Annotated in this window: 52 protein-coding genes, 1 tRNA gene, 1 pseudogene and 1 other annotated feature; of the genes and pseudogenes, 44 read left to right on the top strand and 10 right to left on the bottom strand. The window is 40.5% G+C overall.

What is annotated here, in order from left to right:
- Positions 1-21: 21 nt before the first annotated feature.
- Positions 22-726, bottom strand: coding sequence for an SMI1/KNR4 family protein (locus O3798_RS05680; RefSeq protein ID WP_371463879.1), 705 nt, complete (start codon positions 724-726; stop codon positions 22-24).
- A 145-nt stretch (positions 727-871) separates the two neighbouring features.
- On the opposite strand from O3798_RS05680, the gene O3798_RS05675 reads away from it, so the two are divergent.
- From O3798_RS05675 to O3798_RS05525, 31 genes are all read left to right on the top strand, one after another.
- The gene (locus O3798_RS05675) at positions 872-1,432 is read left to right on the top strand and encodes a LemA family protein (RefSeq protein ID WP_048711349.1); all 561 of its coding nucleotides are present in this window, start codon (positions 872-874) and stop codon (positions 1,430-1,432) included.
- A 33-nt stretch (positions 1,433-1,465) separates the two neighbouring features.
- Positions 1,466-2,359: a zinc metalloprotease HtpX gene (gene htpX / locus O3798_RS05670; protein WP_371463878.1), complete on the top strand. Its 894-nt coding sequence runs from the start codon at positions 1,466-1,468 to the stop codon at positions 2,357-2,359.
- A 173-nt stretch (positions 2,360-2,532) separates the two neighbouring features.
- A complete protein-coding gene (locus tag O3798_RS05665) occupies positions 2,533-3,300 on the top strand; it encodes a hypothetical protein (protein ID WP_371463877.1) in 768 nt (255 codons plus the stop codon).
- Positions 3,301-3,466: 166 nt separating this feature from the next.
- Positions 3,467-4,540 (top strand): D-alanine--D-alanine ligase, encoded by a 1,074-nt coding sequence (locus O3798_RS05660; RefSeq protein ID WP_371463876.1) that lies wholly within the window; start codon positions 3,467-3,469, stop codon positions 4,538-4,540.
- Between the two features lie 11 nt (positions 4,541-4,551).
- On the top strand, positions 4,552-5,937 hold the full coding sequence (gene murF / locus O3798_RS05655) for a UDP-N-acetylmuramoyl-tripeptide--D-alanyl-D-alanine ligase (RefSeq protein ID WP_371463875.1): 1,386 nt from the start codon (positions 4,552-4,554) through the stop codon (positions 5,935-5,937).
- 611 nt (positions 5,938-6,548) lie between these two features.
- Complete coding sequence (locus O3798_RS05650; protein WP_285252380.1) at positions 6,549-8,078, top strand: DEAD/DEAH box helicase; 1,530 nt, start codon at positions 6,549-6,551, stop codon at positions 8,076-8,078.
- Between the two features lie 111 nt (positions 8,079-8,189).
- A complete protein-coding gene (locus O3798_RS05645) occupies positions 8,190-8,897 on the top strand; it encodes a lysostaphin resistance A-like protein (RefSeq protein ID WP_371463874.1) in 708 nt (235 codons plus the stop codon).
- Positions 8,898-9,075: 178 nt separating this feature from the next.
- Positions 9,076-9,837 (top strand): CPBP family intramembrane glutamic endopeptidase, encoded by a 762-nt coding sequence (locus O3798_RS05640; RefSeq protein WP_371463873.1) that lies wholly within the window; start codon positions 9,076-9,078, stop codon positions 9,835-9,837.
- Positions 9,838-10,026: 189 nt separating this feature from the next.
- Positions 10,027-11,058 (top strand): lipoate--protein ligase, encoded by a 1,032-nt coding sequence (locus tag O3798_RS05635; protein ID WP_371463872.1) that lies wholly within the window; start codon positions 10,027-10,029, stop codon positions 11,056-11,058.
- Positions 11,059-11,209: 151 nt separating this feature from the next.
- Positions 11,210-11,560 (top strand): hypothetical protein, encoded by a 351-nt coding sequence (locus tag O3798_RS05630; protein WP_048710152.1) that lies wholly within the window; start codon positions 11,210-11,212, stop codon positions 11,558-11,560.
- A 20-nt stretch (positions 11,561-11,580) separates the two neighbouring features.
- Positions 11,581-12,405 (top strand): alpha/beta hydrolase, encoded by an 825-nt coding sequence (locus O3798_RS05625; protein WP_371463871.1) that lies wholly within the window; start codon positions 11,581-11,583, stop codon positions 12,403-12,405.
- 54 nt (positions 12,406-12,459) lie between these two features.
- Positions 12,460-12,674, top strand: a binding site (T-box leader).
- Between the two features lie 58 nt (positions 12,675-12,732).
- Entirely contained in the window at positions 12,733-15,375 is a 2,643-nt protein-coding gene (locus O3798_RS05620; RefSeq protein WP_371463870.1) for a valine--tRNA ligase, read from the top strand.
- A 107-nt stretch (positions 15,376-15,482) separates the two neighbouring features.
- A complete protein-coding gene (locus O3798_RS05615; protein WP_371463869.1) occupies positions 15,483-16,754 on the top strand; it encodes a folylpolyglutamate synthase/dihydrofolate synthase family protein in 1,272 nt (423 codons plus the stop codon).
- Between the two features lie 43 nt (positions 16,755-16,797).
- A complete protein-coding gene (gene radC / locus O3798_RS05610) occupies positions 16,798-17,481 on the top strand; it encodes a DNA repair protein RadC (RefSeq protein WP_371463868.1) in 684 nt (227 codons plus the stop codon).
- 298 nt (positions 17,482-17,779) lie between these two features.
- Entirely contained in the window at positions 17,780-17,980 is a 201-nt protein-coding gene (locus tag O3798_RS05605; protein ID WP_039849134.1) for a cold-shock protein, read from the top strand.
- Between the two features lie 179 nt (positions 17,981-18,159).
- Positions 18,160-19,215, top strand: a complete 1,056-nt coding sequence (locus tag O3798_RS05600; protein WP_371463867.1) for a YdcF family protein — start codon at positions 18,160-18,162, stop codon at positions 19,213-19,215.
- A 569-nt stretch (positions 19,216-19,784) separates the two neighbouring features.
- The gene (locus tag O3798_RS05595; protein ID WP_371445285.1) at positions 19,785-20,786 is read left to right on the top strand and encodes a rod shape-determining protein; all 1,002 of its coding nucleotides are present in this window, start codon (positions 19,785-19,787) and stop codon (positions 20,784-20,786) included.
- Between the two features lie 35 nt (positions 20,787-20,821).
- On the top strand, positions 20,822-21,670 hold the full coding sequence (mreC, locus tag O3798_RS05590; RefSeq protein ID WP_285252218.1) for a rod shape-determining protein MreC: 849 nt from the start codon (positions 20,822-20,824) through the stop codon (positions 21,668-21,670).
- Positions 21,671-21,696: 26 nt separating this feature from the next.
- Entirely contained in the window at positions 21,697-22,230 is a 534-nt protein-coding gene (gene mreD, locus O3798_RS05585; RefSeq protein WP_371463866.1) for a rod shape-determining protein MreD, read from the top strand.
- Between the two features lie 118 nt (positions 22,231-22,348).
- Positions 22,349-22,990 (top strand): Pr6Pr family membrane protein, encoded by a 642-nt coding sequence (locus O3798_RS05580; protein ID WP_371463865.1) that lies wholly within the window; start codon positions 22,349-22,351, stop codon positions 22,988-22,990.
- 14 nt (positions 22,991-23,004) lie between these two features.
- On the top strand, positions 23,005-24,084 hold the full coding sequence (locus O3798_RS05575) for a rod shape-determining protein (protein ID WP_048781690.1): 1,080 nt from the start codon (positions 23,005-23,007) through the stop codon (positions 24,082-24,084).
- Positions 24,081-24,275, top strand: a complete 195-nt coding sequence (locus O3798_RS05570) for a DNA-directed RNA polymerase subunit beta (protein WP_048711572.1) — start codon at positions 24,081-24,083, stop codon at positions 24,273-24,275. Before O3798_RS05575 ends, O3798_RS05570 begins: the two co-directional genes overlap by 4 nt.
- A gap of 71 nt (positions 24,276-24,346) precedes the next feature.
- Positions 24,347-24,940: an ATP-dependent Clp endopeptidase proteolytic subunit ClpP gene (gene clpP, locus O3798_RS05565; protein ID WP_371463864.1), complete on the top strand. Its 594-nt coding sequence runs from the start codon at positions 24,347-24,349 to the stop codon at positions 24,938-24,940.
- A gap of 197 nt (positions 24,941-25,137) precedes the next feature.
- Complete coding sequence (locus tag O3798_RS05560) at positions 25,138-26,895, top strand: flavocytochrome c (RefSeq protein WP_371463863.1); 1,758 nt, start codon at positions 25,138-25,140, stop codon at positions 26,893-26,895.
- A gap of 135 nt (positions 26,896-27,030) precedes the next feature.
- On the top strand, positions 27,031-28,149 hold the full coding sequence (locus O3798_RS05555) for a phosphotransferase enzyme family protein (RefSeq protein ID WP_371463862.1): 1,119 nt from the start codon (positions 27,031-27,033) through the stop codon (positions 28,147-28,149).
- A 163-nt stretch (positions 28,150-28,312) separates the two neighbouring features.
- Positions 28,313-30,511 carry an anaerobic ribonucleoside-triphosphate reductase gene (nrdD, locus tag O3798_RS05550; RefSeq protein WP_371463861.1) on the top strand — a complete coding sequence of 733 codons (2,199 nt, stop codon included), beginning with the start codon at positions 28,313-28,315 and terminating at the stop codon, positions 30,509-30,511.
- Positions 30,504-31,067 (top strand): anaerobic ribonucleoside-triphosphate reductase activating protein, encoded by a 564-nt coding sequence (gene nrdG / locus O3798_RS05545; protein ID WP_371463860.1) that lies wholly within the window; start codon positions 30,504-30,506, stop codon positions 31,065-31,067. Before nrdD ends, nrdG begins: the two co-directional genes overlap by 8 nt.
- A 75-nt stretch (positions 31,068-31,142) precedes the next feature.
- Positions 31,143-31,505, top strand: coding sequence for a holo-ACP synthase (acpS, locus tag O3798_RS05540; RefSeq protein WP_048711929.1), 363 nt, complete (start codon positions 31,143-31,145; stop codon positions 31,503-31,505).
- A gap of 14 nt (positions 31,506-31,519) precedes the next feature.
- Positions 31,520-32,638: an alanine racemase gene (gene alr, locus O3798_RS05535; RefSeq protein WP_371463880.1), complete on the top strand. Its 1,119-nt coding sequence runs from the start codon at positions 31,520-31,522 to the stop codon at positions 32,636-32,638.
- Positions 32,631-32,981 carry a type II toxin-antitoxin system PemK/MazF family toxin gene (locus O3798_RS05530; RefSeq protein ID WP_371463859.1) on the top strand — a complete coding sequence of 117 codons (351 nt, stop codon included), beginning with the start codon at positions 32,631-32,633 and terminating at the stop codon, positions 32,979-32,981. Before alr ends, O3798_RS05530 begins: the two co-directional genes overlap by 8 nt.
- A 119-nt stretch (positions 32,982-33,100) precedes the next feature.
- A tRNA-Lys gene (locus O3798_RS05525) sits at positions 33,101-33,173 on the top strand.
- A gap of 73 nt (positions 33,174-33,246) precedes the next feature.
- Here O3798_RS05525 and O3798_RS05520 read toward each other — a convergent pair.
- Positions 33,247-33,402 (bottom strand): annotated as a pseudogene (locus tag O3798_RS05520) (site-specific integrase); the annotation flags it as partial.
- A gap of 157 nt (positions 33,403-33,559) precedes the next feature.
- Between O3798_RS05520 and O3798_RS05515 the strand changes: the two are divergent.
- Both O3798_RS05515 and O3798_RS05510 read left to right on the top strand, forming a co-directional pair.
- Positions 33,560-34,402: an aldo/keto reductase gene (locus O3798_RS05515; protein WP_048714076.1), complete on the top strand. Its 843-nt coding sequence runs from the start codon at positions 33,560-33,562 to the stop codon at positions 34,400-34,402.
- Positions 34,403-34,662: 260 nt separating this feature from the next.
- Entirely contained in the window at positions 34,663-34,926 is a 264-nt protein-coding gene (locus O3798_RS05510) for a SemiSWEET family transporter (RefSeq protein WP_048714079.1), read from the top strand.
- Between the two features lie 284 nt (positions 34,927-35,210).
- Here the strand turns inward: O3798_RS05510 and O3798_RS05505 are convergent, their stop codons facing one another.
- Positions 35,211-35,618, bottom strand: coding sequence for a GNAT family N-acetyltransferase (locus tag O3798_RS05505; protein WP_048712804.1), 408 nt, complete (start codon positions 35,616-35,618; stop codon positions 35,211-35,213).
- Positions 35,619-35,660: 42 nt separating this feature from the next.
- Positions 35,661-36,437 (bottom strand): hypothetical protein, encoded by a 777-nt coding sequence (locus O3798_RS05500; RefSeq protein WP_371463858.1) that lies wholly within the window; start codon positions 36,435-36,437, stop codon positions 35,661-35,663.
- Positions 36,438-36,590: 153 nt separating this feature from the next.
- Here O3798_RS05500 and O3798_RS05495 point away from each other — a divergent pair, with 153 nt between their 5' ends.
- The gene (locus O3798_RS05495; RefSeq protein ID WP_371463857.1) at positions 36,591-36,959 is read left to right on the top strand and encodes a PBECR2 nuclease fold domain-containing protein; all 369 of its coding nucleotides are present in this window, start codon (positions 36,591-36,593) and stop codon (positions 36,957-36,959) included.
- A gap of 161 nt (positions 36,960-37,120) precedes the next feature.
- On the opposite strand, the gene O3798_RS05490 is transcribed toward O3798_RS05495, so the two are convergent.
- Genes O3798_RS05490 through cbiM form a run of 3 tightly spaced genes read right to left on the bottom strand, consistent with a single transcriptional unit; the run spans position 37,121 to position 39,620 of the window.
- Positions 37,121-37,846, bottom strand: a complete 726-nt coding sequence (locus O3798_RS05490) for an energy-coupling factor ABC transporter ATP-binding protein (protein ID WP_371463856.1) — start codon at positions 37,844-37,846, stop codon at positions 37,121-37,123.
- Between the two features lie 12 nt (positions 37,847-37,858).
- Positions 37,859-38,647 carry an energy-coupling factor transporter transmembrane component T gene (locus O3798_RS05485; RefSeq protein WP_371463855.1) on the bottom strand — a complete coding sequence of 263 codons (789 nt, stop codon included), beginning with the start codon at positions 38,645-38,647 and terminating at the stop codon, positions 37,859-37,861.
- Positions 38,640-39,620: a cobalt transporter CbiM gene (gene cbiM, locus O3798_RS05480; protein ID WP_371463854.1), complete on the bottom strand. Its 981-nt coding sequence runs from the start codon at positions 39,618-39,620 to the stop codon at positions 38,640-38,642. Before cbiM ends, O3798_RS05485 begins: the two co-directional genes overlap by 8 nt.
- A gap of 175 nt (positions 39,621-39,795) precedes the next feature.
- Here cbiM and O3798_RS05475 point away from each other — a divergent pair, with 175 nt between their 5' ends.
- The 3 genes from O3798_RS05475 to O3798_RS05465 all read left to right on the top strand — a co-directional run bounded on the left by O3798_RS05475 (position 39,796) and on the right by O3798_RS05465 (position 41,702).
- The gene (locus O3798_RS05475; RefSeq protein ID WP_285252639.1) at positions 39,796-40,068 is read left to right on the top strand and encodes a GNAT family N-acetyltransferase; all 273 of its coding nucleotides are present in this window, start codon (positions 39,796-39,798) and stop codon (positions 40,066-40,068) included.
- A 251-nt stretch (positions 40,069-40,319) separates the two neighbouring features.
- Positions 40,320-40,940, top strand: a complete 621-nt coding sequence (locus O3798_RS05470; RefSeq protein WP_371463853.1) for a class I SAM-dependent methyltransferase — start codon at positions 40,320-40,322, stop codon at positions 40,938-40,940.
- Between the two features lie 3 nt (positions 40,941-40,943).
- On the top strand, positions 40,944-41,702 hold the full coding sequence (locus tag O3798_RS05465; protein WP_371463852.1) for a class A sortase: 759 nt from the start codon (positions 40,944-40,946) through the stop codon (positions 41,700-41,702).
- 42 nt (positions 41,703-41,744) lie between these two features.
- On the opposite strand, the gene O3798_RS05460 is transcribed toward O3798_RS05465, so the two are convergent.
- Complete coding sequence (locus O3798_RS05460) at positions 41,745-42,629, bottom strand: cation diffusion facilitator family transporter (protein WP_371463851.1); 885 nt, start codon at positions 42,627-42,629, stop codon at positions 41,745-41,747.
- A gap of 601 nt (positions 42,630-43,230) precedes the next feature.
- Here O3798_RS05460 and O3798_RS05455 point away from each other — a divergent pair.
- Both O3798_RS05455 and O3798_RS05450 read left to right on the top strand, forming a co-directional pair.
- The gene (locus tag O3798_RS05455) at positions 43,231-43,677 is read left to right on the top strand and encodes a flavodoxin (protein WP_371463850.1); all 447 of its coding nucleotides are present in this window, start codon (positions 43,231-43,233) and stop codon (positions 43,675-43,677) included.
- Between the two features lie 61 nt (positions 43,678-43,738).
- Positions 43,739-43,969 (top strand): hypothetical protein, encoded by a 231-nt coding sequence (locus O3798_RS05450; RefSeq protein ID WP_371463849.1) that lies wholly within the window; start codon positions 43,739-43,741, stop codon positions 43,967-43,969.
- Between the two features lie 77 nt (positions 43,970-44,046).
- Here the strand turns inward: O3798_RS05450 and O3798_RS05445 are convergent, their stop codons facing one another.
- Entirely contained in the window at positions 44,047-45,552 is a 1,506-nt protein-coding gene (locus O3798_RS05445; RefSeq protein WP_371463847.1) for a flavocytochrome c, read from the bottom strand.
- A gap of 500 nt (positions 45,553-46,052) precedes the next feature.
- Here O3798_RS05445 and trpX point away from each other — a divergent pair, with 500 nt between their 5' ends.
- From trpX to O3798_RS05420, 5 genes are all read left to right on the top strand, one after another.
- Complete coding sequence (gene trpX, locus O3798_RS05440; RefSeq protein WP_371463845.1) at positions 46,053-47,087, top strand: tryptophan ABC transporter substrate-binding protein; 1,035 nt, start codon at positions 46,053-46,055, stop codon at positions 47,085-47,087.
- Between the two features lie 106 nt (positions 47,088-47,193).
- Positions 47,194-48,090, top strand: a complete 897-nt coding sequence (locus tag O3798_RS05435; protein WP_005606919.1) for an ABC transporter permease — start codon at positions 47,194-47,196, stop codon at positions 48,088-48,090.
- Positions 48,091-48,873: an ABC transporter ATP-binding protein gene (locus O3798_RS05430; RefSeq protein WP_371463841.1), complete on the top strand. Its 783-nt coding sequence runs from the start codon at positions 48,091-48,093 to the stop codon at positions 48,871-48,873.
- Positions 48,874-48,969: 96 nt separating this feature from the next.
- Entirely contained in the window at positions 48,970-50,517 is a 1,548-nt protein-coding gene (locus O3798_RS05425) for a ClC family H(+)/Cl(-) exchange transporter (RefSeq protein WP_371463839.1), read from the top strand.
- 48 nt (positions 50,518-50,565) lie between these two features.
- A complete protein-coding gene (locus O3798_RS05420) occupies positions 50,566-50,829 on the top strand; it encodes a hypothetical protein (RefSeq protein WP_371463837.1) in 264 nt (87 codons plus the stop codon).
- 50 nt (positions 50,830-50,879) lie between these two features.
- Here O3798_RS05420 and O3798_RS05415 read toward each other — a convergent pair.
- Positions 50,880-51,917, bottom strand: a 1,038-nt coding sequence (locus O3798_RS05415; protein ID WP_371463835.1) for an ISL3 family transposase, incomplete at its 5' end; no start/stop codon positions are given.

Genomic DNA, 51,917 nt, shown 5'->3' with positions numbered 1-51,917 from the left:
ATGTTGGTCTTATTTTTGTGGTTATGATAATAGGACTTTGCAGTGCGCGTATTCTGGATAGTGAGAGAATTCTGCGCTGAGGAAATCTTCGATAAAGGCGAAGCGTTCTTTATACAGCGAACGAATGGCTTCGGACTCTGTATGCTCTAAGGCATAGGCAGTTTGCTGCAAGAAGAGTTGTGGATGGGTGTCTTGCAAGATTTCAAGGAGTCCCTCCAAGGTATCGGAATTTTCCTGCCCGATTTGTTGCAGTAAGGTATGGATGGAAATCCAATCTTTCATATCATACGTTATGTCTTCGGTTGTTACTTCCAGCTGAGAGAGGAAATCGTCGAAAGAGTTTGCCACTTCGAGCCACTGATCCATTTCAACGTCAATCAGGCGGATGCTGGGTTCCTGTTCAACGCCATTTTGATAATCGAAGGCGTAGTAGACAGGTCCGTCTTGGAAAAAGACTACAAAGTACTCGGGCAATCCTGTCACTTCTGGAGACCATGCAGCATCCAGAATGCTTAGGAAATACGGGCCTTCTGAGTAGCCGCTCAGTCCATTACAGAGGGCGTAGTCAAGGCCAAAGCGCGTGGGTTCTACCGTTGAAATCTTAGTGTTCGTGAAGAATCCGGCGCCATTTTCCAAAAGAAAATCCACATAGCTCTGAGGTAGTGGAAAACGAGAGAAATGCTCCTTCGTTTGTGGAATAGGTGAGAATAACTGTTGCTGAATCATGGGGCTCCTTTCTACTGCAAAATCCGTCTTAGGATGGATGCAGAAAAATTTACGTTTTGCTACTCTATCTTTACCTACTATTTTACACACAAATAGGAAAATATGGTACAATGAGGGTATTAAATCTAAAGGAGAGTGTCAAAAAATGACAGTAGTATGGATTGTATTAGGAGTCTTAGCAGTAATTGTTCTATGGGCAATGTTTGCTTACAACGGACTTGTACAACAAAAAAACTGGGTTCAAGAAGCTTGGGCACAAATCGATGTTCAATTACAACGTCGTAACGACTTAGTTCCAAACCTTGTTGAAACAGTAAAAGGTTACGCAAAACACGAACAAGAAACATTAACTCAAGTAATTGCGATGAGAAACCAAATTGCAAACATGGGTAGCGATGTTTCACCACAAGAAAAAATGGAAGCATCTAACCAATTATCAGGTGCTTTAAAAACTATTTTCGCTTTAGCTGAAAGCTATCCTGATTTAAAAGCGAATGACAGCTTCTTAAACTTACAAGAAGAATTGACAAACACAGAGAACAAAATCTCTTACGCTCGTCAATTATACAATTCAAGTGTTGCGAGATATAACATCTCTATTCAATCAATTCCAACAAACATTATTGCTGGTTTTGGTGGATTCACTAAAGAAGAAATGTTAGAAACTCCAGTTGAAGCTCGTAAAGTTCCTGAAGTGAAATTTTAATTGACAGTTCATTAGTAGGGAGGGAGTGCTAGGATGTTATACCAACAAATTGCTTCCAACAAACGCAAAACGCTTGTCGTGATTGTGTTGTACATGGCGCTCTTCGTTGCAGTGGGAATCGGAATTGGATATTATGCTTTACGCAGTGTCGTCGCTGGGGTCATTATCGCCCTTGTTGCCGGTGGGTTGTATTCAATGATGATGATTGCGAATGCGACTAATGTAGTGATGCAATTAAACCATGCCAGAGAAATTACAGATAAAAATCAAGCACCGATGATTTGGAATATCGTGAGCGATATGGCCATGATCGCAAAAGTGCCAATGCCACGTATCTTCATTATCGAGGACGAATCTCCAAACGCGTTTGCGACAGGAAGTTCTCCAGAAAAAGCAGCCGTGGCGGTCACAACAGGATTATTAGAACGTTTGAATCGTGAAGAACTCGAAGGAGTTATTGCCCACGAGTTTGGACATATTCGTAACTATGACGTTCGCCTTCAAACGATTGCGATTGCGCTTGGTGCCGTTATTGCCATGCTCGTCCAATTCGGAAGTCGCATGATGTTCTGGGGTGGCGGTAGTAGAGACCGAGATGATGATGATAACGGTGGCGGCGCAAATGCCATCTTCATGGTCATCGGTTTAATCGCGATGATTCTTGGACCATTTATGTCGACCATCCTGCAGTTGGCCTTGTCACGAAATCGTGAGTACTTAGCAGATGCGTCAGCAGTGGAATTCACACGAAATCCATATGGACTTATTTCTGCACTGACGAAGATTTCAGAAGCTCCGCCAATGACGGAAGCCGACAAGAAGAGTGCGGCGTTATATATCTCAAATCCGTTTGGGGAAGAAGGAGACTCGCTCTTCTCAACACACCCATCAACGGCCAATCGTATTAAACGATTAGAAAAAATGTAGAAATTAGACTGGGGGCTCCTCAGTCTTTTTTGTTTTCTGAGAACTAGATTAGAATGTTGCTAAATTGTTACAGAAGAAAGCGGTTCACAAAGAAAAATGTAATCTAATATACATGTTTTAGTAGAAAGAAATCCTTTATAATGGAACATGATAAACTCTATGGAGGTGAGACTGTGGCTAAACAATTATATATCCATTACGATAGCGTATCGAACCATGTACTAACGAAGTCGATAGCGTTCCATTTGTCTGCCTTACCACAGTCTGAGATTCCGCAAAACCTACTTCTCTTAAACGGGAAGTCAAGCCTAGCTACTCACGATCCATATACTGGCTTCATGTGGGTGAAGGGGCGTAAAAATGTGTTAGCGTATCTCCAAGGGGTGGAAGAAGGCAAAGAGGCGCCATCGAACTGGGTGGACTTTGATTCGATTGATTTCGTACATCAATTAACGCCGCAAGAAATTGCAGACTTGCTGTATATTTCGCACGCGAAGACGCACTTGCATTCGCCGTTCTTCTATAAATTACAAAACAACTTTATTTACTTGTCACTTGAAAATGGCTACTCGAAAGTGTACTACCGTAAAATTGAGCAGTTCTTACCAATCTTATCGGCGCAAGTACAAATCGAGATGACAGATATCTTGAACGAGACACCGAAGTTCTTATTCTTTGGGGCAGACAAAGTGGCTTCAGCGATTTCTATCGAAGCGCTCAAAGAAATGATGCCATTGTATCGTGAAGGAATCAGTCTGGCTTTTGATAAAGTCACAAAGAAAGAAGACAGCTACGAAGTGCCAATCTTCTTAACAGAAGACCGTTATCATTATGCCGATAAAGAAGTGACACAAAATGTCCGCATCGGACAACTCTCTTATAGCGAAACGTATCAAAATTGGAAGATTTCAGCAAAACTTCCAATGAATGACGCCATCTAAAGCACTTTTCACTATGGATGTGAGAGGTGCTTTTTTGCACGTTGGCCGTAACTTGTAACCGTTGGGCCGTTTTGTTATACTGAAAAGTGCAAGGTTATTTTCAAAATAACGTTCGAAGAGCCTAAATGAGGCGGTTCGCAGCACGCGAATAGTTTGGAGGATTCATATGAAAATTGTAGTGATTTACGGCGGAAAGAGTGCAGAACACGATATTTCAATCTTAACAGCCAGTTCAATTATTAAAGAAATTTATTTCGAGTATTACGATGTGCAACCAGTGTACATTACAAAAGAAGGAACATGGTTAAAAGGAGAAGCGTTAAAAGCGCCTGTAGCTTTTGATCAAGCACTTCGTTTAACAGAAGGGTCTGTAGCGCATTTTGCAACAACTGAAGGCGAAACATCAACAGGCGTTCGCATCCAACCATGCGATATCGCTGGACCAGATACAGTGGTATTCCCAATTTTACACGGACCAAACGGAGAAGATGGAACGATTCAAGGATTATTCGAAATCTTAGACTTACCATATGTTGGGTGTGGCGTATTAGCCAGCGCAAACGGAATGGACAAAATTGCCAGCAAGCATTTATTCCAGCAAGCAGGCATTCCACAAGTGCCATTCGTACCTTTTGTGAAAGCTGATTTCGAAAAATCACCAGAAGCTATCTTCACACGTGTGGAAGGAACATTACGATATCCAGTCTTCGTGAAACCAGCGAATATGGGTTCAAGTGTTGGGATTTCTAAAGCGACAAACCGCGAAGAATTAACAGCAGCCATCGAAGAAGCGTTGAAATATGACCGCCGTATCGTCGTAGAACAAGGAATCGACGCACGCGAAGTCGAAGTAGCGGTTCTTGGAAATGACGAAGTGAACACATCTGTGGTTGGGGAAGTCGTGAAACAAGCAGGCTTCTACGATTACAATGAGAAATACATTAACAACACAACAACACTTCAAATTCCAGCAGCGATTCCTGAAGAAGTCTCTGCTAAAATTCGTGAGTATGCCGTAACAGCATTCCGTGCCATTGACGGTAGTGGTTTAACACGTTGTGATTTCTTCTTAACAGAAACAAACGAAGTGTTTATTAACGAAGTGAATACAATGCCAGGGTTCACACAATTTAGTATGTATCCAAAACTTTGGGAAGCAATGGGCATTTCCTATAAAGATTTAGTCGAAGAACTCATTCAATTAGCGTTGAAACGCTATAACGATCGTCACGCGAGATAAGGGGTAGAAAGATGAGTATTGGAACAGTTGCTGAAATTACAAAAGCCGTCGAAGCGATTGATTATCAATCAGCACATCGATTTGAAGTTATCGAATCTGTAGCCTTCGATACACGAAAATTAGGTCCAAACAGCCTTTTCGTGCCACTTCAAGGGCAAACAGATGGACATGATTATATTGAACAAGCGATTCAAGCAGGCGCAACAGCCGTGTTATGGGGCAAACAAGATGTAACGCCACCAGATGGAATCTGTGCCATTTGGGTGGACGACCCACTTCAAGCTTTTCAAAAATTAGCGAAATGGTATTTAGAAAAAGTATCACCACGCATCGTTGGAATCACAGGTAGTTCTGGAAAAACAACGACAAAAGATATGACAGCAGCTGCTCTAGGCGCACGCTACCGTGTCTATAAAACACAAGGGAACTTCAATAACGATATCGGCTTACCACAAACGATTTTAGATATGCCCGAATCAACTGAAGCGCTTGTCTTAGAAATGGGAATGAGTGATTTCCACGAAATCGAGTTTTTATCAAAATTAGCACGCCCAGAAGTCGTTGCGATTACGCTCATCGGTGAATCGCATATGGAACAACTGGGAAGCAAGGAAGGCATTGCCAAAGCTAAACTTGAAATCCTTTCTGGACTACAAGAAAATGGAACCTTTATTTATCCAGCACATGAAGAGTTAATTACAGCAGGGATTGCACAAGCTGAAAAACCTGCAAACTTCAAAATCATTACAGTTGGTGAAGGAAGCAAGGAACTCTCAGCTAAGAACATCGAACTTTATTCAGACCACACAGCGTTTGAATTAGTGACACCAACAGAAAAAGTGGCGGTAACATTACCAGTGCTTGGTGCGTACAATGTTTCAAATGCACTACTTGCGATTGAAATTGCACGCACATTGGATGTGCCTCTTTCAGATATCGTTTCTGCCTTAGCGAACTTCGAATTGACGAAGAACCGTACGCAATGGGTGAAAGGCCAAAACGGAGTAGCCATCTTGAATGATGCATACAACGCCAGCCCAATCGCGATGAAATCGGTCATTAAATCATTTGTTTCAGTCGAAGCAGCAGGCCGTCGCGTCCTTGTTCTTGGGGATATCCGCGAACTAGGAGAACATTCGAAAGAATTGCACGCCAGCATCTCAGAAGTCATTTCTCCAAGCGAAGTCGCACTTGTGTACTTGTACGGCGAAGAAATGGAAGCACTCTATGATGCGTTGAAAGGACAGTTCGATTCAGCAGCTCTTCACCATTACATGGACAAAGAAGCGTTGATTGCTGACTTGAAGGCTGAACTCAAAGAAGGCGACCAAGTCCTTATCAAATCAAGCAACGGCACAGGCTTACTAGCAGTTGTCGATGCCCTAAAAGCAGAATAACAATTATAAAGTAAAGCGAGAGACGGCAAAGCGTCCCTCGCTTTTTTCGTCCCCTCATGGAGAACTACCCATTATAAAGTATCTCCATTTCTCAACCGCACCACGAGAAGCAAACACTCCCGTCTCCTCCCGCTTTTTATTTTGAAACTGCTATTCCAAGTTAATTGACGCTGATTCCGAAGAATCTAGCGGATTTTATAATGGTAGTAATGGGGGATAGCATTCAAAGTGAATTACGTACTCTTGAAAATTTATTTTCTAGAGTACATTTGAATTTTGAAAGAGCTTGAGACCGTGGCTCAAGCCGGTGCCCCATTACAGCCATTATAAAAAATCCGCAAGGATTTGAAGGAATCAGCACTTAGTCAAAAACTTGTTATAAAAGGATTTTTAAAGAATAAAAATCAGGAGTCGGCGGTCTGTATTCTTTGCATTCTCGCAGGATGCGTGCTATACTATTCGCTGAGTTGAGAAATGTACACACATTTATAATAGATAGTTTGAAATTTAAACGATTGTAGAAGTCTGGTGCTCTTACGAAAAGCTCCAGGCTTTTGTTATGAAGGGAAATCCCTCGTGTGCTTCTCACCGAAGTATCCAAGGAGGAAAATATGAAATTTAATGAATTAGGATTGGATTCTGCCTTACTAGAATCTATCGAAAAAATGGGGTTTGAGGAAGCAACTCCCATTCAAGCACAAACCATTCCAAAAGCGCTAGCAGGTTTAGATGTAATTGGACAAGCGCAAACAGGGACTGGTAAAACAGCGGCATTTGGCTTGCCAATGCTTCAAAAAATCGACCCAAGTAAAAAAGGCGTACAAGGACTTGTTATCGCACCAACTCGTGAACTTGCGATTCAAACACAAGAAGAATTGTTCCGTCTCGGACGCGACAAAAAAATTCGTGTACAAGCGGTTTACGGTGGCGCGGACATTAACCGTCAAATTCGCCAATTAAAAGAAAATCCACAAATCGTTGTGGGAACTCCAGGTCGTTTATTAGACCACATTTCACGCCGTACATTAAAGCTTGCGACAGTGGAAACACTTGTCTTAGACGAAGCGGATGAAATGTTAAACATGGGATTCTTGGAAGATATCGAATCGATTATCAAACAAGTTCCAGAAAACCGCCAAACGCTTTTATTCTCTGCGACAATGCCAGATGATATTAAACGTATCGGTGTTCAATTTATGAAAGATCCAGAACATGTTCGTATCAAATCAAATGAGATGACAGCAACTTTAATCGATCAATATTTCGTAAAATGTAAAGACTACGAGAAATTCGACATTATGACACGTTTATTAGACGTTCAAACGCCTGAATTAACGATCGTATTCGGACGTACAAAACGCCGTGTAGACGAATTAGCACGCGGACTTGAAATGCGTGGCTATCGTGCAGAAGGAATCCACGGAGACTTAAGCCAACAAAAACGTATGAGCGTTCTTCGTGACTTCAAGAACAACCATTTAGACATCTTAGTCGCTACAGACGTGGCAGCGCGTGGACTAGATATCTCAGGCGTAACGCACGTATATAACTACGATATCCCACAAGACCCAGAAAGCTATGTACACCGTATCGGACGTACAGGTCGTGCTGGTCAAGAAGGAATGTCTGTAACATTCGTGACACCAAACGAAATGGATTACTTACGTGTGATTGAAGAATTAACACGCAAACGTATGACAAGCCTTCGTCCACCAACGCAAACAGAAGCCTTGGAAGGACAAACAAAAACAGCCATCGAGTCTATCGACGAAATGATGAAAACTGTGGAACCAAGACGTTTCAAAGAAGCGGTATCTTACTTATTAGACGAGTACGAACCAGAAGAATTGGCAGCTCTATTACTTAAGAGCATGATTAAAGACCCAACTGAAATTCCAGTTAAAATCACGCCAGAACGTCCATTGCCAAGCCGCAAACGTGGCAACAGCCGTGGAAACTACAACCGTAGCGACCGTAAAGACAACCGCGGACGTAACGGAAAAGGAAGCTTCAAGCGTAAAGAAGACCGTCGTGGCCGTGGCTTAGAAGATGAATATACACGCGGATATAAAGGGAAAGATTCTCGCCGCCGTAACAACAAAAAGAAAGCTGACAAAGGATTTACAATCCGTCAGAAATAATGACTGAAGCAGACTAGTGAAACGCTAGTCTGCTTTTTCTTTAGAATTTCATATTGACAGTGTCTGCTATAAAACGGTAATATAAGGAAAAATCATGTGAGGTAGAAGTAAATGGGTGCTCGAATGAAAAAACCGCTTTGGGTTCTATTCTTTTTTGTAGCGAATATTGTCATATTAGGTGGAATTAAATTTATGTTCCGCAAGAATGTGTTGAATCTAGATCGGCAAGCGAATATGTGGAAGTTCATAGTTACGATTGTTTGCGTTGGTATTTTGTTCATTTTTATGTACCATGTACACACAAAATTGTTTAAGCCAAAAGTAAAAAGAAAAATTCAACTGAAGGATTTAATTTTTGTGTTTGTAACGTATATTGCTGTTAGATTTTCAGATTATTTGATTTATAGTTTGTGGAGTTCAATGGCGTATGGGACAAATCGAACAAAACTAGTTGATTTTTTCTTTAAGGCAACTCGAACAATAACGGCAGACAAATTTGTTTTTGCTTTAGACGCACTAACGCTCGTTTGTATTGCACCTTTGATTGAAGAATTTCTTTTTAGAGGTTTTCTGAATAATTTGCTCCGAGAAAAAGTGAATGCTTTTGTTAGAATGTCTATCGTTTCAATTTTATTTACAGTTGTTCATATGCCGTATATTCATAATTGGATACAGTTTTTAGCTTATCTTATTGGCTCTATTGTTCTTTTTCTTATATATGAACGAAGAAGAAGTTTGTTTGACGCAATCCTATTACATAGCCTTTCTAATGGACTTCTTGTAATCTTGTTCATCGAAATACCGAGACGCTTCTTTTAGAAAATTAGTCAGTGACTTCTGTTAAAGGAGTCACTTTTTTTGTAGAAATCTTTTTTGATTTTAGGTTCATTTTAGTTTTAAGGAGTACTCTCTTATTAAGGAAGACGCCCAAAGAAAGAAGCGATTTTCTTTCAATAGAACAGTGTTTTGATACAATAAGGAAAAGAGGGAACCAATCATGAATGTTTTAACTAAAATTAGACCAAAAGAACCATTAAAAACTTTAAAGTGGTATGACATCCTCATCGTCACGATTATCATGTTCGGTGAGTTTATCATCCGATCCACACAACAATTTCTACAGAGTTTACAACCAGTAACCCAAGTGGCCCAGCAGTATACGGAGACGACAACGTCCTATAGCGACGGGGCAGCGTATTCGAGTAACTTTACCTTACAGGTGATATTACTAGCGATTGCACTCTTGTATTTAGTCATCCGTCATTACGACTTCAAGCAGTTGAAGATTCGTTTTCACTGGTCCGTCCTCATCTGGGTACCGTTATTATTCACGATTGTCGGACTCTTTGGCGACATCGTAACCACACTGAGCGGTGAATACAATTACTTTGACCCAGTGCTTGTTCCGTTCATGAACCCACAGGAAATCATCAATAAGTTCTTAGCGTTATCTCCAATGGCCATCGCTTATGGGCTGTTAAATGGATTCTACGAAGAGTTCTTCTTCCTTGGATTAATGACATCGGTAAAGGAAGAACATCAGTGGAAGGCTTTAGCATTCTCAACACTGGTTCGTTTCTCATTACATACGTACCAAGGAATGTTGTGGGCAATTGTTATCGGAGTCGTGTACGGATTGTTCTACTACTTCATGTACAAGAAAGTGGTCAAAAACCTATTACCATTCTTCCTTATGCACGCATTGGCAGATATGTTTGGTTCAACCTTCATCTACTTGCTAATCGCATGGGCATACTAACGTTTTACAAAGCGCATCCTGGAAAGGGTGCGCTTTTTTCTTGTTGAAAGGCTGCAATTACCATATATGGTAATTGCGTGTTGGAGTGGAGTAAAAACAGTGTAAAATCAAGCTTCTTTCTTATGTGTGAGGGGGAGGGTTATGGTATGATAGCGCTAGTGATATCAGTAAAAGCGAGGAGACTTTCAGATGTATTATGTAAAAAATCAACGTAATGGACAAGAAATCTACGATGCAACGACAAACTTAGCCATCGAATATTTCTTATTAAACGAAAAGAAACTCGATGAACCAATTTTGTTATTTTATGTTAACGAAAATGCGATTATCATCGGGAAAAACCAAAATACCATCGAAGAAATCAATCAAGATGGTGTAGATAAACTTGGCGTACAAGTGGTTCGTCGTTTCTCAGGCGGTGGAGCCGTGTATCACGATATGGGAAATATCTGCTTCTGCTTCATTACAGAAGATGATGGCGATAGCTTCCGTGATTTTGGGAAATTCACAGAACCCGTGATTGAAGCACTACATAAAATGGGAGCAACAGGGGCAGAGTTACAAGGACGTAACGACCTTCTCATCGACGGTAAGAAATTCTCTGGAAATGCGATGTACTCAAACAATGGCCGTTTAACAGCGCACGGAACATTAATGCTCGATCTAGATGTGAGCATTTTGCCTCAAATTTTACGTCCAAAACAAGAGAAAATCGCGTCAAAAGGAATCAAGTCAGTTCGTTCACGCGTGACAAATATCAAACCGTACTTAGCGCCTGAATATCAAGACTTAGACATCTTACAATTCCGCGAAGTGCTCTTGAAAAATATCTTCAATGTGGAAGATACATCAACGATTAAAGAGTATGTTCTAACGGATGAAGACTGGGTGCGTGTAGAAGAATTACGCAGCAAGTACTTCAACAACCCAGATTGGAACTACGGAAAAAATCCAAAATTCGAATTCAAACAATCTAAACGTACTCCAGCCGGACAAATCGAGTTCAGCTTGAACGTTGAAAAGAATGCCATCAAAGACATTAAGATTAACGGGGACTTCTTCGGTCTTGGTGAAATCAGCGATGTAGAAAAAGCGCTTGTGGGCGTAGGATACAACCGCGAAGACTTAACAAAAGCCTTCGAAGCTATCGACATCCGCCGTTACTTCGGTAATGTGACAGTGGACATCCTAGTAAACCTATTACTAGGGGTAGAAGAATAAAATAAGATACTCGGCTATAGAGGTCGAAGGAGTGGAACCTAGCAGTCATGCTGGGTTCTTTTTTTGCTCTCTCGTATAGTAAAAACGCTGTGGGAGCAGTATAATAAAGATAAGTTCAGGAATCCGTTTTTAGGAAGAGGGGTTGTTGGAAATGAGTCAAAAAGTTAGAGACATTGGAATTGTTGCGTTAGGCATCATCAATGGCGTGAATGCCATCTATCAGCTACTATTTCGTCAAGATATCGTGCTATTTATTGTGAGTGCGATCGTTGTCGGGCTTGCTTTTTATACTTGGGTGAATCGGGATAATCCAGAACAACTCAACAAGATGAATCGCGGATGGGCTGTCTTTTTGCTTGGCATGGTAGCCACTATTGCTTTTATCCTCATCATGAATGATTTCTTTGGGTTTGAGCAATGGGAGTCGTGGCAAAAATCCGTCGTTAGAGTCACGTTTGTCTTTGGGTTAGTGACGGTAGTGAATCGATACTTTAAAAAATAATCGTTTAACGGAGGCGCTATATGGCACTTTTACATATTTCATTTTTTTCAAAAACATTAATGAGAACCATCCCGCTGTCAGTCTACTTGCCTAGCGATGCAGTGGATTTTAATAATCAGTATCTCTCGGAAGGTCCGTACAAAGCGTTGGTGTTGCTTCACGGAGTATTGGGCAGTGAACAGGACTGGGTCAATCAGACGCGCATTCTTCGATACGCTAAAGAGAAGAACCTTGCCCTCATCATGCCTTCTGGGGAAAATCATTTCTACGTAGACCAACCATGGAACTATACGAACTATGGAGAATTTATCGGGGTGGAGCTTCCAGAAATCTCACGCCGAATGTTTCCTATTTCTCGAAAACGGGAAGACTTAGGCATTTCTGGGCTTTCGATGGGCGGATACGGGGCGCTTCGAAACGGCATCAAATATCCCGACACCTTTAGCGTCATTGGAGCGTTCTCTGGAGCGATTAAGAAACAGGCACTTCCACCAGAGGAGATTCCAGAAGCACCGTTCTTTTTAAGAAAAAGCTTTTTGGAGGCAGTCTTCAAAAATGAGGAGACCTTTATGGCGGAAGGCAATCAGTTGTATCATGCCATCCAAACAATGGAGCATAAGGACGCGCTCTCGGTCTTTATGGCGTGTGGTACGGAAGATTGGCTTTTGGAAGACAATCGTAGCTATAGCAGCTTTTTGAAAGAACAAGGAGTGTCGCTAACGTATAAAGAGCACGTCGGCGGACACGAATGGGATTTCTGGGACTGGGCGATGAAGCAGTTCTTAGATTGGTGGATTCCAGAAGATGCAAACCAAGGCATGTCTAGCGGGAACGTGAAATCGTAAGACGAGCGCGATATTGTTGCAAGCACATCGCCATAATGGTAGAATATTTTGTATATTAGAGCGATGAACAAGAGGAGTAAAATGACTTTGTTTACGAGAGAGGGAAGACTTGGTGAAACTTCCTAGCAAATTCATTTGAAGGTAGCTTGTGAGCTTACTCTACGAAAAGAAGTAATAGAGTACGGAGACGACACTTCGTTACCAACATCGAGGCGTAATGAATTTTTACGCGAATATTAGGTGGTACCACGAATTTAATCGTCCTATGGAGAGTGTCTTCATAGGATTTTTTTATTGGACACAAACAAGATACAAGGAGGAAAATCAATGGCTAAAGAAATGTCATCTAAGTTTCAACCTCAAGAAGTTGAAGCTGGTAAATATCAATGGTGGGTTGATTCAGGCGTCTTCCATCCAAACGAAGATCCAAACGCTGAACCTTATTCAATCGTTATCCCGCCACCAAACGTAACAGGGAAATTACACTTAGGACATGCTTGGGACGTAACGTTACAAGACATGATTATCCGTCAAAAACGTATGCAAGGGTTCGATACTTTATGGTTACCAGGGATGGACCATGCGGGGATTGCAACTCAAGCAAAAGTAGAAGAAAAATTACGCGGAGAAGGCTTATCTCGTTATGACCTTGGCCGTGAGAAGTTCCTTGAACAAACATGGGAATGGAAGGAAGAATATGCCAGCCATATCCGTGAACAATGGGCAAAAATGGGGATTTCTGTAGACTATCGCAGAGAACGTTTCACGTTAGATAAAGGGTTATCTGACGCCGTGAAGAAAGTCTTCGTAACGTTATACGAAAAAGGCTTAATCTACCGTGGTGAGTACATCATCAACTGGGACCCTAAAGCCAAAACTTCATTATCTGATATCGAAGTAATCCATAAAGACGTGGAAGGTGCGTTCTATCATATGAACTATCCTCTAGCAGACGGAAGTGGATTCCTAGAAATCGCAACAACTCGTCCAGAAACACTTCTTGGAGATACAGCGGTTGCGGTTCACCCAGACGACGAACGTTACCAAGCGCTTATCGGTAAAACAGTTATCTTGCCGTTAGTAAACCGTGAAATTCCAATCATCGCTGACGAATACGTTGAGCAAGATTTCGGAACAGGGGTTGTAAAAATCACTCCAGCGCATGACCCGAACGACTTTGAAGTAGGAAACCGTCATAACTTACCTCGTATTAACGTGATGAACGATGATGCGACAATGAATGAGTTAGCCGGTAAATACGAAGGCATGGACCGTTTTGCGGCGCGTAAAGCCATCGTGAAAGATTTAGAAGAAGCTGGCCTTCTTGTAAAAATCGAAAAACATTTACACAGCGTTGGTCACTCAGAACGTACAGATGTCGTTGTTGAACCACGTCTTTCAAAACAATGGTTCGTGAAAATGGGACCTTTGGCAGAGCAAGCCATCAATGCGCAACGTGCAGAAGGAGACAACACAGTAAACTTCTATCCACCACGTTTCAATGATGCGTACTTACGTTGGATGGAAAACATTCACGACTGGGTAATTTCACGTCAATTATGGTGGGGACATCAAATTCCAGCTTGGTATCATAAAGAAACGGGCGAAGTATACGTAGGCATGGAAGCACCAAGCGATATCGAAAACTGGACACAAGATCCAGACGTATTAGATACTTGGTTCTCATCTGCGTTATGGCCATTTTCAACAATGGGTTGGCCAGATGAAAATGCAGCTGACTACAAACGTTACTATCCAACGAATACACTTGTAACAGGATACGACATCCTTACTTTCTGGGTAAGCCGTATGATGTTCCAAGGGTTAGAATTTACAGGTAAACGTCCATTCAAGAACGTTCTTATCCACGGATTGATTCGTGATAGCCAAGGACGTAAGATGAGTAAGTCTCTTGGAAACGGGGTTGACCCAATGGAAGTCATCGAGCAATATGGTGCCGATGCGCTTCGTTGGTTCTTAGCAAACGGTTCTGCTCCAGGGCAAGACGTTCGTTACTCAACAGACAAGATGGATGCTGCATGGAACTTCATCAACAAGATTTGGAACGCAAGCCGTTACGCATTAATGAACGTGGGCGACTTAACAGCGGACCAAGTGGATATCACTGGTGAGAAGACTCTTGCGGATAAATGGATTTTAACACGCTTGAATCAAACGATTGGCAAAGTGACAGAACTCTTCGAGAAATTCGAATTCGGTGAAGCAGGACGTCTCCTATATCGCTTCATCTGGGATGATTTCTGTGACTGGTATATCGAAATGTCGAAAGAAACATTAGCAGGGGACGACGAAGCTGCGAAATTAACAACACGTAGCATTCTTGTATATGTATTAGACAACACATTACGTCTATTACACCCAATCATGCCTTTCGTGACAGAAGAAATCTGGCAATCAGTTCCTCACGTTGGGGAATCATTAGTGGTCGCAACTTATCCAACCGTTCACCCAGAACAAATGGATGAAAAAGCAGCCGAAGAAATGGAATTCTTAATGGACTTCATCCGTTCAGTACGTACCGTTCGTAACGAAATGAACACACCATTATCAAAACCAATTAACATCATTGCGAAAGTGAGCGACGCAGCGCACTACGCAATCTTGAAAGAAAACGAATCTTACATTGCACGCTTCTCAAATCCAGAAGAATTCGTGTATGGGGAAGACGTTGAAGCACCATCTGATGCGGTAACTTCAGTTATCACAGGTGCTGAAATTTACTTACCATTAGCAGGATTAATCAATATCGAAGACGAAATCGCTCGTCTTGAAAAAGAAGCAGAGAAATTGCAACAAGAAGTGGATCGTGTCGAGAAGAAATTATCGAACGAGAAATTTGTGGCAAAAGCTCCTGAAGCGGTTGTTGAAGCTGAACGTGCAAAAGGTGCGGACTATCAAGCACAACGCGAAGCAGTGTTAGAACGTATCGCAACATTGAAAAAAATCTAATCCGTTGTAACGGTGGGGAGAGCGTATGAAATGTCATGCGCTCTCTTTTGTATGTTCCGGTGGGCAATTTTCTGTTATGATAAATGAGGAAAACAGGAGGTGAGTGAATGATTCAAGAGTGGTTAAAAAAGAGCGAGAGTATTCCGCGCAAACATGGATTGTACCGCATGGAGGCAATCATAGAAGCACTTGGAAATCCAGAAAGAGGGTTGAAGAGTATTCATATTGCGGGAACCAATGGAAAAGGGTCGACTGCTGCGATGGTGACGGCCTTTGCAAAAGCACATGGATTGCGAGTAGGGACATTCACTTCACCACATATGGACAGTATCAGAGAACGAATCCAGCTAGACGGAGTGCCTCTTGAAGAAGAACCGTTCTGGCAAGCGGCATCGGTCATAAGAGAGGTGGAGAGCCGCTTATTCGAAGAGTGGGAAGCCTTTAACTATTTTGAGATTTTAACGGCGATGATGTTTGTCGTCTTTCAACAGGAAGCCGTCGACCTTGCGATTATTGAGGTCGGGATTGGAGGTCTTCTCGATAATACGAATGTCGGCCATCCACTCGTCAGTGTCATTACGACGATTGGGTTGGACCATCAAGACTTACTCGGAAGTACGTTGGAAGAAATTACGGCGCAAAAAGCAGGGATTATTAAGGCTGGGCAGCAAGTGGTTGTCGGGCCAGTCACGCGTGAATGTATGGATGTGATACGTGGAGTCGCTAGTGAGAAAGGCGCAACTGTTCAGGCATTTGGGGAGGATTTTTCACTAGTAGAAGATTCGTATCAAGATAACGAGTTAACGATTCCGCTGGAACAGTTAGCCCTTAAAGGAGCCTTCCAAAAGGAGAATGCGACTGTTGCGATTCGAGCATTTCGTGAATGGATGGAAGCTACTGGAAGAAGTGTGCAACCCGAATGCATCGATGCAGCCCTACGAGTGGTTTCCTGGCCAGGGCGCATGGAAGTGTTGCAAGAAACCCCGCTTGTGATCATCGACGGTGCTCATAATTTGCCGGCCATCGAGCGACTCGTTCAAAACATGACGGCTCATGTTGGCAAGAAACAGACGCTGTTATTTAGCGCGCTCACTCGAAAAGATAGTCAACAGATGCTTGCAAAATTGCAGGAAGCTCTTCCTGACGTGAACATCATCTTAACGAGTTTCCATCCTTCAAAGGGACAGTCGATTGCTAGAAGTGATGTCGAAGCGTACTTGGATTCTCGCAAGATTTCCTATGAAGAAAGCTTTGAAGAAGTCATCGACCGTTTCGCTAGTTCAACAGACGACGAGAGCGAATTATGGGTGACCGGCTCATTGTATTTTATCGCCGAAGTTCGACATTGGTGGAAGAACCGTAAGCCCAAAGAAGAATAGACATCGTAACTCTTTGTAGAGAAAACAAAGAGGAAGTGTCACAATGATTGAATCAAAATTATTAGAAGTGCCTTTAAGCGCCATGCCACGAGAACGCCTCGAACGGTATGGCGCTAAAGTGCTTGAAACGCATGAATTACTTGCGATATTACTGCGAACAGGGTCCAAGGATTTAAACGTCCTGCAGCTGGCGGTCGTTGTCTTAAACACCTTCGAGGACTTGCATTCGCTGAAGATGGCGAGTCTGGACGAACTCATGCAGATTAATGGAATCGGCAGAACCAAGGCGATTGAACTAAAGGCAGCCATGGAACTGGGTGTGCGCTTAAGCAATGCCGTGCAAATGAAACTCGGTAAGATTACGTCCTCCAAGATGGCCGGCCAGTGGATTGTGCAGGAGTTGAAGGATGCCTATCAGGAACATCTTGTCGCCTTGTATTTAAACACGAAAAACGAGATTATCAAGAAGAAAATGATCTTCATCGGTGGGTTGAACAGTGCAGTGGCGCATCCCAGAGAAATCTTTCGGGAGGCAGTACGGTTTTCGGCGGCGCGCGTCATCATTGGCCATAATCACCCAAGCGGAAACCCCGAACCCTCACAAGCGGATATCGATTTTACGCGTCGCTTGATGGAATGTGGTGAACTCATGGGGATCGAGCTTCTAGATCATTTTGTAGTCGGAGGAGAGGAGTATATTTCTTTAAAAGAATTCGGGGCTTTTTAAAAACGATTCAAAAGAATGTGAAAAGTTGAATTTTAGAAAAAGATGAAAACAGATTGTTTTCAATTTTCACGAAAAATAATATTGAAAATTAACGAAACGATTCGGAAAAAACGCACAAAACGGCAATTGTTCTACTTAATTCTCAGTGAAATCGGAAATACTCTTGCAAATTTGCCTGTGAGATGTTATACTTAGGTTGTGTTTTTGTTATGTAAAGAAATTGTGTAAGATATTACTCCTTTCGAACCATTAGCAAGAATATCAATAACAAGTGCTATGGCACAAGGAGGAAATGTTCATGGAACAAGGTACAGTAAAATGGTTTAACTCAGAAAAAGGTTTTGGGTTTATCGAACGTGAAGGTGGAAACGATGTATTCGTACACTTCTCAGCAATCCAATCAGAAGGATTCAAAACATTAGAAGAAGGACAAGCAGTTCAATTCGATGTTGAAGAAGGCGCTCGTGGACCACAAGCAGCTAACGTAGTTAAACTATAATTTAACTTAAACTTTGATGCCACCGGTTTTCCGGTGGTTTTTTTGTGCGCAAAAATAGAAAAGGATAAGCCTAAAAAGCACAAATTTGGCCATGTCCATATATGGCCTTTTTAGCTTTCATTTAGTTGACGTACCAACATTACTTTAGTACACTCAAATTAATTTTGAGGAGGAACATCATGGAATTTATTATTGTTGGTTTAATTATCGTCGGGGTTCTTATTAGCTTGATTCCAGAGCGAAGATCCATCTGGTTTGGAGCGCTCAGCTTTGGTTGGTTTCTAGCGTTTTATACTATTGTTTTCATAACTGTTACACGTTACCTCGAGATAGAGGCAGGTTCCTTAGGAGACTTTATCGCTATGGGATTTCTCTTTCTTCCGTTCTTAGCAATCTTACTTTTACCAATCTGGGGAACATTATTTTTACTGGTGTCCGGGGTTCGTTTGATTCAGCGAGAAGGTTTCAGATTTACAAATCTATTAGCATTAGGACTGGGCATTGCTCTTGTCGTTTATTTATTCTTCAACCCGCTCTTACAAGTTACCGAATCAAATGTTTGGCTCGTAGGACTAATGCGCGTACTTATTGCGACAGGCATCTTCTTTGCGGTCGAGTTGGTGATGTATTTCCTAACGACTTTTGCAAATAGCGTGCATATGAGACGCTATAAGTTCGATCATATTATCGTCCTTGGCGCAGGCCTTATCGGTGAAAAAGTAACGCCACTACTGGCCAGCCGCATCAATCGCGGTATTGCTATTTGGAAAAAACAAGAAAAGCCATGTTACTTAATTATGAGTGGTGGTCAGGGAGCCGATGAAGTGATTTCCGAGGCAGAAGCGATGAAACGCTATGCCGTTGAACAAGGTGTGCCAGAAGAGTGGATTATTATGGAAGACCAATCAATGAATACAGAGCAAAATCTCCAAAACTCTTATGGAATCATCAAGGAACGGTATCCAGAATCCAACCATAGAGCTGCCATCGTAACGAACTATTTTCACATTTTCCGCGCTGTCGTTCTAGCTAGAAAAATGGGATACAAATGCGTCGGCTACGGTGCAAGAACGAAACTCTATTATTCTCTCAACGCCTTTATCCGCGACTTTATCGGATATGTCGCCTTAACATGGAAAAAACAACTCCTCGTACTAGTTCTCTTCTTACTAGTCATCAATTTCTTTACCATCATTGAATACGTTAACAATTTCGTCATCCAAGCAGCTCTCTAACCGAGCTGCTTTTTTGCTTCCCCCCACCTAAGAATTTACTTTTAATCTTGTATCTGATTTTCAAATTTTTTTCGTAATTCTTTTTCTAGATTTCGATGATTATTTTTTGTCAAAAGCATCCTTAGCTGGAATGGGAGAAACATGGCGTATCGCCTGTTGAAAAACGAAGAGCCTTCGGATTCTATAGGAATAATAATAGCGATCATAATCGATGTGAATTACTGACTCTGGAAATTCATTTCCTAGAGTCAGTTTGAAGCTCGATAGGAAACGAGACTAAGGCTCGTTCCGGTATAGCTATTGTTATTCCTATGAAGACATCCGAAAGTGCTCGTAGTTTTTCAAAACAGCCCAAAACCCCTTATTGTTTCTCCCGTTCCAGCCGAAGGCTCACCATATTTTTACACAAAAAATATCACCAAAATATTACAGAAACCGTTTTTATGTTACGAAATAAAAAAGTTTCCTAAAAATCTATAAAATACAAGAATAAAAAGCTAAATTCTGCTATACTAGAATAGAATTCTTACAGCCTAGTCTGTAGAAGAATTATCTAAGGAGGAAACAGTGTGGTTGCATTAAATTTTAAAGCACAAAATATCGGAATTGACTTAGGCACAGCTAACACGATTGTTTATCTAGAAGATGAGGGAATCGTCACACGTGAACCTTCCGTTGTTGCAAAAAATATCGTTACAGAAGAAATTATCGCAGTAGGAAAATCTGCATTTGAAATGATTGGTAGAACACCAGAAAATATCGTGGCATTACGCCCAATGAAAGATGGCGTAATCGCTGACTACAATACAACGACAGCAATGTTGAAATACTTCATTCAGTCGATTGTGGGCCGCTCATTCTTTAAACCAGTGGTCATTATTTGTGTGCCAAGTGGCATTACAGACGTTGAAAAAAGAGCCGTTTTAGACGCGACAAAATATGCAGGAGCTAAAGAAGCGTATGTGGTTGAAGAACCATTCGCGGCTGCAGTTGGAGCAGGACTTCCTGTCACAGATCCAACTGGAAGCATGATTGTCGATATCGGTGGCGGTACGACAGACGTGGCGACGATTTCGCTTGGTGGAATCGTGAATAGCCGCTCGATTCGTGTCGGAGGAGACGAGTTAAACGAGTCTATCGTGCAGCACGTTCGTAAGACATACAATTTACTAATTGGAGAACGTACGGCTGAAGAATTAAAAATTATGTTAGGTTCAGCTTCCATTGAAAAAGCACAAGGAAGCATGCAAGTGCGTGGTCGTGATATGGTTACGGGATTGCCACGTGTTGTTGAAGTGCCTGCAAAAGAAATTGCAGTTGCGATGAGTGAAATTATTCATCAAATTTTAGACGCAGTAAAAGATGTATTGGAACAAACACCGCCAGAAATTTCTGCGGACGTTATTGATCATGGAATCGTGTTAACAGGTGGGGGCGCAATGCTTCGTCACCTTGCTGAGATGATTTCGAAGGAAACGCAAGTACCAGCCTTTGTGGCCAACGATCCACTTGATTGTGTGGCATTAGGAACTGGTGCGATTTTAGCAAATCCATCATTAATGAAAAAATAGAGTCCGTTGAAAAATAAATAAAGAGGAGTGATGATGTGAATCCAATTTTTTCAAATAAGAAACTAATTGGTTGGGTAATCGGAATTATCACGGCATTAGCATTGATCATGTATTCCATTACTTACGGCAGTAATATCGTGACTCAAGGTGTTAATGATGTAACCAATATTCTAGGAAGATTAGTCTCTTATCCAGCAAATAGTATTAATGATTTTATCGATAGCGTGAGTGATTTATCAAATACGTATCAAGAAAATCAATCGTTAAAACAAAAAATCGATACCATTCATGAATTAGAAGTTCAATTGAGTGAGTTAAAACGTGATAACCAAAAAATGAAGGAAACGCTCAAGTTGCAAGATACACTAAACGATTATACGTTAGTGAATGCGACGGTTATTGCGCGTAATCCAGATACATGGCGTGATGTCATTACGATTAACAAAGGATCAAATGACGGCATCCAACCACAAATGTCTGTTATGAGTGATAACGGGCTTGTAGGGAAAGTCATGGACGTGAATCCAACGAGTGCACGTGTAGCGCTATTATCGAATGCTGATAATACATTAGTGCGTGTGGCAGCGATGATTCAAAACGAAAAAGAACCAATCTACGGAACCATCACTGGTTATGACGATAAAAGCAATATGTTAGTGATGAGCCAAATTCAAGCAACGCAAGATATCAAAGTTGGGGATAAAGTCGTGACAAGTGGTCTCGGTGGCATTTCTCCAAACTCACTGTATATCGGTACGGTTGAAGAAGTGGCGATGGACCGTTTTGGCTTGTATAAAGAAGTGAAAATTCGTCCAGCAGCGGATACGAATGACGTTCGTTACGTGACGGTTGTTATTCGTACAAGCGAAAGCGAGGGGCAATAATGCGCATCTCAAAAAGAGTTTACTGGGTGTTATTTGTTTATATTCTTGCTTTCTTAGCCGATGGAGTGTTAACGAATCATTTTTCAAAATTGTTTCTGTTCTCCGGCTATAGCTTAACGCCTCGAATGATTATTATCGCAGTCGTGTTGTTAAACTTCATGATTGACCAAAAGTCAATGTTCTGGTTTACAGTCGTTGCAGGATTCTTAGTGGATAGTTACTACTCAGGCGTCCTTGGTGTCTACATGGCGCTGTTTGCAGTGATTGTACGAATCATTAATTTGGTTCGCTCGAACATCCTTCAAAATCCATTTACATTAGGGCTAGCGCTAGTGTTCTTCTTAAGCTTCACCGAAGTCTCTGTTTACTTCGTGTATGCCTTACGAGGAGTAGCGAGCATGAGTTGGAACGAGTTCTTAGTAGTGAGACTTGGGGCAACCTTAATGTTAAACATCGTGATTTATTATATTTTATATCTCCCGCTTCGCAATTTTGCTAGATGGGTGAACTCAACTCCGGTCGTAAGTCCACATGACTTAATGAACCATCGTAGAGCATAATTTGAGAAAGGTTTGGCTGTTTGTGGCCAAGCCTTTTTGATTGCACGTTAATAGTACTGACAACGGCGATAGATATGGTATAATAAAGAGGATTAGTGTCAAGAGAAAGAGGAATTGAATGAAGAGAGCAACATTTTTAAAAGCAAGTCTAATCTCGAAGGGTATCATTGCGACCTGTGCGATTGTCGGTTTTCTAATGCAGATGACGCTTCACGGCTGGCATGGACTTCGTTACTACACGAATCAATCGAATCTACTCGTTGGAGTATTTATGGTGTACTTGCTCTTCAAATACCGCAAGAGTGGCCATTGGAGTAAAATGGACCTTCGCTTGAAGGGTGGCGTGACGGTTGCGATTCTTCTAACGGGTTTGGTGTATCACTTTATGTTAGCACCACAAAAGACAGCCGAAGAATTCTGGACGATTGAGAATTTCTTGTCGCACTATATTGTGCCATTTGGAACGTTAGCGGATTGCATCGTCTTTGATAAAGGGCATTGCTACAAGTGGTGTGATCCATTTACGTGGACGTTATTGCCGCTGGTCTATGCGATTGTGTCTGTTGCGATTGCACTCATCACACGTATTCCGATTGGAAATAACAAAGATGGCCCATTCCCATATTTCTTCTTGAATGTGGATAAATATGGATTTCTCGGCGTCTTGCAATATTGCTTAGGATTAGCCGTAGCCTTCTTAATCGGCTCGTATATTCTTTTCGTATTTAAAAATGGATTCAAAACAAAGGAACGTTTATAAGAGAGGAGACTTTCATGGTTCGAGATATTGGAATCGACTTAGGAACAGCGAATATTTTAGTGTTCTTAAAAGATCGTGGAATTATTTTAAATGAACCGTCACTCGTTGCGCTAGATGAGCGTAATGGCGACGTGATTGCAGTCGGTGAACGTGCGTATCAAATGGTGGGCCGTACACCTAAAGAAATCAATGTGCACCATCCATTAAAAGGTGGGGTAATTGCGGATATCGCGGTTACTGAGCAATTGCTTGAATTGTTCATGCAAAAATTAAACTTAAATAGTTGGTTCTCTAAACCAGATATTTTGATTTGCACACCAACAAATATTACGACAGTCGAGCAAAAAGCGATTATCCAAGCAGCGATTAAATGCGGTGGACGTAATATTTACTTAGAGGAAGAACCAAAAGTGGCCGCAGTCGGCGTTGGACTCGATATCTTCTCTCCAATTGGAAACATGGTTATCGATATCGGTGGCGGAACAAGTGATATTGCCGTTCTTTCAATGGGATCAACGGTCACAAGCCGTTCGATTAAATTAGCCGGCGACAATATGGACTTTGCCATTTCCGAATATATTAAAGACAAATATCAACTCATTATCGGGGACCGTACTGCTGAAGCCATCAAGATGAATCTTGGTAGTGCGATTGAAGTGGAAAACGAGTCGGATATGATTGTTAAAGGTCGTGATATGACGACTGGATTACCGAAGACCGTTACCATTTATACAAATGAAATTTATCATTGCTTAAAAGAAATGCTCGATACGATTGGCGAAGAAGCCAGACTCGTACTCGAAGCGACTCCGCCAGAACTCGCAGGTGATATTATCGAACGCGGCGTGATGGTAACAGGGGGCGGAGCGCTCATCCAAGGAATCGACCGTATGCTTTCTGAGAAGCTACAAGTTCCTGTGATGGTGGCAGAGAACCCGCTTCAAAGTGTTGCGATTGGAACAGGAATCTTATTAAACCGCATTAAAGCAGATCGTGGTATTTTCTCAGGACTCAGAAGACTCTTCAGTTCTAAGAAAGTTGTAATGAACCCAACTGCGAATATGATTGATGATGAAAGGAAAGAAGAAGCATGAAGCAAGAATTGAAAAATAGTGGTCACTTATTATTGACGGCGCTACTCCGTGTCTTAATCTTCGTGATTATCGCAGTCATCTTATTTGCACTTGGCTTAATGGTTGGTTATGCCGTTCTTGGTGAAGGTCACAACCCATTTGATATTTTCTCAAAAGAAGTATGGGACAAGATTTTCAACTTTATTAACTAACAAGCAGATAGATTGACCTTTGTTGACTATTGAAGTAGACTATAACAAAAGCAGAATATGGAGGAAATGCTATGAATTTAATTCCAACAGTTATCGAGCAGTCTTCTCGCGGAGAACGCGCTTATGACATTTACTCACGTTTATTAAAAGACCGTATTATCATGGTAAGCGGACCAGTTCACGACGATATGGCGAATGCGATTATCGCGCAATTACTATTCTTAGATGCACAAGATCCTGAGAAAGATATTTACATGTATATTAACTCTCCCGGAGGAAGTGTAACAGCAGGTTTAGCCATCTACGATACAATGAACTTCATCAAAGCAGACGTTCAAACCATCGCGATGGGACTAGCAGCATCAATGGGTTCATTCCTATTAACAGCTGGTGCTAAAGGGAAACGCTATGCATTACCAAACGCTGAAATCTTAATTCACCAACCTTTAGGCGGAGCTCAAGGTCAAGCGACAGAAATTGAAATTGCAGCACGTCAAATCTTGAAAACACGTGAACGCTTAAATAAAATCTTGGCGAAACAAACAGGACAAAAATTATCACGTATCGAAAAAGATACAGACCGTGATAACTACATGACAGCACAAGAAGCATTAGAATATGGCTTAATTGATGCGATCATGGAAAGCTCAAAAGAAATGAAATAACAGTGTGAAAACTGAAGAATACCTTCTGAAACAAATCGTTTTGGAGGTATTCTTTTTTTATTGTTTTGATTTCTGAAGATTTAACATTTAAAATATTGTTTTTATGTGAAATTTTTCATTTATTGTTTATTAATGTTTGTGAAAACGTTATAATAGTAATTGTAATAATAAAAATAAAAAGTGAAAGGTGAGAAAAAATGAAAAGAAATTGGAAAGTTCTTTTACTAAGTATTTTATCGGTTCTACTTTTATTCGGCTGTGCTACAGCGAAGAAGAGTGGGAAATTTGAAGGAGTGGGGAATGGTAAGCACGGCGAGATTAAAGTAGCCGTTACGATTACCGATGCGAAGATTACTAACATTGAAGTCGTTCAGCAAGATGAAAATAAAGGGCTGTCCGATCCGGTTTACAACGAGTTGAAGGAAACGATTATCGCGCAAAACTCAGCAGATGTCGATGTTGTGTCTGGAGCGAGTGCAACTAGTGAAGGTTATTTAGAAGCCGTTAAAGATGCGATTAAGAAATCAGGCATTACGCTTGTCGCTGCAAAACAAACGGCAACGAATAAAAACGAGCTTCCTGCAGAACAAACCTTTGATGTCGTTATCGTTGGTTCAGGTGGTGCCGGACTTAGTGCTGCGATTGAAGCTGCAGAAGCTGGTAAGTCAGTCGCTATTGTTGAAAAAATGCCAACAGTCGGCGGGAATACGCTTATTTCCGGTGGGGAAATGAATGCGCCTGGTAACTGGGTACAAAAGAATCTTGGAATTACTGGCGACTCTGTAGAAGCGTACTATAATGATACGATGAAGGGTGGAGACAATATCGGGGATCCTAAACTCGTTCATTTAATGGCTGAAAAAGCATTGGAATCAGCAGAATGGTTACGAGACGACGTACACGTTGAATTCCTATCAGATCAATTATTCCAATTCGGTGGACACTCATTTAAACGTGCATTGATTCCTAAGGGCCATACTGGTGCGGAATTAGTGTCTAAATTAAAAGCAAAAGCAGAAGAACTTGGTGTTAAGATCTTCTTGAACGTGAAAGCAGATGAATTAATCCAAGATGCAAACGGTCGTGTGACAGGTGTGAAAGCCACTGACAAGGCTAAAAAAGAAGTCAAATTCCTTGCTAACAATGGGGTTGTATTAACAACAGGTGGTTTCGGTTCAAATGTCGAAATGCGTAAAGAATATAACAAAGAATATGACGAACGTTATAAATCAACAGATACAGTCGGAACTACTGGGGATGGTATCGTAATGGCTCAAAAAGCTGGGGCTGCGTTGAAGAACATGGAATACATCCAAACATACCCAATCGCAAATCCGAAGACTGGTATGATTTCGCTATTAGCCGATACTCGTTTTGATGGAGCGATTCTAGTCAACCAAGAAGGAAAACGTTTTGTGGAAGAACTAGACCGTCGTGATGTGATTTCAAAAGCAATCCTAGCACAAACAGGGGGCTATGCTTATCAAATCTGGAACGATAAAATTGATGCGATTTCGAAGACGAAAGAAGCGCATAAAGCAGAATACGATGAGTTGATTCGTGAAGGATTGTTAGTTAAAGCTGATACGATTGAAGAAGCTGCAAAATTCTTCGATATCGATATCAATAACTTGAAAGAAACAATCGCAAAAGTAAATGAATATGCGAAGACTAAAGACGACAAAGATTTCCATCACCGTGGTGGATTAGTCTCTCTAGAAGAAGGTCCTTATTATATTGAAAAAGCCGTTCCTTCTGTTCACCATACAATGGGTGGGGTTGTTATCAACGAAAAAACAGAAGTGTTAAATGAAAAAGGCGAACCAATTCCTGGATTATACGCTGCTGGTGAATTAACAGGGGTTATCCAAGGGAAGAACCGTCTTGGAGGAAATGCGATTACGGATATTATCACATTCGGACGTATTGCCGGTAAAGAAGTCGGAAGTAAATAAGCTAGTAATGGATCGTGCAGTAGAACTTTTCCAGTTCGCTGCACGATTTTTTTTCGCCGTATATCTTCCTTTTTAGTAGTGAAAGCGGTACAATAGACACATACGACTTGTTAGAAGGTAAAAGGGGAAAAGGTTATGACGACAGAAGGAAATCCATTAAATAATGCTCGTGTGGCATATGAATATTACGAATTACCAGGGGAATTAGTAGATATTCAACCTTTAGGAAATGGATTAATTAATAAAACCTATCAAATTACACATACACATGAAAATGAAGAAAAACAATATGTATTACAAGCCATTAACCATGATATTTTTCCAAATGTTCGCGGCTTAATGGAAAATATCGAGAAGGTAACGACTTATCTTCGCGAGAAATACGAAGCAGAAGGGCGCGATGCTGCTCGTGAAACGCTTCGTGTCATCCGTACAAAAGATGGCCACTTAACAGCCAACTTGGATAACGGAACTTACTGGCGTATTTATGATTCCGTTAAAAATAGCTATTCATTAGATAAAGTAGAAAGTCCAGAGCAATTTTACATCACAGCGAAAGCATTTGGTCGTTTTGCCTATGACTTAAACGACTTCGATGCGAGCCAATTAGTCGAAGTGATTCCAAAATTTCACGATACACGTAATCGTTACAGACAGTTAGAAGAAGCGATTAGAGAAGATCGTGTGGGCCGTGTGAAAGAAGTGCAAGAAGAGATTGCATTTATCCAAAACCGTAAAGCGGACTGCTTCTTACTCTATGATTTACTCGATGAAGGCGTATTGCCGCTTCGTGTAACGCATAATGATACAAAATTAAACAACATCATGTTCGACAGTGAAACAAAAGAACCGCTTTGTATCGTGGACCTTGATACGGTAATGCCGGGATTAGTGTTATTTGATTTTGGGGATTCCATTCGTTTTGGTGCAAATGACTGCGCCGAAGACGAATCCGATTTAACAAAAGTGAACTTCGATTTCGACTTATACGAAACTTACGTGAAAGGCTTTATCGAAGGGACAAACGGCATCTTGACGGAAGCCGAACTCGAATACTTACCTTGGGGTGCTCGCGTCATTACGCTAGAACAAGGTATTCGTTTCTTGACGGACTATATCAATGGGGACGTTTATTACGCAACGACTCGTCCAGGACAAAACTTAGACCGTGCACGTACGCAATTGAAATTGGTACAAGATATGGAAAACGTTTGGGATAAGATGGTCGAAGCTGTTAAAAACGCACAAAAATAAGAAATTCAGACTCTCTGACAGATTTGTTAGAGAGTTTTTTGTAGTCCGTAACACTATATGTTGTAAATTATAACGATTCTAAAACACAATATATTGTGTTTTAGGGGTTGATTTTTATTTTTTGAGTGCTACAATAAGGACTAGAGTTTAAGGAGGAATCGTGATGAGTGTAGAGACATTAACAGCATTATCGGTCACGAAGAGGGATGGCCGACAAGTCGAATTTCAAAAGGAAAAAATTCAACGTGCGATTGAAAAAGCAGAAATCGGATTGAATGGTGAATTAAGCGATGAGCGGATGGAAGTGCTTGGTAGCATCGTAGAGGATGTCCTCGCGGAGATTTCAAGACGCTTTAACGATACGATTGAGATTTATGAAATTCAAAATATCATTGAACATTTACTGATTGAAGACGGAGAATCAGAGCTTGCACAAGAGTATATCTCATACCGTGTTGACCGTGATTTGCGCCGTAAGAATCAGTTGGATTTCCAATGGGCGCTCTCACGATTAACGAATAAAGAGGCAAGCGTCGTCAACGAGAACGCGAATAAAGATAGTAAAGTATTTAATACACAACGCGACTTAACGGCTGGAACGGTCGGGAAGATTATTGGCTTAAAGATGCTTCCGCCGCACGTGGCCAATGCGCATTTGAAGGGCGACATTCATTATCACGACTTGGATTATCATCCATATATGCCGCTCACGAACTGTTGCTTAATTGACTTCGAGCACATGCTAGGGCTCGGTTTTAAAATCGGAAATGCGGAAGTGGAGTCTCCTAAATCGATTCAAACCGCAACCGCACAGATGGCGCAAATTATTGCGAATGTGGCAAGCAGTCAGTATGGTGGTTGTTCTGCCAACCGTGTGGATGAGTTACTGGCACCTTATGCAGCCTTGAATTACGAAAAGCATTTAGCAGATGCAAAAGTCTGGATTGAAGGTGCAGAACGTCAAGAAGCGTATGCGATGAAGAAAACGGAAAAAGATATTTATGATGCGATGCAATCGTTAGAATATGAAATCAACACGTTATATACATCGCAAGGACAAACGCCATTTACAACACTTGGATTCGGACTCGGAACAAATCATTTTGAACGTTGTATTCAAAAGGCTATCTTGCAAGTGCGTATGGAAGGGATTGGCAAAGAAAAACGAACTGCCATTTTTCCAAAACTTGTTTTCACATTGAAACGTGGCGTGAACTTGGAAGCCAACGACCCAAACTATGACGTGAAACAATTAGCGTTGGAATGTGCGACAAAACGCATGTATCCAGACGTATTAAGCTATGACCAAATCGTTCGTTTGACGGGAAGCTTTAAGGTGCCGATGGGATGCCGTTCGTTCTTACAAGGATGGAAGGACGAAAACGGCCAAGAAGTGAACGATGGGCGAATGAACTTAGGAGTTGTGACTCTTAATATTCCTCGGATTGCGCTTGAAGCAGACGGATCTCTTCAAAAGTTTTGGGAGATTTTTGAGGAAAAACTCGCGATTTGTAAAGATGCACTCGTCTACCGTGTGGAACGTTGTAAGGAAGCCACTCGCGACAATGCGCCAGTGTTGTATCATTACGGCGCATTTGGCCAACGTTTGAAGGATGGCGAAGAAGTCGACGTTCTATTTAGAAACAAACGTGCGACGGTTTCTCTGGGCTATATTGGCCTCTATGAAGCCGCAACCGCCTTCTTTGGGCCAGCCTGGGAAAATAATCCGGAAGCCAAGGCCTTTACCTTAGAAATCGTGAAGGCGTTGAAGGCTCATACGGATTCATGGGGCGACGAGTACGGCTATCATTTCAGCGTCTATGCGACTCCAAGTGAAAGTTTGACCGACCGATTCTGCAAGCTCGATATCGAAAAATTTGGTCTAGTGCCAGATATTACCGAGAAGGAATACTACACGAATAGTTTCCATTATGATGTGCGTAAAAATCCAACGCCATTTGAAAAGATTGACTTCGAAAAAGATTATCCAGTGTATTCTTCAGGTGGCTTCATTCATTACTGCGAATATCCAGTGCTTCGTCAAAATCCAAAGGCGCTGGAAGCTGTGTGGGATTTTGCCTATGACAAAGTTGGATACCTTGGAACGAATACGCCAATCGACCATTGCTATAAGTGCGGTTTTGATGGCGAATTTACACCAACGGCTAAAGGGTTCGAATGTCCACAGTGTAAGAACCATGATCCGCAAACGTGTGATGTGGTGAAACGAACTTGTGGCTACCTTGGAAATCCGCAGGCCCGTCCGATGGTGCACGGTCGTCACGTGGAAATTTCTTCGCGTGTGAAACATATGCCAAAACTCAAGGAACGCTATGCGCTTGGGGTGACGGAGGATGAATAACCCGAAGCCAAAAGAATGGACCAGCCAGCAGTATTCCCAAGGGAAGATTGCAAGCTATAAACCGTATAATTTTGTCGATGGGGAAGGGGTACGCTGCTCGCTGTATGTGAGCGGCTGCCTTTTTGCCTGTGAAGGGTGTTATAACGTCATCGCGCAAAATTTCAATTACGGTATTCCGTATACGAAGGAACTCGAAGCACAAATCGTTGAAGATGTGGGTACTTCGTATTGCCAGGGCTTAACGCTGCTTGGAGGAGAGCCTTTTTTAAATACGGGTGTCTGCCTTTCTCTAGTAAAGGCTCTACGAGAAGCATATGGGCACACTAAAGATGTGTGGTCGTGGACTGGATATACATGGGAAGAATTGATGCAAGAAACAGAGGATAAGCTTGAATTGCTCAGCCTGATTGATATTTTAGTCGATGGACGATTTGAACTCGCCAAGAAAGATTTGACCTTGCAGTTTCGAGGCTCTAGCAACCAGCGCATTATCGATGTGCAGGCGTCTCTTGAATCTGGGGAAGTCGTTTTATGGAAAGGTCTCTGGGAATCATAAGAAACGATAAAATTTCTGACAAATGGTCATTATTTTGATAAAATGAAGGAATGAAATACGTTAAAGGAGACGACAATGGCGATTACAGGACTTGGAATGGATGCAGTGGAACTTTCACGCATTGAAAAAATCGTGGCAGAACCGAAAACTTTTTTACAAAAAGTACTGACTCCAGCAGAACTAGAGAAATATAACAGTCTTCCAACGAAGCGAAAAGTGGAGTTTCTCGCAGGACGTTTTGCGGCCAAGGAAGCCTACGCAAAAGCATTGGGAACAGGAATTGGACAACACGTATCTTTCCAAGATATCGAAGTCTTAAATGATGCGTCTGGAAAACCAGTCCTTGTGTGCAAACGGTATGACCACAAAACATGGGTCACCATTACGCATACAAACCATGATGCATATGCCGTCGTCGTATTAGAATCCAACGAATAAAAAGGAATGAACCAATAATGTTAGAAGCAATCCATCGTAATACACGAGTTGTAGTGGATTTATCGATTGTAAAACAAAATATTAAAAAGCAACTAGCGAAGTTGAGCCCTTCTCAAGAGCTCTATGCAGTGGTGAAAGCCAACGCATACGGACATGGGATGATTCCAGTGGCAAAAGCAGCCGTAGAAGCTGGCGCTACAGGTTTCTGTGTGGCGAATGTGGACGAAGGACTAGGCTTACGTCAGGCTGGATTCACACAACCGATTTTAATTCTAGGACTTAGCCGCGTTGAAGATGCCGCACTCCTAGCTGAAAATAAAATCACTGCGAGTGTCGACTCAGTAGAGTGGCTAAAAGAGGCAGCACAGTATTTAAACGATACACCGTTAAAAGTCCATATTGCCGTGGACTCTGGGATGGGACGTATCGGTGTCGTGAACGAGGAAGAATTAGCAGCGGTTGAAGCCGTGCTAAAATCCGGCCCGTTTGAATTCGAAGGCATTTTCACGCATTTTGCGACCGCCGATGAAGCCGACACGACACAGCTAACCAAACAAATCGAGAAGTTCCATCGCCTGGTCGATAAATTAAGCGTCAAACCAGCACATGTGCATTACTCAAACTCAGCCTATGCGATTTGGCATGATGCAGGAGATAGCGCCATTGTTCGATATGGAATCGGCATTTACGGGATTAATCCTTCCAATGGAGACTTAGCACTGAAAGACGAAGCTGCCTTAACACCGGCACTTCGCTGGGAAACAGAAATGGTGAAAGTGAAGAAGCTGGAAGCAGGAGACACGGTGAGCTACGGTGCGACATACACTGCAGACGAACCGCAATGGGTAGCGACACTTCCAGTTGGCTATGCGGATGGATTTATCCGTGCTTACAATAAAGGGGAAGTCTTAGTGGATGGCGTGCGTTGTCCAATCGTTGGACGCATTTGCATGGATCAGTGCATGATTCGCTTGCCGCATGAATTTCCAGTAGGCACAACGGTGACGCTCCTTGGGAAAGATGGAGACGAAGAAATTACCGCGATTGAATTAGCGAAGCGTTCAGCAACGATTGCTTACGAAGTGCTTTGCATCATCTCAGATCGCGTGAAACGGGTGTATATCAATGAGTGATAAGATTGTAAGAGGCGATGTGTATCTTGCGGACTTATCGCCGGTTGTTGGAAGTGAGCAAGGAGGAAAACGTCCTGTCCTTATCGTGCAAAATGATGTAGGAAATCACTTTAGTACAACGGTCATTGTAGCGGCGATTACTGCCAAACATACAAAGGCCAATATTCCAACGCATATTGAAATCAAAAAAGACCAATTCGGGTTCGAACGTGACTCTGTCGTCTTACTCGAGCAATTACGGACGATTGATAAAGTCCGTATTCTTGAAAAGATTACGACCGTCGATAATGACTTTATGAAAATTATTGATGCAGGACTCAAAGTGAGTCTGGGGTTAGAATAAAAATAGTCCTCTAAAAATTTAGAGGACATTTTTTGTTTTTAACGGAGAATTTCTCGAGAAAATTCCCTTGATTTACCATGGGGATGGTAGTATACTGGTTAAGTACCTTAAGTACAAATGCCTCCTTAGCTCAGTTGGTAGAGCAGTAGACTCTTAATCTATGGGTCACAGGTTCGAGCCCTGTAGGGGGCATATATTATACGCAAAAAGCCTTGGTTTTCCAAGGCTTTTTTGCTTGTCTATAACTAATTTGCCCCACAGTTTTTTATGAGCAATCTTTCCAGACATCTCTAATTTGATTAAATTCTTCAAAAATTTTCTCTTCTAAGATGTGTCCATACACTTCTACTAGTATTGAAATATCTCTATGACCTAAAATCTTTGCAATAACTCCAAGGTCAAATTCTTTGTGCCATTTGAAGCCAATAGGATGTAAAGTCTTAAAGAAATGCTGTTATCTTTAAGAAGAAGCAGAAAAAGAAGTAAGGAACTTTTCATAATAATGGCCGTAGCAAATCTTTGCATTTTTGCCTTATCTTTTTTAACATAGTACTATTAAAAAAGAAGAGGTGAAAATCATGGAAACATATACACTTGCAAATGGGGTTGCTATTCCTAAAATTGGTTTTGGAACTTGGCAAATTGCTGAAGGTGAAGAGGCCTATAACAGCGTTAGCTTCGCACTTAAGGCGGGTTACACACATATTGATACCGCACAAATTTACGGTAACGAGGTTTCTGTAGGTAAGGCGATTGCTGATAGTAATGTGGCACGTGAGGATATTTTCCTAACTACCAAACTTTGGAATGATAAACATGATTACGAGTTGGCTAAGACTTCAATCGATGAGTCTCTTGAAAGACTCGGTGTGGATTATTTGGATCTTTTGCTTATCCATTGGCCTAATCCAAAGGCGCTTCGTGAGAATGATGCTTGGAAGGCTGGCAATGCGGGTGCATGGAAGGCGATGGAAGAAGCTTACAAAGAAGGTAAGGTACGTGCTATCGGTGTGTCTAACTTTATGCAACATCACCTAGAAGCTCTTATGGAAACAGCTGAAATTGTTCCACATGTCAATCAAATCCTCTTGGCTCCAGGTTGTGACCAAGAAGACTTAGTTGCCTATTGCCAAGAGCGCGATATCCTTCTTGAAGCCTATAGTCCACTAGGTACAGGTGGCATTTTTGGAAATGAAGATGTTGCAGCAGTGGCTGAACGTAACTGTAAATCTGTGGCACAAGTTGCTCTTCGTTGGAGCCTTCAAAAAGGTTTCTTGCCACTACCTAAGTCTGTGACACCTAAAAATATAAAAGCTAACTTGGATATCTTCGACTTCGACTTATCAGAGGAAGATATGGCAGTCTTGGATAAGATTCAAGGCATCAAAACTCAGGATAATCCTGACACAGTTAATTTTTAGTAGGATTTTAAGCAACTCGTCAGGGTTGCTTTTTAGCATGTGGTTTAAAGACCATCGTAAGAATGCTTACTGGCGGGCTCATGGTCTACTTCCTCTTTGTATTTACACAAAGTTATTGACACTATCCTCTGCAAAAATATAAACATTTTATTCTATTTTGTACAGATAATAATAACAAATGACCATATTCCTTGCCTGTTAACAATCATTTTGATACTCTACAACCGGAGGTAAATATGACAAAATAATTGGAGGTGAATATTATAAAACAAAAAATTAATCGAATTGTAGGTTCCATTGGTGCCTTTATTGGAATTGTAGTATTTATTGCCTACATTCCTCAAATTATCGCCAATTTACAAGGAAATAAAGCTCAACCATTTCAACCTTTAGTAGCTGCTGTATCTTGCTTAATCTGGGTTATTTATGGATGGACAAAAGAACCTAAAAAGGATTGGGTACTAATCATTCCAAATTCAGCTGGTGTTATTTTAGGTGGAATCACTTTTTTGACTTCACTTTAACAAATCTAATAGTATGTATAAAAAGCTGAGATGAGTTTGGTACTGCACTCATAAAATGAGACACAAGAAAACACTCCTGTTGAATTCTGGTGGCTCTTTGTCAAATAGTGTTGATGAAGAATTTTAGGAAGGGATTAAGTAACTAATTGTTGCTTAATTCCTTTTTGTTTTGGGTTTAGGCGCTTTTAATATAATGGATGTTGGCCTTTTTGTATACACTAAAATAGGGTTGGTGGAAAATTTCCATCAACCCTAAAAATTATAGAACCAAATAAAGTTTATTCTCACATTTGTTTTTCTCTAATCATACCCACTCGATTTTCGTCAATATAGCAAAAATGATGCTTACGATAGAGCTTATCTGCAGGAACTTTAGCTAGTAAAGTGATAAAACTACTCTCATGTGTGTTTTCATCAAACCACTGATCAATCATTTCCATTATTTTATTTGCGATACCGCGTCTTTGGAACTTTTTATCTACCATAATATCGGATACGACAAAAGTGACACCGCCATCGCCAACAATTCTTCCTAGACCAATGAGTTCATCATCTTCATAAACAGAAACTAAGAAAAGAGTTCCTTCAAGTGCCTTTTTCACTTCAGAATGAGGTTTAGTGCTATTCATTCCAGCGTTTACTCTTAATTGATTATAGGCTTCAACGCTGGGAATTTTATGAGTAAATTCCATAAAATGATTCCTCCAATAACTTTTTATTCTTTATTTGTGCAATCACAACTCTTCATAATCGGGATGGTCTTTGATATAGATTGCGGCGTAAATGGCATCTACTAAAACGGCTGGGAAAGCGAAGGCCATTAAAGCGCCAAAGAAAAAGCCGAAAATCATTTGTATGTAGTCTGTAATCACGGCAATGACCAATAGAATAAAGCCCAGGACTTTAGCAATATTGAAAAGAAGTTCTTTTTTCTTACTATTCACCTCATACGTTTTCCATCGATTGATCTTCCAAATTTTTCCTTGATTTTGAGGAAGGTAATACCATGAGTAAATGACGGTCATTACTACAAATAGAAGCACTATTGGTATGACATAAAATAGCGTCAACTTGGACTCGTAGAGCTTTAGCGCGCTGAAGGGTGTTTTATCATCGGTAACCATCAGTAGGAAGATAAAGGTAAAGGTGAGTGTGACGGTCCAAACCACAAAGGCCACTAGAATATAAGTTAGAGACTTAAAGCGATTGATTAAAGGCGTAAACAGTCCAAAGAGAAGGCTAACGATATTAATAATTGTCGCACTCAAGAATAGGACATTAATAATCCCAATAGGATCATCGTGCCCAGCAACAAAATATAAAAACGCAGTAAATGGAAGCATAAGCCAAGGGAAGAATTTAATGTAACCTAGGCTCACCTCATTCGTGATTAATGGACCATGGTATCGGTCGACAGCTTGATTCATTCTCCGTTTTTTTGATTTCTTTTGTTTTCCAGAACCAGGGTCTGGCTCTGGAGATTCTTTCTTTTTCAGTAAAAACTTTAGCATTCTTTTTCCTTTCAATAGCTTGGATAAATGTATTTCTACTATACCACAAAGTTGGGGATGCAGACAGATTTTGGCTACTTCTAAACGTCTGAAATTTGATTTTATAACGTAATTAAAAAAGAAGGATATGAATTGGTTTTTAGGAGAAATAGAATGAAGCAAGTTGGAAGAATCAAGAGTGAATATTTTCAAATTCTTGAATTAGACGATTCTATAGATATTGTCAAGGTTAATATAGAAAATTTGAGGAAGCATTTAGAAAAAAGAAACCATGATAATATGATTAAATATCTTTCTAGAATTAGTGAGCTACTAGAAAATCCAGATTATATTGGTATAAATCCTAGGGAGAGAGGAAGAAGTATTGAATACGTAATTCAATTGGAAGAGAATGTTTTAATCGGTATTAAATTAGACTATAAGAATGAATACTTTTATATAGCTACAATGCATGAAATATCGGAGTTAAAATTAAATCAAAGAATAAAAAATGGAAGATTAAAATCATTGACAACCTCATAATGAAAGCTATAATAATATTGAAGAATGTTCATTGAGGGCAGAAAGGTTCCTGCCGCACCTCAAAGAGAGGTACCTGAGATGACGAGGTTACTGAACGTCCAATGAATATTAGTAAAGGCAACTCAATAAGAGTTGCCTTGTTTTTTTTGTTTATTTACTATTTAACCTAGATGAAAATTTTCTCGGAATTCGGGATTGCCTTCCCAGTCTTCTTTAGTGAAGTCACCAGTTAAAGTATGTTCTTCTGAAAATACGAGAACACGTTGGATAACCTCTTGTATTTGTTCGTAATGGTGAGAGGAAATAATCATCGTTTTTCCTGCTGCTTTTAACTCTTGTAGTAATTCCGAGATGAGGCGTTGGTATTTCGGTGAGAGGCCGTTAAATGGCTCGTCAAACAACAATACGCTTGGATTCATCGTGAGCACACTAGCAATCGCCACGAGTTTCTTTTCCCCGCCAGAAAGGTGATAGGGAATGCGGTCCTTCAAGTGCTCGATTTCTAGAAGCGCTAGCGTATCATTCACTCGTTTTTCGATTTTTTCTTCGGGTAATCCGAGTTGGCGTGGACCGAAGGCAAGCTCTTCAGCAACGGTCGTATTGAAGAGTTGAATATCGCTGTTTTGGAAAATCAAACCGACTTGTTGGTATAAGTGGCCGGCATTACTTGGGTCTTTTAAGAAATCTGCATCCACCGTCCAATCGTTAAATTGATATTGTCCAGAAGAGAGCGGAAGTAGTCCAACTAAGATTTTAAAGAGCGTGGATTTCCCGGCTCCATTTGGTCCCATCAAAGCCACTGTTTCGCCTTTATCAATATGAAGGTTGATGTCGTGGATTCCAATGTCTTCGCTATAGTGATAATTTCCATCGTGAATTGTAATCATAAGCGTTCCTTTCTAGCGTAGCATGGTTGTTGCGGCAACCAGCACGATTAATTCGAGTAATAATAACACGTCCTCTTTCTTCCAGCAAAAAGGGGATTTTTGTTTGACGTCCATTCCGTAGCCTCGAAGCGTCATAGCCTCGTAGACTTCTTTAGTGTGGTTTTTCGATGATAAATACAAGAGTCCAAGAATCGATCCAAATAACCCGAGATTTACCTTTTGGCCAATGGTTCGCAACTGCACGCATTCGATTTGTTGCTGCAGGTGTTTTCCGAGAATATACGTGTATTTCATCGCGAGTTCAATGGTTTGAATCATCGTTTTTGGGAAATGCAACTGGCGAAGCGCCTCAACAAGTTGAACGCTTGTCGTTGTGGCTAAAAAGAGCGACAAGTTTAAGACAAGAATTCCTGTACGACCAAGGAAGATGCCACTATTCTGAAAGCCTCTTAGAAGAATACTTGGCAAGAGGACAATCGCTGTAAAAATGAGTACCCGCGTGAGAACCTTCCACAGACGTAGGAGCGCTTCTCCTGGAAGAAAGGCGATATGCGCTAATAGGAAAATCGCCAAAATCCATAGTTGGATGGTGGAGTGGCTGAGAGTGATCAGAATCGCTAAGCACACAAAGTAAACGAGCCGCATCCAAGACGAAGATTTCGCCTTAAATGCGGGTGTCGTTTGTTTCATTTTGCCGAGTAGACGGCGCAATGAGTTGATATTCATTTGTAAATATTGATGGCTTTTCGAAGAGGCAGCGAGTGCTTCTTCTCTTTGTAGCCAGTCAGGTAGTTTACGCATGAGATACTTTTGCTCCATTCATTGTTCGAATCATTTTTCCTAAAATATAGAAGATTAATAGTGCAGTGATGGCTGATAAAATATAACCCACTGCGATGTTTGTTCCTGGAATCGTGTAATCACTGAAGAGGGCTTCAAATGAAAATCCATTTTCGATTCCTGCTGGGACATTATTCATCATTTCAGCAAGTTCGTCAGCTGACCATTCTCCAAAGGCTGTTCCTTCTGCTAATAATCCTAGTGGGCTTAATACGACTAAGGCGATTAAGACATAGCGGATTTTCTTTACGAAAGAAGTCGTATTCACAGAAGTTGGTGTGTATAGTTCTTGTGGTGCTACTTGTTTTACGAAACGATAAATGACATAAGTGAAGAATACTTCAACAGCACCGGCAATGGTTAAGTGAGTCACCATCATGGCAGGAATCGTAACCGCTAATCCATAAGGGTTATAGAGGGGTTCGCCTCCTTGAGTGGCAATGATTGGTTGGATTCCAAGTTCAATGGCTGTTAGGAAAGCAGCCACATTAATTCCTACGTAAGAACCAACGAGAACTCCGGCTGTTTCGTGGTTTTGTTTACGGAAGAAATTATAAACGGCGTATCCAACAAATGGCATTGCAATCGCCATGTTGAAGATATTTGCGCCAAGAGCAAGAATTCCTCCATCTCCAAATAGAAGTGCCTGTAAGAGGAGGGCGACGGTCAGTGCCAGACTCGCGGCATATGGTCCAATTAAGATTGAAAGTAACACGCCACCGACAGCGTGAGCCGTTGTACCACCAGGAATTGGCACATTAAACATCATTAATAAGAAAGAAAGAGAAGCCGCAATCCCAAGCATTGGTGCTAATTCTTTATTTTCCTTTAATTGTGCTTTGACTTTCGTAATCGATAGCCCAACAACAGGCGCTGCCGCAACTGCTAACACGGCGCAAGATGCTGGGCTTAAGTAATTATCTGGTATATGCATAACAAATTCTCCGTTCATATTTTTTTAAGCTGTTAACAGAATATCACAACCAAAAAAATGAGGTCGTTGCAAAATAAGTTTAACAAATGTTACTATTCGTTGCTAAGTCACTTTCTTAGAATTCCCGTAGAGAGAGTCGTATACTATAGGTAGAATTGTAAAGGAGGATTTGCAAATGGAATTTATTAAAGAAGAAAAAGCGTTTAGACATTATAATGCAGCTGGAGAAATGGATGCAGAAATTACGTATATCCCAAAAGGAGAAGGTGTGATTGATGCAAACCATACATTTGTGGATCCAAGCCTACGCGGACAAGGGGTTGCACGTCAATTAGTGGATAAATTAGCAGACTTTGCAAGAGATGAAAACTTAAAGATTCATGCAACGTGTCCTTATATCGTTTCTTTATTCGAAAAAAGTACTGAATACGACGATGTGAAAATATAAAAAAAGTATTAATTCACATAAATATTTTTTTAAATTCACAACTTTTTCATAAATGACCAATATAATTTAACCATACCCAATAAAACACCTAAGGTTTACTTCTCCCAAGTAAAAAAATGAACTCCCAACATTTTTTTATTAGTAAACCCTCCTAACCTTTTCCCGCTGTTCCCAAACAGCGGGTTTTTTTGTTTTGGAAAAAGGGCTATTTATGATAGTATGTACAAAGACCAATAGAAAAGGAGACGCTCATGAATCAAAATCACTATTATACAAATCAACCGAATAGTAAGAGCCAAGAGAAACATTTTAGTTATGTTTTAAAGGGATTCACATTCCAATTTGCTAGTGATAATGGAGTGTTCTCGAAAAACACGATTGACTTTGGAAGCCAATTGCTGATTGAATCGTATGAGGTGCCAACCCATCTTGCAAAAGGAAAACTCCTAGATGTTGGATGCGGTTATGGTCCAATGGGATTGTCCTATGCAAAGGCAAATCCCCAGATGTCTGTGGAGATGGTCGATGTCAATGAACGTGCCATGGACTTAGCAAAAAGGAATGCCAAAATGAATGGAATTCAGAATGTGACGATTTACGAAAGCAATACGTATGACAATGTCCATGCGATGGATTATTCAGTGATTATTAGTAATCCGCCGATTCGTGCCGGGAAAGAAGTCGTGCATCGCATTTTAGCAGAGGCTTACGACCACTTAGTAGAAGAAGGGCAACTCGTCATCGTGATTCAGAAAAAACAAGGGGCTCCGAGTGCGCAAAAGAAAATGCAAGAGGTTTTTGGGAATGTCGAACGTATTGCACTCGATAAAGGGTATTGGATCCTTGTGAGTACAAAAGAAAAAGGGGAATAGAAAATGGAAAAGATTGAAGAAAGAAGAAATCAAAAAACACCAAAGAAGCCAAAGAAGAAATTTAACTGGCGTATTTTCCTAGCAACGATTTTATTTATTATTGCAGGGGTCTTATTTGCGGCAGGTCCGATTCGTACGTTCTTGCTTTCTCGCTTGCAAAGTCAACAAATTGAAGCTGCTTCAAACATTACTTTAGCTGAAGTAAAAGCCAACGAGGCGGAGGAAGCAGAGTTTGATTTTTCGAAGGTTGAAGCGATTGATTTAGATAAAGTATTAAAAGCGAATTTCGACAAAGGAAAATTCTTAACACTTGGACAAATTGCGATTCCGAGCGTGAAGTTAAACTTACCAATTTATAAAGGATTGGCCAACGAAGTGTTATTATCAGGTGCTGGAACGATGAAACCTACTCAAAAGATGGGTGAAGGAAACTACGCTCTTGCCAGCCATAATTACTTTGGCGACATGACACTTTTATTCTCACCACTTGTAAACCTTAAAGTTGGAGAGAAAATTTATACGACTGATTTAGAGTATGTTTATGAGTATGAAACTACTTCTGTCGAATTGATTGAACCTACTCGAGTAGAAGTCATTAACGACCAACCAGGTGTGACAGAGATTACGTTAATTACTTGTGATGACTATAATGCGTCAAACCGTTATTGCATCAAAGGAAAATTTGTTTCGAAGACTCCAGTTGGAGAAGTGAGCGATACTGTGAAGCAAGCCTTCAACTTAAACTTTAATACAATTAAATAACCAAAAATCCCAATCACTACAAACAGTGATTGGGATTTTTAGTTAGAATTGATAAGGTTCTACGTGGATATCGATAAAGGAAATAGCAAACTCATCATAGAGTTCTTTTTCTATAAATTCAGTAATTTGGTGACTCTTATAGACGGATAGGTCTTTATCCATACAAACGGTTAAATCGATATAGACATTTGATCCGTATCGACGCGCTTTAATTTCACAAATATCTTTCACTTCAGGATGTCGTAAGATAACGGGGATATAATTATCCAATTCGGTCTGGTCGAATCCATCTGTCAGTTGAAATGCACTTTCGATAAACACTTCAAAGGCTGTGCGAACAATTAAAAGACCGACTACGAAGGCCATGATATTATCGAGCCAATGTAGCCCGAGGGAAGCGAATAATACCGCTAAGGCCGTCAAGAAACTCGTCATCGCATCGCTTAAGTTGTCTTTGGCGGTTGCTTTAAGACCAAGAGACTGAATACGTGCGGCTAGGTTCTTATTGTAGAAATAGACGCCAATCATTACAACCCCTGAGAAGAATCCAACGATGGAAGAAATGAGTGAAGGAGCCTCTGTTACTGGGTTAAGAAATGCTTGGAAGGCATTTCTGACGACTTCAATCCCGATAAAGAACATAATAAATGAAGTCGCAAGGCTGGCAATCGTTTCGAATTTCCAGTGACCGTATGGGTGATTTTCATCGCTTGGCTTTTGTGATAAGCGTAATCCCATGAATACTAGGATGGATGAAATTACGTCTGTAAAGTTATTCCAACCATCGGCAAAGAGTGCTTCCGAATTAAAGGTCTTTCCGACAATGAGTTTTGTAGTAGATAAAAATATGTAGGTGCAGATACTTAAGATGGCGCCGCGCTCAGCTTGCTTAAGGCGCTCGGTTGCAGATAATGGCAAAGGTGTCATCTCCTAAAAATTAATTCGTTTATTATAGTAAAACTTTTATAAATGGGGTGCAATTGATAAAGTATGCCTAAAACTCGGTGGATAGTGCTGGAAATCAATTCTGTAGGATCCTTACGGATCATTTTTATCATTACCATAATAGGATACCGATTCGAGTCTTCGTCTCTCATCTTTCAAGCCTCAAAGTGGGAGTAGGAAGCAAGCTTCAACTCCCACTAGTTCGCATTGAATATTTTTCCCTATTATGGTGATGATAAAATCCGTAAGGTCCAAGAATTGATTTACTACGTATTCGCCTTCGTGAAATGGAGCGGTGCAGAGAGTTAATGAGTGATCCTCATTAATTTTTTAATTTTTACGGATGATAAAATTCGCAAGGTCCAAGAATTGATTTACTACGTATTCACCTTTGTGAAATGGAATAGTGCAAGGAGTTAATGAGTGCTCCTCACTTTTTATATAGTTTATATCTTTGAGAGAATAGGCGCAGGGAGAAAGTGGAGTTTGCTGTAGACTCTCCTATATTTTTAATCAGAAACAATAGACGGCGTTTGGTGGATTTGTTATAATCTTCTTATTGAATGAGAAAGAGAGTGGTATTATGGCAACAGCATTGATCGTATATGCTAGTTTAACAGGAAATACAGAAGAGATTGCAGATATTTTAGCAGAAGCATTAGAAGAGCGTGGCGTGGAAGTGGACATGAAAGAATGTACTTCAGCGCAAGCAAGCGAATTCCATAATTATGATATTAATGTTGTCGCAACTTATACTTACGGAACAGATGGCGACTTACCTGATGAAATCGTTGACTTCTATGAAGAGTTAGAAGAAGAAGATTTAACAGGAAAAGTATACGGAGCGCTTGGCTCAGGGGATACTTTCTACGATAAGTTCTGCCAATCAGTATTAGATTTTGATGCGCAATTTGCAAAAACAGGTGCCAAAAAAGGTGCTGAAAATGTCTTAGTAGACTTGAACGCTGAAGCAGATGATATCGTCAATATCCAAGCTTTCGCGCAAAGCCTCGTTGAAGCTTTAGCATAATTGAAAATGTTGGCTGCCTTAGACCATTCGTTTAGGGTAGCTTTTTTATTGGAGGGAAAGGATGTATTATACCGTACAACAAACTGCAGAAAATCTGGAAATCGACTTAGGATATCTCATGCATTTAATCCAAACGAAACAAGTGAAGACGGTGGAAGTGGATGGCGAGTTACTGTTAAACAGCGCGCAGTTCGACTTCTTCTTAAAACAACGGGAACATCTTTTGGAAGAATATCAAAAGTACTTGGACGAACCGATTCCGGAAGATATTGATATTAAGGATGAGGACTAGGGCCCGTTAAAATAAACCAAAAAGAAAACTCTGAAGCCGAGACTTCAGAGTTTTCTTTTTGGTTTATTGGAAATTAATTAGTTTTCTTTTGCGTAAGCAGCAGATTGCGCACCTGCTTGACGTCCAAAGATGATGATGTCGGCAACAGCGTTACCACCGATACGGTTTGCACCGTGGATTCCACCTGTAACCTCACCAGCTGCGTATAAGCCTTTGATTACAGAACCATCTTCTTTAAGAACTTGTGTGTTTGTGTTGATCTTCAAACCGCCCATTGTGTGGTGGATACCAGGTGCGATTTTAATAGCATAGTATGGTCCTTTTGATAAGTCATGATCCATTGCTGTTTTACGACCAAATTCAGCATCGTTCTTATCCGCAACAGCTTTGTTCCATGTTTCTAGTGTTGCTTTTAAAGTGTCTGCTGGAACATCAATTTCTTTTGCAAGAGCTTCAATTGTGTCAGCTTTCTTCACTAATCCACGTTTTTCATAGAATTTAACAGCTTTTGCACGTTCAGTTAAAGCTGAATCGAAGATTAAGTAAGCATATTTTTCTTTTAATCCAATGATTTGTTGTGATACTTTATCACGAGTTTCCATTTCGTTGTAGAAACGTTTACCTTCTTGGTTCACAAGGATAGCACCTTCACCACGAACTGATTCAGAAATCAATGTTGAAGTTGATTGTTCTACAGTTGGGTGAATTTGAATTTCTTTCATGTCTACAGTAGCAGCGCCTAATTCTTTTGCTAATTGAATACCGTCACCAGTTGAACCTTTTTGGTTTGTTGTAACGAATCCGTTTAAAGCAGGGTTGTATTCAGTTACCATTTCCATGTTGGCACCGAAACCACCAGTTGTTAAAACAACAGCTTTAGCAGAAATTGTTTTTTCTTTGCCGTCGATTGTAACGTTAACACCAGTAACTTTACCGTCTTTTTCGTTTACTTTAGTTACGTCTGCATTTACGAATAAAGGAATTTCACGTTCAGATACATTACGTAATAAGCCGTTCACTAAATATTCCCCTACAGCTGAACCATCTGCTGGACGGTGAGTACGTTTTTCGCTCATACCACCAGTAGTTGTTAAGTTGCTAAGTGTGATCCCCATTGAATCTAACCAGTCAATCGCACTTGCTGAGTGGTCTACTAAGTAACGTAATAATTCAGGATTATTTGTACCTTTACCACCTTTTAGTGATTCTTCGTAGAATTTATCGTTAGAGTCTTTAATTCCTTCTTTTTCTTGGAATTTAGTTTGAGATGCGTTCATACCAGCTGAAGATTTAGTTGTATTTCCTCCGGCAGTTGGCATTTTCTCTAAGATAACAGGGTTCATACCAGCTTCTTTAGCTTGGATGGCAGCTGATAGACCAGCACCCCCAGAACCTACGATGATAACATCATAGCTATCTTTTAATGTTGAAGGATCTGCATATTTTTGAGCAGATGCACTTGCTACAGCTTCAGCAGTTGTTGTTTCTTGAGCTGTAGTTGACGTTTTAGAACTATTATTTCCGCAAGCAGCTAATAATAGAACTGATGAAATAGCTAAACTAGCTAAAAGACCTTTTTTCATTTTCGCTCTCCTTTGTGAAAAAATATTTTATTAATTTCCTTTGATATCATAGCATAGTTTCATAGTGAGTACAATTAATATCAGGAGATTGTTCGCGAAAGCACAGCATTTTTGTGAAAATGAAAATACACACTGAAAAAACAATTTTTTTTTGAAAAAAGTAGTTGACATTGAAGACAAATGAGTTCATAATGAACACATCACTAGAAAAGGAGTTAAGAACATGGCACACTTAAGTATCGTATTAGAATTAAATACGCGTTGGCAAAGCCACTAGATACAGGTTGTTCTTAACGTACTTTTGTACATATAGATACAACCTTCATTGACGTGAACTTGTATCTATGTGGATTTCAATTATAAAGCAAACTCGACCACGTAGATCTATAGACTAGAGCTGACGTGGTCTTTCTATTTGTATGAGAGACTCGTAGTAACATACGTAGTCTCTTTTTTAATTGAGTTTGCGAACAACTATTTAATTTTTGGAGGAATTCATCATGAAAAAGAACAAAAGCATTTATTTATTCGGAGCATTATTAGTATTAGTAGTCATTGGAGCATTATTCTTCAATCAATCAGGAGATAAAAATAAAGAAAGAAACGCAACTAACACAGCGTCTACGCAAACAGAAACTGTTAAAGTAGGGGTATTACAATTACTTAGCCACCCAGCCTTAGATGCGATTTATAAAGGGTTACAAGACGAATTGAAGAACGAAGGATATGAAGTTGGTAAAAACTTAGAAATCGATCTTCAAAACGCGCAAGGTGACCAAAGTAACTTAGCAAGCATGTCTGAAAAATTAGTTTCAGGTGGAAACAACATTTTAGTAGGGATTACAACTCCTGCCACATTAGCGTTAGCGAACAATACAAAAGAAACACCAATTATCATGGGTGGGATTACTTATCCAGTTGAAGCTGGTTTAATCGCAAGTGAATCAAAACCAGGAAACAACATCACAGGTGTTAGTGACCGTACACCAATCAAACAACAATTAGAAATTATGAAACAAGTTCTTCCGAACATGAAGAAAGTCGGTATCCTTTACACTTCAAGCGAAGATAACTCTGTAAAACAAGCCGAAGAAGCTGAAAAATACGCAAAAGAATTAGGTTTAGAAGTTAAAGTATCGACGATTGCAAACACAAACGACATTCAACAAGTAACTGAAAGCTTAGCAAGCCAAGTAGATGCCATCTTCGTTCCAATCGATAACACAATTGCAAGTGCAATGGCAACAGTAACTCAAGTAACAGATGCAGTTAAAGTGCCAGTATTCCCTTCAGCTGATACAATGGTTGCTGACGGTGGAGTATTAGGTGTAGGTGTTGACCAATACCAAATCGGTGTAGAAACAGCTAAAGTAGTTGTAAAAGTATTAAAAGGTGCAAACCCAGCCGATACACCAATCACATTAGCAAACAAAGGTGTTGTTTATGTCAACGAAGAAAAAGCGAAAAAATTAGGCATTACAATTCCAGAAAGTATCTTAAAAGATGCACAAAAAGTAACACCAACAAATAAATAAGATAGTTTAGAAACGTTGATATGATAACAACTCTAAGAGGGGATGATTCATACACAATATGACTTAAACGTCATATTGATCGTTTCAGAGGAGGATTTTTTTCGAAATGGATTTAGTAATTTCTTCGATTTCTCAAGGGATACTATGGGGCGTATTATCTCTCGGGTTATTCATTAGTTTTCGAATTTTAAATATTGCAGATATGACGACCGAGGGGAGCTTTCCTCTTGGGGCTGCGACTTGTGTGATTTTGATTCAACAAGGGGTGAACCCATTTTTAGCAACGCTTGTGGCGATGATTGCAGGAGCGCTTGCTGGTGGAGTCACAGCGTTCCTTATGACCGTTTGTAAAATTCCAAGTTTATTAGCAGGGATTTTAACAATGACGTCTCTTTTATCCATCAACTTACGTGTGATGGGGAAAGCGAATATTACACTTCTTGGACAAGATACGATTTTTAGTGTCTTTTCAAAACTAGGCTTACCAAAGTATTTTGACATTATCATTATGGGTCTTGTCGTGATTGGGATTTTAATTTTCCTCATGTATTGCTTCTTCAAAACAGAATTTGGACAAGCACTGATTGCGACAGGGGACAACGAAAAGATGGCACGCGCGCTTGGAATTAACACGCGTAAGATGACGGTATTTGGCTTGATGCTCTCAAACGCACTCATCGCCCTAGCCGGGGCAATTCTAGCGCAAAACAATGGATACGCAGACGTAAACTCAGGTCTTGGAACGATTGTAATTGCTCTAGCTGCGATTATTATCGGTGAAGTGATTTTCGCTGACGAATCATTCGTTGGACGTCTTGTCTGCATCCTTTACGGATCTATTATTTACCGTTTACTATTAATGCTTGTGTTGTTACTCAATGTCTTCCAAGCAAACGACTTCAAACTCATCTCAGCAGCACTAATTGCATTCTGTTTAACAGTGCCACAAATAAAGAGCTGGATTCAGCAAAAAAGCACACGTCATAGAAAGGGGGAAAACTAAATGAGTATTGAAATTCAACACTTATCAAAAACATTTTTCCCTGGAACTTCACATGAGCATAAGGCACTAAAAAACGTCAGCTTATCGATTCAAGAAGGTGACTTCATTACGATTGTCGGCGGAAATGGTGCTGGGAAATCAACTTTCCTAAACGCGATTGCCGGTAACTTTGCTTTAGACGAAGGAACAATCTCGTTTGGTGGCCATCAAATCGAACAGACTGCAGACTTTGAACGTGCGGCCTACATTAGCCGTGTTTTCCAAGACCCAATGCAAGGAACGGCTCCTCGTATGACAGTGGCTGAAAACTTAGCTTTGGCAAATCGTCGTGGTCAAAAACGTAGCCTGTTTAAAACGTCGTCAAAAGAAGAGTTGCAACAATTCGAGGCCTTACTAGCCCCCCTAGGACTTGGCTTAGAAGACCGTCTTCATACAGAAATCGGACTATTATCAGGAGGACAACGTCAAGCCATTTCACTCCTCATGGCAACGATGAACGCTCCTCAGCTATTACTTTTAGACGAACATACAGCAGCGCTTGACCCGAAAACACAGCGCAAGATTATGCAGAAAACACAAGAAACCATCGAAGAAAAGAACTTAACCGCGCTTATGATTACACACAATCTATCTGACGCGATTCATTTTGGAAACCGACTTATTGTCATGCATCGTGGTGAAATCGTCCGCGATTTTGCAAAAGAGGAAAAAGCAGCATTAACAGAGGAAGAATTATTCCGATTAATGAATGCCCTTGACGAAGCAGACTTACAAGGTGAATAAAATAATGGAAGAAGTGAAAGAATTTTCATTTCTTCCTTTTTTTATGGACAGACTTTGTTATAATGAAAGAGAATAAATCGTAAAGGATGAGTGCAAGTGGAATTTTGGAGTCAGTTGAACCCTAGAAGATATCGCAAATCAGGGTATATTGCTATTGGCGCTTTGATTGGTGTCCTGGCGGGAAGTGCGGTTAGTTTATTTAGATATATGATTGGTTTTATTTTAGAACAAGTAGTGACCGTCTATTCGTTTTTAAGAGAACAACCGCAATGGATTCCGGCATGGATTCTCTTTAGCCTTGTAATGGGGGTTATTTTAGGACAAATTGTGAAAAGCGACCCCGATATTAAAGGGAGTGGGATTCCGCAAGTAGAATTGCAACTTCAAGGGAAAATGGATATGAATTGGTGGTCTGTCTGCTGGAAGAAATTCGTCGGTGGAGCGATTTCTATTGGTTCAGGGCTATTGCTTGGACGAGAAGGCCCATCCATCCAGTTGGGAGCTTCGGTAGGTCAAGGGGTGGCAGAAACATTTAAGGCCAATCGCGTTCAGAAAAATGTGTTTATTTCCAGTGGAGCAGGTGCCGGACTAGCGGCGGCGTTTAATGCACCGATTGCAGGACTCATGTTCGTCTTAGAAGAAGTTCATCATACATTTAGTCCGCTTGTTGCGGTGACGACTCTAACAGCAGCGATTGTGGCTAACTTTATTTCATTAAATGTATTTGGAGTCCATCCATCATTAAACCTTGGGAATGACCAACGCTTCCCGATGGAATATTATGGGTACGTTGTTTTACTCGGTATCGTCCTTGCGATTTTCGGGTTAGCGTATCATCGTCTCACTTTAGCCTTGCCAAAGATTTACAAGACGCTTTTCCCAAAAGTGGCACCATATAATTACTGTATCATTGCCTTTATGCTCATTATTCCTCTTGGCATGTGGAATCCGCATGTGTTAGGTGGTGGTGGCGAGTTAGTATTAACACTCGTTAAGGAAAATCACACTGTTCAATTTTTAGTGGGACTTTTCGTCATTCGTTTTGTTTATTCGATGATTTCATACGGAACAGGACTACCTGGCGGAATCTTCTTGCCGATTCTTTCTCTAGGTGCGCTTCTTGGATTAGCCTATGCAGAATTCTTAATTGATTTCTTAGGAGTGGACCCAAGCGTACGCGTGAGCTTCGTGTTCTTCGCGATGGCAGGATACTTTGCAGCGATTGGGAAAGCCCCTCTAACAGCCTTACTACTTGTAACGGAAATGGTCGGTGGATTGAACCAATTAATGCCGCTTGGAATTTGTACATTAGTGGCTTATATCGTGGCTGACTTCTTGAAGATGGATCCAATCTATGAAGTATTAGCAGAACGTTTAGATAAAGAACATTCAACGGATACAAAAGGAGAGCGAACAACTTTCGAAGTGCCTGTGATGGTGGATAGTCCACTAGTTGAAAAAGCGATTCGAGATATTCAGTGGCCGCAAGAAATGATCATTGCGACCATTCGACGTGGCGCCAAAGAGATTATTGCTCGTGGGGATACGGTTATCCGTAGTGGCGACATTCTAATTGTGGTCTGTGATGAAGGAATAGTCGGCAAGATGACAGAAGAGATGACGCATCTTGTGACAGCTCCCTAGAGTTATTTTGCAATAAATGGTATACTGTGAAAATAAGAGGTGATACAGATGAGCGAACAAGGAAATGAATTACAAAGAAGTTTTAATCGATATTTAAGAAGAAATCAAGCGTGGGTGTTTATCATCCTTACTGGTATCATTCTATTTGTGTCCGTATTCGTTTATCGTAGTTTCTCGAAATCGACGAAGACACCACTAGAAAATTACAAAGATCAGATTACACAAATGCAAGAACAAATCGATGCGCAAGAAACACGCATCCAACAATTGGAAGAGCAAATCAAAAAATTGCAAGAAGAATCAAATAACTAAAAAAGAAGGCTCTTTGTCAAATAGTGTTGATGAAGAATTTTAGGAAGGGATTAAGCAACTAATTGTTGCTTAATTCCTTTTTGTTTTGGGCCAAACATTTTTGTTATTAAAATAATCCTGTTCCTAAAATGGTAATAGTTTCTAAAGCCATAAGCATTCCTTTTGAGTACTTTTATTTTATTGTTTATTCCTTCGATAGGGCCATTTGTTCTAGTTGGATGCTCACAAGTATTTTGAATATATGGCAAGTAAGTAATTAGAGTCTTTAATACCCTTTTTAAACCAGGAGATAGGTTTAATTGTGTAGCTGCTTCAATCGTTCCCTTGAATTCTATATAATCTCTGTCCTGAATACATTCACGAAGTGAATGTACAACCTCATAATCATTTTTAAGAGATGGATTATTTTCTAAGATATAATCTACGATTCCTTTGCTTGTTATGAAGCTTTCAAAAAGTTTATAACGATTATATTTATAGTTCTGAAGTTCATTAGGATTCTTTAAAATTAACTTCCAATAATGTTTTAACTTTCGATATAATTTAGGGTCTTTATAGCGATGCTTATTCATGACACGTACCCGAGTTCGATTTAATTCTCTATTTAATGCTTGTACGATGTGAAAAGGATCAATGATAATTTTAGCGTTAGGAAACATTTCTTTTATTAATTGAATGTACGGTAAGTACATGTCGATTGAGATAGTTTTTACTTTTAATCTAGTCTTAAGCTCAAAACGATGAAAATACTTTTTCAAACTGTAAGATTTTCTATCTCTTACAACATCGACCAGTTTGTGTGTAGTACTATCACAAATAATAAAGCTCATATTACTATCGGAAGATTTGACGGATTTAAATTCATCAAAGCACAAATGCTCAGGTAAATCATGTAATGGTTTAATAGTTAATAATCGTGCTGTATCATCTATGATACGTCTTACAGTATGAACTGAAACATTTGTTTCTTTAGCGATATATGTTTCAGATACTGTTTCACTTATTTTTGATTTGATTTCGTTTTTTAATCGTTTAGAGATATGACAGTGTTTTTCTACGATTCTACTAGTGTCTGCGGTAAATGAAGA

This window comes from Granulicatella sp. 20925_1_45 (assembly GCF_041433555.1).
Taxonomy (GTDB): domain Bacteria; phylum Bacillota; class Bacilli; order Lactobacillales; family Aerococcaceae; genus Granulicatella.
Note: the sequence above shows the minus strand (reverse complement) of the source record. Positions and strands in the feature narration are given on the sequence as shown.

Excerpts from the sequence above, each read along its gene's own strand:
- O3798_RS05465 (WP_371463852.1), top strand. The coding sequence starts at position 40,944 with ATGGAAAAGATTGAAGAAAGAAGAAATCAAAAAACACCAAAGAAGCCA.
- htpX (WP_371463878.1), top strand. The coding sequence starts at position 1,466 with ATGTTATACCAACAAATTGCTTCCAACAAACGCAAAACGCTTGTCGTG.
- O3798_RS05485 (WP_371463855.1), bottom strand. The coding sequence starts at position 38,647 with ATGCGTAAACTACCTGACTGGCTACAAAGAGAAGAAGCACTCGCTGCC.
- acpS (WP_048711929.1), top strand. The coding sequence starts at position 31,143 with ATGGCGATTACAGGACTTGGAATGGATGCAGTGGAACTTTCACGCATT.
- cbiM (WP_371463854.1), bottom strand. The coding sequence starts at position 39,620 with ATGCATATACCAGATAATTACTTAAGCCCAGCATCTTGCGCCGTGTTA.
- O3798_RS05455 (WP_371463850.1), top strand. The coding sequence starts at position 43,231 with ATGGCAACAGCATTGATCGTATATGCTAGTTTAACAGGAAATACAGAA.
- O3798_RS05420 (WP_371463837.1), top strand. The coding sequence starts at position 50,566 with ATGAGCGAACAAGGAAATGAATTACAAAGAAGTTTTAATCGATATTTA.
- O3798_RS05450 (WP_371463849.1), top strand. The coding sequence starts at position 43,739 with ATGTATTATACCGTACAACAAACTGCAGAAAATCTGGAAATCGACTTA.
- O3798_RS05500 (WP_371463858.1), bottom strand. The coding sequence starts at position 36,437 with ATGCTAAAGTTTTTACTGAAAAAGAAAGAATCTCCAGAGCCAGACCCT.
- O3798_RS05620 (WP_371463870.1), top strand. The coding sequence starts at position 12,733 with ATGGCTAAAGAAATGTCATCTAAGTTTCAACCTCAAGAAGTTGAAGCT.
- murF (WP_371463875.1), top strand. The coding sequence starts at position 4,552 with ATGAGTATTGGAACAGTTGCTGAAATTACAAAAGCCGTCGAAGCGATT.
- O3798_RS05605 (WP_039849134.1), top strand. The coding sequence starts at position 17,780 with ATGGAACAAGGTACAGTAAAATGGTTTAACTCAGAAAAAGGTTTTGGG.
- O3798_RS05635 (WP_371463872.1), top strand. The coding sequence starts at position 10,027 with ATGTATTATGTAAAAAATCAACGTAATGGACAAGAAATCTACGATGCA.
- O3798_RS05505 (WP_048712804.1), bottom strand. The coding sequence starts at position 35,618 with ATGGAATTTACTCATAAAATTCCCAGCGTTGAAGCCTATAATCAATTA.
- O3798_RS05640 (WP_371463873.1), top strand. The coding sequence starts at position 9,076 with ATGAATGTTTTAACTAAAATTAGACCAAAAGAACCATTAAAAACTTTA.
- clpP (WP_371463864.1), top strand. The coding sequence starts at position 24,347 with ATGAATTTAATTCCAACAGTTATCGAGCAGTCTTCTCGCGGAGAACGC.
- O3798_RS05570 (WP_048711572.1), top strand. The coding sequence starts at position 24,081 with ATGAAGCAAGAATTGAAAAATAGTGGTCACTTATTATTGACGGCGCTA.
- O3798_RS05580 (WP_371463865.1), top strand. The coding sequence starts at position 22,349 with ATGAAGAGAGCAACATTTTTAAAAGCAAGTCTAATCTCGAAGGGTATC.
- O3798_RS05470 (WP_371463853.1), top strand. The coding sequence starts at position 40,320 with ATGAATCAAAATCACTATTATACAAATCAACCGAATAGTAAGAGCCAA.
- O3798_RS05615 (WP_371463869.1), top strand. The coding sequence starts at position 15,483 with ATGATTCAAGAGTGGTTAAAAAAGAGCGAGAGTATTCCGCGCAAACAT.
- O3798_RS05515 (WP_048714076.1), top strand. The coding sequence starts at position 33,560 with ATGGAAACATATACACTTGCAAATGGGGTTGCTATTCCTAAAATTGGT.
- O3798_RS05475 (WP_285252639.1), top strand. The coding sequence starts at position 39,796 with ATGGAATTTATTAAAGAAGAAAAAGCGTTTAGACATTATAATGCAGCT.
- O3798_RS05575 (WP_048781690.1), top strand. The coding sequence starts at position 23,005 with ATGGTTCGAGATATTGGAATCGACTTAGGAACAGCGAATATTTTAGTG.
- O3798_RS05555 (WP_371463862.1), top strand. The coding sequence starts at position 27,031 with ATGACGACAGAAGGAAATCCATTAAATAATGCTCGTGTGGCATATGAA.
- O3798_RS05680 (WP_371463879.1), bottom strand. The coding sequence starts at position 726 with ATGATTCAGCAACAGTTATTCTCACCTATTCCACAAACGAAGGAGCAT.
- O3798_RS05645 (WP_371463874.1), top strand. The coding sequence starts at position 8,190 with ATGGGTGCTCGAATGAAAAAACCGCTTTGGGTTCTATTCTTTTTTGTA.
- radC (WP_371463868.1), top strand. The coding sequence starts at position 16,798 with ATGATTGAATCAAAATTATTAGAAGTGCCTTTAAGCGCCATGCCACGA.
- O3798_RS05630 (WP_048710152.1), top strand. The coding sequence starts at position 11,210 with ATGAGTCAAAAAGTTAGAGACATTGGAATTGTTGCGTTAGGCATCATC.
- nrdG (WP_371463860.1), top strand. The coding sequence starts at position 30,504 with ATGAATAACCCGAAGCCAAAAGAATGGACCAGCCAGCAGTATTCCCAA.
- nrdD (WP_371463861.1), top strand. The coding sequence starts at position 28,313 with ATGAGTGTAGAGACATTAACAGCATTATCGGTCACGAAGAGGGATGGC.
- O3798_RS05650 (WP_285252380.1), top strand. The coding sequence starts at position 6,549 with ATGAAATTTAATGAATTAGGATTGGATTCTGCCTTACTAGAATCTATC.
- O3798_RS05495 (WP_371463857.1), top strand. The coding sequence starts at position 36,591 with ATGAAGCAAGTTGGAAGAATCAAGAGTGAATATTTTCAAATTCTTGAA.
- O3798_RS05435 (WP_005606919.1), top strand. The coding sequence starts at position 47,194 with ATGGATTTAGTAATTTCTTCGATTTCTCAAGGGATACTATGGGGCGTA.
- O3798_RS05660 (WP_371463876.1), top strand. The coding sequence starts at position 3,467 with ATGAAAATTGTAGTGATTTACGGCGGAAAGAGTGCAGAACACGATATT.
- O3798_RS05625 (WP_371463871.1), top strand. The coding sequence starts at position 11,581 with ATGGCACTTTTACATATTTCATTTTTTTCAAAAACATTAATGAGAACC.
- O3798_RS05560 (WP_371463863.1), top strand. The coding sequence starts at position 25,138 with ATGAAAAGAAATTGGAAAGTTCTTTTACTAAGTATTTTATCGGTTCTA.
- O3798_RS05430 (WP_371463841.1), top strand. The coding sequence starts at position 48,091 with ATGAGTATTGAAATTCAACACTTATCAAAAACATTTTTCCCTGGAACT.
- O3798_RS05445 (WP_371463847.1), bottom strand. The coding sequence starts at position 45,552 with ATGAAAAAAGGTCTTTTAGCTAGTTTAGCTATTTCATCAGTTCTATTA.
- O3798_RS05600 (WP_371463867.1), top strand. The coding sequence starts at position 18,160 with ATGGAATTTATTATTGTTGGTTTAATTATCGTCGGGGTTCTTATTAGC.
- O3798_RS05460 (WP_371463851.1), bottom strand. The coding sequence starts at position 42,629 with ATGACACCTTTGCCATTATCTGCAACCGAGCGCCTTAAGCAAGCTGAG.
- O3798_RS05675 (WP_048711349.1), top strand. The coding sequence starts at position 872 with ATGACAGTAGTATGGATTGTATTAGGAGTCTTAGCAGTAATTGTTCTA.
- trpX (WP_371463845.1), top strand. The coding sequence starts at position 46,053 with ATGAAAAAGAACAAAAGCATTTATTTATTCGGAGCATTATTAGTATTA.
- O3798_RS05490 (WP_371463856.1), bottom strand. The coding sequence starts at position 37,846 with ATGATTACAATTCACGATGGAAATTATCACTATAGCGAAGACATTGGA.
- O3798_RS05530 (WP_371463859.1), top strand. The coding sequence starts at position 32,631 with ATGAGTGATAAGATTGTAAGAGGCGATGTGTATCTTGCGGACTTATCG.